Annotated in this window: 49 protein-coding genes and 1 riboswitch (2 of these 50 running past the window's edge); of the genes, 34 read left to right on the top strand and 15 right to left on the bottom strand. The window is 64.4% G+C overall.

The features are described from left to right. Positions 1 to 42, bottom strand: a riboswitch (SAM riboswitch) (it extends 37 nt beyond the left edge of the window). A gap of 240 nt (positions 43 to 282) precedes the next feature. The 8 genes from H6851_11755 to H6851_11720 all read left to right on the top strand — a co-directional run bounded on the left by H6851_11755 (position 283) and on the right by H6851_11720 (position 8221). Beyond that, positions 283 to 1371 (top strand): histidinol-phosphate transaminase, encoded by a 1089-nt coding sequence (locus H6851_11755; GenBank protein MCB9944278.1) that lies wholly within the window; start codon positions 283 to 285, stop codon positions 1369 to 1371. Continuing rightward, positions 1368 to 2285, top strand: a complete 918-nt coding sequence (locus H6851_11750; GenBank protein ID MCB9944277.1) for a prephenate/arogenate dehydrogenase family protein — start codon at positions 1368 to 1370, stop codon at positions 2283 to 2285. Before H6851_11755 ends, H6851_11750 begins: the two co-directional genes overlap by 4 nt. 9 nt (positions 2286 to 2294) lie before the next feature. Then, entirely contained in the window at positions 2295 to 2864 is a 570-nt protein-coding gene (locus H6851_11745; protein ID MCB9944276.1) for a gamma-glutamylcyclotransferase, read from the top strand. Positions 2865 to 3116: 252 nt separating this feature from the next. Continuing rightward, a complete protein-coding gene (locus H6851_11740; protein ID MCB9944275.1) occupies positions 3117 to 4901 on the top strand; it encodes an adenylyl cyclase in 1785 nt (594 codons plus the stop codon). Between the two features lie 206 nt (positions 4902 to 5107). Continuing rightward, on the top strand, positions 5108 to 5815 hold the full coding sequence (locus H6851_11735) for a succinate dehydrogenase/fumarate reductase iron-sulfur subunit (protein ID MCB9944274.1): 708 nt from the start codon (positions 5108 to 5110) through the stop codon (positions 5813 to 5815). Beyond that, positions 5812 to 6144, top strand: a complete 333-nt coding sequence (locus H6851_11730; GenBank protein MCB9944273.1) for a succinate dehydrogenase — start codon at positions 5812 to 5814, stop codon at positions 6142 to 6144. Before H6851_11735 ends, H6851_11730 begins: the two co-directional genes overlap by 4 nt. Continuing rightward, positions 6141 to 6485, top strand: a complete 345-nt coding sequence (sdhC, locus tag H6851_11725; GenBank protein ID MCB9944272.1) for a succinate dehydrogenase, cytochrome b556 subunit — start codon at positions 6141 to 6143, stop codon at positions 6483 to 6485. Before H6851_11730 ends, sdhC begins: the two co-directional genes overlap by 4 nt. After that, positions 6485 to 8221 carry an FAD-binding protein gene (locus H6851_11720; protein ID MCB9944271.1) on the top strand — a complete coding sequence of 579 codons (1737 nt, stop codon included), beginning with the start codon at positions 6485 to 6487 and terminating at the stop codon, positions 8219 to 8221. The genes sdhC and H6851_11720 overlap by 1 nt, the downstream gene beginning before the upstream one ends. Before the next feature lie 89 nt (positions 8222 to 8310). On the opposite strand, the gene H6851_11715 is transcribed toward H6851_11720, so the two are convergent. After that, positions 8311 to 12327 carry an OmpA family protein gene (locus H6851_11715; protein MCB9944270.1) on the bottom strand — a complete coding sequence of 1339 codons (4017 nt, stop codon included), beginning with the start codon at positions 12325 to 12327 and terminating at the stop codon, positions 8311 to 8313. A gap of 291 nt (positions 12328 to 12618) precedes the next feature. Here H6851_11715 and H6851_11710 point away from each other — a divergent pair, with 291 nt between their 5' ends. Both H6851_11710 and queF read left to right on the top strand, forming a co-directional pair. Then, the gene (locus H6851_11710; protein ID MCB9944269.1) at positions 12619 to 13371 is read left to right on the top strand and encodes a glucose 1-dehydrogenase; all 753 of its coding nucleotides are present in this window, start codon (positions 12619 to 12621) and stop codon (positions 13369 to 13371) included. A gap of 5 nt (positions 13372 to 13376) precedes the next feature. Continuing rightward, positions 13377 to 13841 (top strand): NADPH-dependent 7-cyano-7-deazaguanine reductase QueF, encoded by a 465-nt coding sequence (queF, locus tag H6851_11705; GenBank protein ID MCB9944268.1) that lies wholly within the window; start codon positions 13377 to 13379, stop codon positions 13839 to 13841. Between the two features lie 178 nt (positions 13842 to 14019). Here the strand turns inward: queF and H6851_11700 are convergent, their stop codons facing one another. The 6 genes from H6851_11700 to ccmD all read right to left on the bottom strand — a co-directional run bounded on the left by H6851_11700 (position 14020) and on the right by ccmD (position 18597). Continuing rightward, the gene (locus H6851_11700) at positions 14020 to 14793 is read right to left on the bottom strand and encodes a hypothetical protein (protein ID MCB9944267.1); all 774 of its coding nucleotides are present in this window, start codon (positions 14791 to 14793) and stop codon (positions 14020 to 14022) included. 78 nt (positions 14794 to 14871) lie between these two features. Then, complete coding sequence (locus H6851_11695) at positions 14872 to 15336, bottom strand: cytochrome c-type biogenesis protein CcmH (GenBank protein MCB9944266.1); 465 nt, start codon at positions 15334 to 15336, stop codon at positions 14872 to 14874. Continuing rightward, positions 15333 to 15860 carry a DsbE family thiol:disulfide interchange protein gene (locus H6851_11690; protein ID MCB9944265.1) on the bottom strand — a complete coding sequence of 176 codons (528 nt, stop codon included), beginning with the start codon at positions 15858 to 15860 and terminating at the stop codon, positions 15333 to 15335. The genes H6851_11695 and H6851_11690 overlap by 4 nt, the downstream gene beginning before the upstream one ends. Then, a complete protein-coding gene (locus tag H6851_11685; GenBank protein MCB9944264.1) occupies positions 15857 to 17851 on the bottom strand; it encodes a heme lyase CcmF/NrfE family subunit in 1995 nt (664 codons plus the stop codon). Before H6851_11685 ends, H6851_11690 begins: the two co-directional genes overlap by 4 nt. Further along, on the bottom strand, positions 17848 to 18306 hold the full coding sequence (gene ccmE, locus H6851_11680; protein ID MCB9944263.1) for a cytochrome c maturation protein CcmE: 459 nt from the start codon (positions 18304 to 18306) through the stop codon (positions 17848 to 17850). The genes H6851_11685 and ccmE overlap by 4 nt, the downstream gene beginning before the upstream one ends. Positions 18307 to 18309: 3 nt before the next feature. Next, positions 18310 to 18597, bottom strand: coding sequence for a heme exporter protein CcmD (gene ccmD / locus H6851_11675; GenBank protein ID MCB9944262.1), 288 nt, complete (start codon positions 18595 to 18597; stop codon positions 18310 to 18312). A 94-nt stretch (positions 18598 to 18691) separates the two neighbouring features. On the opposite strand from ccmD, the gene H6851_11670 reads away from it, so the two are divergent. From H6851_11670 to H6851_11640, 7 genes are all read left to right on the top strand, one after another. Beyond that, positions 18692 to 21421 carry a [protein-PII] uridylyltransferase gene (locus H6851_11670; GenBank protein ID MCB9944261.1) on the top strand — a complete coding sequence of 910 codons (2730 nt, stop codon included), beginning with the start codon at positions 18692 to 18694 and terminating at the stop codon, positions 21419 to 21421. Continuing rightward, complete coding sequence (locus H6851_11665; GenBank protein MCB9944260.1) at positions 21418 to 22089, top strand: TIGR02281 family clan AA aspartic protease; 672 nt, start codon at positions 21418 to 21420, stop codon at positions 22087 to 22089. Before H6851_11670 ends, H6851_11665 begins: the two co-directional genes overlap by 4 nt. A gap of 782 nt (positions 22090 to 22871) precedes the next feature. Then, entirely contained in the window at positions 22872 to 24407 is a 1536-nt protein-coding gene (gene murJ / locus H6851_11660) for a murein biosynthesis integral membrane protein MurJ (protein MCB9944259.1), read from the top strand. A gap of 39 nt (positions 24408 to 24446) precedes the next feature. Next, positions 24447 to 25397 carry a nitronate monooxygenase gene (locus H6851_11655; GenBank protein ID MCB9944258.1) on the top strand — a complete coding sequence of 317 codons (951 nt, stop codon included), beginning with the start codon at positions 24447 to 24449 and terminating at the stop codon, positions 25395 to 25397. A gap of 270 nt (positions 25398 to 25667) precedes the next feature. Next, positions 25668 to 26051: a hypothetical protein gene (locus H6851_11650; GenBank protein MCB9944257.1), complete on the top strand. Its 384-nt coding sequence runs from the start codon at positions 25668 to 25670 to the stop codon at positions 26049 to 26051. A 111-nt stretch (positions 26052 to 26162) separates the two neighbouring features. Continuing rightward, positions 26163 to 27032: a holdfast anchoring protein HfaB gene (gene hfaB / locus H6851_11645; protein ID MCB9944256.1), complete on the top strand. Its 870-nt coding sequence runs from the start codon at positions 26163 to 26165 to the stop codon at positions 27030 to 27032. Positions 27033 to 27144: 112 nt separating this feature from the next. Continuing rightward, a complete protein-coding gene (locus H6851_11640) occupies positions 27145 to 27924 on the top strand; it encodes a hypothetical protein (GenBank protein MCB9944255.1) in 780 nt (259 codons plus the stop codon). A gap of 18 nt (positions 27925 to 27942) precedes the next feature. On the opposite strand, the gene H6851_11635 is transcribed toward H6851_11640, so the two are convergent. Then, positions 27943 to 28683, bottom strand: a complete 741-nt coding sequence (locus H6851_11635) for a hypothetical protein (GenBank protein MCB9944254.1) — start codon at positions 28681 to 28683, stop codon at positions 27943 to 27945. A gap of 163 nt (positions 28684 to 28846) precedes the next feature. Continuing rightward, positions 28847 to 29338, bottom strand: a complete 492-nt coding sequence (locus H6851_11630) for a hypothetical protein (GenBank protein ID MCB9944253.1) — start codon at positions 29336 to 29338, stop codon at positions 28847 to 28849. A 264-nt stretch (positions 29339 to 29602) separates the two neighbouring features. On the opposite strand from H6851_11630, the gene H6851_11625 reads away from it, so the two are divergent. Continuing rightward, on the top strand, positions 29603 to 30352 hold the full coding sequence (locus tag H6851_11625) for a glucose 1-dehydrogenase (protein ID MCB9944252.1): 750 nt from the start codon (positions 29603 to 29605) through the stop codon (positions 30350 to 30352). A 57-nt stretch (positions 30353 to 30409) separates the two neighbouring features. On the opposite strand, the gene H6851_11620 is transcribed toward H6851_11625, so the two are convergent. Together H6851_11620 and H6851_11615 are read right to left on the bottom strand one after the other, a co-directional pair. Beyond that, the gene (locus tag H6851_11620) at positions 30410 to 31162 is read right to left on the bottom strand and encodes a hypothetical protein (GenBank protein MCB9944251.1); all 753 of its coding nucleotides are present in this window, start codon (positions 31160 to 31162) and stop codon (positions 30410 to 30412) included. 107 nt (positions 31163 to 31269) lie between these two features. Continuing rightward, positions 31270 to 31605, bottom strand: a complete 336-nt coding sequence (locus H6851_11615) for a DMT family protein (protein MCB9944250.1) — start codon at positions 31603 to 31605, stop codon at positions 31270 to 31272. On the opposite strand from H6851_11615, the gene H6851_11610 reads away from it, so the two are divergent. The 4 genes from H6851_11610 (at position 31604) to H6851_11595 (ending at position 35536) form a co-directional block, all read left to right on the top strand. Further along, positions 31604 to 31777 carry a hypothetical protein gene (locus H6851_11610; GenBank protein MCB9944249.1) on the top strand — a complete coding sequence of 58 codons (174 nt, stop codon included), beginning with the start codon at positions 31604 to 31606 and terminating at the stop codon, positions 31775 to 31777. The genes H6851_11615 and H6851_11610 overlap by 2 nt on opposite strands. Positions 31778 to 31787: 10 nt before the next feature. After that, positions 31788 to 33953 carry a primosomal protein N' gene (locus H6851_11605; GenBank protein ID MCB9944248.1) on the top strand — a complete coding sequence of 722 codons (2166 nt, stop codon included), beginning with the start codon at positions 31788 to 31790 and terminating at the stop codon, positions 33951 to 33953. 14 nt (positions 33954 to 33967) lie between these two features. After that, positions 33968 to 34555, top strand: a complete 588-nt coding sequence (locus tag H6851_11600; GenBank protein MCB9944247.1) for a histidine phosphatase family protein — start codon at positions 33968 to 33970, stop codon at positions 34553 to 34555. Positions 34556 to 34801: 246 nt separating this feature from the next. Beyond that, positions 34802 to 35536 carry a methyltransferase domain-containing protein gene (locus H6851_11595; GenBank protein ID MCB9944246.1) on the top strand — a complete coding sequence of 245 codons (735 nt, stop codon included), beginning with the start codon at positions 34802 to 34804 and terminating at the stop codon, positions 35534 to 35536. Here H6851_11595 and H6851_11590 read toward each other — a convergent pair. After that, entirely contained in the window at positions 35529 to 39773 is a 4245-nt protein-coding gene (locus tag H6851_11590; protein ID MCB9944245.1) for an autotransporter outer membrane beta-barrel domain-containing protein, read from the bottom strand. The two genes, H6851_11595 and H6851_11590, sit on opposite strands and share 8 nt — an antisense overlap. A 59-nt stretch (positions 39774 to 39832) precedes the next feature. Between H6851_11590 and H6851_11585 the strand changes: the two genes are divergently transcribed. The 7 genes from H6851_11585 to H6851_11555 all read left to right on the top strand — a co-directional run bounded on the left by H6851_11585 (position 39833) and on the right by H6851_11555 (position 46787). Continuing rightward, positions 39833 to 40015 carry a hypothetical protein gene (locus H6851_11585; protein MCB9944244.1) on the top strand — a complete coding sequence of 61 codons (183 nt, stop codon included), beginning with the start codon at positions 39833 to 39835 and terminating at the stop codon, positions 40013 to 40015. A 321-nt stretch (positions 40016 to 40336) separates the two neighbouring features. Continuing rightward, positions 40337 to 40897, top strand: coding sequence for a F0F1 ATP synthase subunit delta (locus H6851_11580; GenBank protein MCB9944243.1), 561 nt, complete (start codon positions 40337 to 40339; stop codon positions 40895 to 40897). After that, a complete protein-coding gene (locus H6851_11575) occupies positions 40897 to 42432 on the top strand; it encodes a F0F1 ATP synthase subunit alpha (GenBank protein MCB9944242.1) in 1536 nt (511 codons plus the stop codon). Before H6851_11580 ends, H6851_11575 begins: the two co-directional genes overlap by 1 nt. Positions 42433 to 42441: 9 nt before the next feature. Continuing rightward, complete coding sequence (locus H6851_11570) at positions 42442 to 43332, top strand: F0F1 ATP synthase subunit gamma (protein ID MCB9944241.1); 891 nt, start codon at positions 42442 to 42444, stop codon at positions 43330 to 43332. 48 nt (positions 43333 to 43380) lie between these two features. Next, on the top strand, positions 43381 to 44829 hold the full coding sequence (gene atpD, locus H6851_11565) for a F0F1 ATP synthase subunit beta (protein ID MCB9944240.1): 1449 nt from the start codon (positions 43381 to 43383) through the stop codon (positions 44827 to 44829). 12 nt (positions 44830 to 44841) lie between these two features. Then, on the top strand, positions 44842 to 45243 hold the full coding sequence (locus tag H6851_11560) for an ATP synthase F1 subunit epsilon (GenBank protein ID MCB9944239.1): 402 nt from the start codon (positions 44842 to 44844) through the stop codon (positions 45241 to 45243). Between the two features lie 164 nt (positions 45244 to 45407). Further along, complete coding sequence (locus H6851_11555) at positions 45408 to 46787, top strand: mechanosensitive ion channel family protein (protein ID MCB9944238.1); 1380 nt, start codon at positions 45408 to 45410, stop codon at positions 46785 to 46787. A gap of 106 nt (positions 46788 to 46893) precedes the next feature. Here H6851_11555 and H6851_11550 read toward each other — a convergent pair whose 3' ends face one another. The 3 genes from H6851_11550 to H6851_11540 are packed head-to-tail and all read right to left on the bottom strand — an operon-like array spanning position 46894 to position 50796. Continuing rightward, on the bottom strand, positions 46894 to 48081 hold the full coding sequence (locus H6851_11550) for a glycosyltransferase family 4 protein (protein ID MCB9944237.1): 1188 nt from the start codon (positions 48079 to 48081) through the stop codon (positions 46894 to 46896). Further along, the gene (locus H6851_11545) at positions 48081 to 49220 is read right to left on the bottom strand and encodes a glycosyltransferase (protein ID MCB9944236.1); all 1140 of its coding nucleotides are present in this window, start codon (positions 49218 to 49220) and stop codon (positions 48081 to 48083) included. Before H6851_11545 ends, H6851_11550 begins: the two co-directional genes overlap by 1 nt. A gap of 46 nt (positions 49221 to 49266) precedes the next feature. Next, positions 49267 to 50796, bottom strand: coding sequence for a lipopolysaccharide biosynthesis protein (locus H6851_11540; GenBank protein ID MCB9944235.1), 1530 nt, complete (start codon positions 50794 to 50796; stop codon positions 49267 to 49269). Between the two features lie 426 nt (positions 50797 to 51222). Between H6851_11540 and H6851_11535 the strand changes: the two genes are divergently transcribed. The 5 genes in view from H6851_11535 to H6851_11515 are tightly spaced (at most 25 nt apart) and all read left to right on the top strand, a layout consistent with a single transcriptional unit that may run on beyond the window. Next, positions 51223 to 52593, top strand: coding sequence for a TIGR03013 family PEP-CTERM/XrtA system glycosyltransferase (locus tag H6851_11535; protein ID MCB9944234.1), 1371 nt, complete (start codon positions 51223 to 51225; stop codon positions 52591 to 52593). 5 nt (positions 52594 to 52598) lie between these two features. Then, entirely contained in the window at positions 52599 to 54590 is a 1992-nt protein-coding gene (gene prsK, locus H6851_11530; protein MCB9944233.1) for a PEP-CTERM system histidine kinase PrsK, read from the top strand. Continuing rightward, positions 54587 to 55936, top strand: a complete 1350-nt coding sequence (gene prsR / locus H6851_11525; protein MCB9944232.1) for a PEP-CTERM-box response regulator transcription factor — start codon at positions 54587 to 54589, stop codon at positions 55934 to 55936. The genes prsK and prsR overlap by 4 nt, the downstream gene beginning before the upstream one ends. Before the next feature lie 17 nt (positions 55937 to 55953). Continuing rightward, positions 55954 to 57069, top strand: coding sequence for a glycosyltransferase (locus tag H6851_11520; protein MCB9944231.1), 1116 nt, complete (start codon positions 55954 to 55956; stop codon positions 57067 to 57069). 25 nt (positions 57070 to 57094) lie between these two features. Continuing rightward, positions 57095 to 57671: the 5' portion of an ActS/PrrB/RegB family redox-sensitive histidine kinase gene (locus tag H6851_11515; GenBank protein MCB9944230.1), read on the top strand. It continues 782 nt past the right edge of the window; only the first 577 of its 1359 coding nucleotides appear in the window; its start codon is at positions 57095 to 57097; its stop codon lies off the right edge, out of view.

Here is a 57671-nt window from a genome sequence, read left to right as displayed (position 1 = left end):
GTGGCCGCAAGCCGGTCGGCTCAAATCACCACGGGCGTGAATGTCGGGGCGGTATCCGCGGAAGTCAAGCCGCACGCATCAACTTGCTCCCGTCAAGCGCGCCAGGCTACGGCCCGGCGTCGGCCAAAGACGGGAGCGCTGGCTTCCGCCCGCCCTGGACTCTTGCAAGTGCCGGTCATCGGCGGCTATCCACGGCCGCTGAGAGACGCCTTCGGTCCGATGCCGCCTCTCCCAATTCCGACAACCCGGTCGCACACCGACCGACAAAAGAGAGCACGCCCCATGTCCGCGCCGCGCCCCCGATCCGGCATCCTGGAGATCAGCCCCTATGTCGGCGGCAAGGCCGAAACCGGCGAAGGCAGCCATGCTGCCAAGCTGTCGGCCAACGAGAATGCCCTCGGCCCCAGCCCCAGAGCCGTCGAAGCCTATCGCGCGGCCGGTGCGACGCTGCATCGCTATCCCGACGGTGGGTCGACGGAGCTGCGCAGGGCCATCGGCCGGCGTTTCAATATCGAGCCCGGGCGCATCGTCTGCGGTGCCGGATCGGACGAAATCATCGGGTTGCTGACCCGCGCCTATGCCGGTGGTGGCGACGAGGTGCTCTATTCGGCCCACGGCTTCCTGATGTACCGGCTGTCGGCTTTCGCGGCGGGAGCAACGCCGGTGGCCGCACCGGAAAAGGGCCTCAGGGCCGATGTCGACGCCCTGCTCGCCCATGTCACCAGCCGTACGCGCATCGTCTATCTCGCCAATCCGAACAACCCCACTGGCAGCTATCTGACAAGCGAGGAACTTGCCCGGCTGCATGCGGGGCTGCCGTCCGACGTGCTGCTGGTGATCGACGCGGCTTATGCCGAATTCGTCACCGAAGCCGATTATGACAACGGACTGGGCCTTGCCCTCGAATACGACAACGTCATCATGACGAGAACGTTCTCCAAGCTGTATGGTCTCGCCGCCCTGCGCATCGGCTGGGCTGCGGGCAGTGCAGCGGTGATCGACGTGCTCAATCGCACACGTGGGCCGTTCAATGTCAGCGCGCCGTCGCAAGCCGCCGCCGTGGCCGCGCTTGAGGATCTGGAACATCAGGAACGCAGCCGGGCGCACAACAGCCGATGGCTGGCATGGCTGGCCACCGAAATTGCCGCACTCGACCTGACGGTCCACCCGAGTGCTGGAAATTTCCTGCTGGTGGAATTCACGCGCTCGCCCGGCCGCGACGCCACTGCCGCCGCCCGATATCTCGAGAAGCACGGCGTGATTCCGCGGGAAATGGGAGGCTACGGCCTGGGCCACTGCCTGCGCATTTCCGTCGGCCTCGAAGACGAGAACCGGCGGGTTATCGACGTACTCAGGGAATTCCTCAAATGACATCTTTCGGCAAGATCGCCCTGATCGGCATCGGCCTCATCAATGGTTCGCTCGCCCGGGTTCTCAAGGACAAGGGTGCCGTCACCTCGATCACCGCCTGCGCCCGGAGTGAGGCAACCCGCGAGCGGGCGCTGGAACTGGGGCTGTGCGACCGGGCCTGCGAGGATCCGCGTGCTGCCGTGGAGGGTGCGGACATCGTCGTGCTCGGCACGCCGCCGCTCGCCATGGGCGAGATCGCCCGCCAGATCGGCCCGTTGCTGGGCAGCAGGACAATCGTCACCGATGTCGGCTCGATGAAGGCGCGCATCGTCGCCGATGTGACACCGCACCTTCCCCACCCGGAACTGTTCGTCCCCGGGCACCCGGTAGCGGGTACCGAGCATTCCGGACCGGATGCAGCCTTCGGAACCCTGTTCATCAAGCGCCGCTGCATCCTCACCCCCTGCGAGACGACCGATCCGCAGGCGGTCGAGACGATCCGTGCCATGTGGGAAATCACAGGTGCAGAGGTCGACGTGATGGCGCCCGAGCACCATGACCAGGTGCTGGCCATCACCTCGCACCTGCCGCATCTGATCGCCTACACCATCGTCGGTACCGTCGACGACCTTGAGGAGCAGGCGCAAACGGAAGTATTCAAGTACGCTGCGGGTGGTTTTACCGACTTTACCCGTATTGCGGGTTCCGATCCCACGATGTGGCGCGATGTCTTCCTCGGCAATCGTGACGCGGTGCTGGAGATGCTCGGGCGGTTCACCGAGGACCTGACGGCCCTGCAGCGGGCCATCCGCTGGGGCGAAGGCGACAAGCTGTTCGACCTGTTCACCCGGACCCGGGCCATCCGCCGCGGCGTCGTGGCTGCGGGGCAGGCTTACGTGCGCCAGCAGGACGACCCACTCGCCAGCAAGCCATGAGCGATATCGATGAGCACTGATAACACCGCCCCCCTTCCGGATCCCGCCCACCGCGTCTGGTTCTTTGCCTATGGCTCACTGATGTGGCAACCCGGCTTCGAGCATGACACGGTCGTCGGGGCCGTGCTCGATGGATATCATCGGGCTCTCTGCATCTACAGCTGGGTCTGGCGCGGCACGCCCGAAAAGCCCGGACTGGTCCTGGGACTGGCCGAAGGCCTCTCGTGCGAGGGGCAGGCCATCGGCGTGAAACCCGATGACGAGGATCGCGTGTTGGCCTATCTCGATGAACGCGAACTGGTCACCGAGGTCTACCGTCGCAAGAGGTTGCCGTTGCGGCTGGCCACGGGCCACGGCGTCGAAGGCTGGTGCTATGTCGCCCGGCCCGGTCATGAGCAATATGCGGGCGACCTGTCCGTCGACCGTACGCTCGCCCTCATTCGCCAGGGACATGGCAGGGGCGGTCCCAATCGCGATTATGTCCTCAATACCGTCGCCCATCTGCGCATGCTGGGAATACGCGACCCGCGCCTCGAAGAGCTGGAAGCATGCCTCGCCACTGACACCGGGATGAATTGATGCTAGGATGAATCGTTAACAGTGTATTGACGAATTGCCGGCAGCCGCAATGCGAAGCGAGAAGGGCTGCGGATGAGGGGCAGAAGCGGAAGCGCCCAGGCGCTGCGTGGTCGTATGCCAGCGATGTCCGTCAGCCATTGCCGCCACACCTCCCGAGTGGCCGGTTCGTTGAGGAGCGGTGCGTTTTTTGTCGCGTATGTCGTCATTGCGTTGATACGCTGCCGGGCGTCTCTTTTTTGACCGGGGGGAGCATTGAGCGGTCTGGCCTGCCCATCGGATGAAGTGGTCAGCGTACGTCGCGAGGCGGTGATCCTGTCTGCCGACCTGTTCGGATATACCCGGATGATGCAGGCCGACGAGGCGGGTACCATTGCACGGCTGGGGCGTGCCCTGAACCTGTTCCGCCAACTCATCGGCGATTACGGCGGGCGCATCATCGATACTGCCGGCGATGGCGTCATGTCGATCTTCGACAGTGCCGATGAAGCCCTCAATTTTGCCCTGTCGATCCAGCGCGACTTCCGTCAGGACGCGGTATGGCATTCCGGCGAGGATCCGTTGTGTTTCCGCATCGGCATCCACAAGGGGGCGGTAGTCCTGCGCGAGGGGCAGGTTCATGGCCTGACCCTGGCCATTGCCAGCCGCATCCAGTCACGATCGCTTCCGGGCGGGATCTGCATGTCGGAGACAGTGCATCGGGCCCTCCAGCGCAACCGGGGCGAACGCATACGCTCGATCGGCCGGCCGATGCTGCACAATCTCGATCAGCCGATCGAGCTCTTCGCCATCGAGCTCGACCTGCCGATGCCGAACCCGGGTTCGATATCCGTGACCGGTTCGGCGCTGTCGACCGATCCCGTAACGGATCGCTACGAACTGTCGGTGGCCGTTCTGCCGTTCACCAACCTTTCGGGCGATCCCGCCGACAAGCATCTCTGCGACGGCATGGCGGCGGATATCGTGACCAATCTCTCGCGCTTCCGCGATCTCACCGTCATCGCCCGACATTCGAGTTTCATGCTTCAGCAGGCCGGACTCGGAAGCAGCGACGTCGCTGCCGCCCTCGGCACACGCTATGTCGTCACCGGCACGATGCAGCGTGGCGGCCAGCATATCCGTGTCCGCATTCATCTCGTCGAGGCCGAGTCCTGCACGACGGTCTGGGCCCATCATTATGATGGCCGCCTGGACGAGATCTTCGATTTTCAGGACGACGTCACCAGCCAGATCGTTTCGCAACTGTTCGTGCAGATCTGCACCGTCGAACGACAGAAACTGTCAAGGCGGCATACGCCGGGGCTTGAAGCCTACGGCCTGATCCTGCGCGCCCAGGAACTGATCCGGCTCTATCAACGGGAAACCAACACCCACGCCCTGCGCCTGTTCGAGCAGGCCGCACAGCTCGATCCTGGCTATGGCCGGGCCTTCGCCGGCCTGTCGCGGGCCTTCAACCTCGCCTGGCGCTACCGCTGGCATGACGACCCTCCCGCCTGCCTTGCCAAGGCGCTCGAACTGGCCCGGACGGCCATAGAGGCCGACCCCGCCGATTCGCGCGGCTATCGCGAGCTGGGTTTCGCCCTGCTCTACCATCGTCAGCATGATGCCTCCCTGGCAGCCTACAGGCGGGCTCAGGAGTTGAACGCCAATGACGCCGACATGCTCATCGAATATGCCGATGCCCTGTCATATGGCGGTGATCCCGATCAGGCGTTGTCCCTGATCGACAAGGCGTTCCGGCTCAATCCCATGGCACCGGATCAGTATTACTGGGTCATGGGCGATGTCACCTTCGCGCTCGGCCGCTACGGCGACACGCTCGAAGCCCTGTCGCGGATGCGCGATCCCACGCAGGGCCTGCGCTTGCGGACGTCCTCCCTGGCCCATCTGGACCAGATGGACGAAGCCCGCGACGCCGCCCGTCAGTTGCGCGCCCACGACCCGGATTTCAACCTCGCACACTGGGCGACCGTACCGCCTCACCGCAATCCCGAGGCCCGCAACCGGCTGATCGACGGTTTGCGCAAGGCCGGCCTCTGAAGACCGCACCGGCAAACGTCGCAGCTTGTGCCGGGCAAGGCGTGGACAGCGGGGCACCGTATCGCAAGACAATCCTTGCAGGTCCATGATCGCTTCATGCCATGCACCGCCAACCGGCGGCAACACGACCGCGAATCGGACTTGCCGACACGCCACATATCCGGCAGGCATGGAGTCGGAGATGGGAATCAGGTTCAGGGCGGATCATGCTGGACGTTCGGATATGGCGAGGCAAGGACAAGGGCGGCTTCGCGTCCTACAATGTCCCGAGACGCGACAATCAGACGGTGCTCGACATTGTCACGTGGGTACAGCGCAATCTCGAACCATCGCTGGCCTACCGTTTTGCCTGCAGGGTCGGCGTGTGCGGCTCCTGTGCCATGACGGTCAACGGACGGCCGCGCTGGACCTGTCGCAGTCATGTCAAGGATGTGATCGCCGGCCGGACGCTGACGGTCGAGCCCTTGCGCAACCTGCCGCGGATCAAGGACCTGGTCACGGACTTGGCGCCGTTCTTCGGGAAATGGCAGGAGGCCGGCGGCCGCTTTGCCCCGACAGCGACCCGCAACGCCCCGTTGACCCGCATCTCCCCGCAGGACAGCCGACGCAAGGCGGTCGATGCGGGGATCGAATGTATCAACTGCGCGGTGTGCTACAGTGCCTGCGATGTCGTTTCCTGGCGTGAGGATTATCTCGGACCGGCAGCCCTCAATCGGGCGTGGACACTGGTCAATGACGAACGTCACGGGGAGCGGAAGGAAACGCTGTCGAAAGTGGCGACGGGCGGCGGTTGCCATTCCTGCCACAGTCATGGGTCATGTGTCGAACATTGCCCTGTCGGCATCAATCCCACCCGTGGAATTGCCGGCCTGAAGCGCATGTCGCTGCTGCGGCTGGTCGGAAGCGATCCATGAACGAGAGCGTGCTGTTTCTCCTGCAACGGGTTACCGCGGCCATTCTCGCGCCGCTGGTCGTTCTCCACCTGATCGTCATCCTCTATGCGGTCGAAGGCGGCCTGACGGCGGCGGAGATCCTCGCCCGCACCCGGGGAAGTACGCCATTTGCAGTCGTTTATGGCCTGTTCGTGCTCGCCGCCGCCATTCATGCCCCCATCGGCCTGCGGGGCATCCTGATCGAATGGTTCGGCCTGCGCGGTCGCGGGCTGGAGATTGCCATGCTGTTGCTGGCGGCAATATTGCTGGCCACGGGCCTGCGTGCGGTTCGCGCGGTGACCGGCGCATGATTCGCTCATCCGACCGCCATCCGGGTTATCTGGCCTCGCTGGGCCACAGGCTTTCCGGCATAGCACTCGTCCTGTTCCTGCCCCTTCACTTCCTCGCGCTTGGCACAGCACTGGATGGCGAGGCCGCACTCGATTCCTTTCTCCGCCTCGCCGACAACCCCTGGGTGAAGTTCGCCGAATGGGGACTTGTGGTGCTGCTCACCCTTCACCTCGCTTTCGGCCTGCGCCTTCTGGCCCTGGAATTCCTCCCCTGGCGTGACGCTCGCAGGAGCTGGGTCGGCATCGGCACCGGCGCGGGCCTCGTCGTCGGCATGATCATGGCGATCAGACTGGTACTGTGATGCATATCGAAAGACACGATACCGACATTCTCATCCTCGGCGCAGGTGGTGCCGGCCTGTTTGCCGCCCTGCACGCCCTGCAGGCCGATCCCGATCTCGACGTCACGATTGCGGTCAAGGGACTGCTTGGCAAATGCGGCTGCACCCGCATGGTCCAGGGAGGCTACAATGTGGCTCTTGCCGCAGGCGACAGCGTCGAGCGGCACTTCATGGACACCATCGTTGGTGGCAAATGGCTGCCGCGACAGGACCTGGCATGGAAGCTGGTGGAAACCGCGGTCGTTCGCGTCCACGAACTCGAAAACGAGATCGGGTGCTATTTCGACCGGAATCCCGACGGAACGCTGCACCAGAAGGCCTTCGCGGGCCAGAGCTTCGATCGTACCGTGCACAAGGGCGATCTTACCGGCATCGAGATCATCAACAGATTGATGGAACAGGTCTGGGCGCGCGGCTTCACCCGACTTGAGGAACATCGCGCTATTGAGCTGGTCCCCGCTCGTGATGGATCGGGCATCGCCGCGGTGCTGCTGATCGACATGCGTCTCGGCGTCTTCCGCCTCGTGCGCGCGAAGGCGGTGCTGCTGGCCACGGGTGGCGGCCCGACCATGTATCTCTACCACACCCCGTCAGGGGACAAATCCTGCGATGGCATGGCCATGGCCATGCGGGCCGGCCTCGCCCTGCGCGACATGGAGATGGTCCAGTTCCATCCGACGGGACTGCTTGCCGGCACCGAGACGCGCATGACCGGCACGGTTCTCGAGGAGGGCCTGCGCGGTGCCGGAGGATATCTGCTCAATGGCGATGGCGAACGTTTCATGAGCCGCTATCATGCCCATGGTGAACGTGCGACCCGCGACATTGTCAGCCGCTCGATCTACGCTGAAATGCGTGCCGGAAGAACAACTCCCCTCGGTGGCGTTTTCATAGAAATGGGTCATCTCGGACCCGAGAATGTTGCCATGCGTTTCCCGGGCATGGTCAAGCGCTGCGCCGATTGCGGCTTCGACCTCGCTGGCGGGCAGGTCGAGGTCGTGCCGACGGCTCATTACATGATGGGCGGTGTCGAATTTGAAGCCGACACGTCGACCGCCATCCCGGGGCTGTTCACCGCCGGCGAGGACACGGGCGGCGTTCACGGCGCCAACCGTCTGGGAGGCAATGGCGTCGCCAATTCCACGGTCTATGGCGGCGTCGCCGGTGAGACGATGGCGGCATGGGTGCATCGGGAAGGGGCTCTCAGGGACGTTGACGAGGATATCGTCGGCAGTGCCATTCGCCGCGCCGAACGTCCGTTTGCGCGGGGGGCGGGCCTCATCGACCGGTTGCGCGAACAGCTGTGGCAGACCATGTGGGACGATGTCGGCATCCTGCGCGATGAAGCGGGACTGCGCCTGGGGCTGGCGAAACTGGACGAGATCGGCGATGAACTGGAGCATACCGGTCTCGCCGATGGCGACCGCGCCTTCAATCTCACCTGGCACGACTGGCTCAACCTCGAAAGCCAGATTGCCATATCGCGCGTGATCGCCCGCGCGGCCCTCGCCCGGGAGGACAGCCGCGGTGCCCACTTTCGCGAAGATTTTCCCGAAACCGGTAATCTCGACACCACGAGCTATACCCGCCTTGTCGATGACCGCATCGAGATGGTTCCGGTCGCATTCGACATCGTCCGCCCCGGGGAAAGCCTGATCGAGGGCGAAGCCGGCGCTCCCCCCGAAACGGCCGCCTGAGCACCGGTCCGCCGCAGTTTTCCACATCGGCGGACCTTCTCGTGCTTCGGCCAGGATCGATACCGGAGGTTATGACCAGCCGGTGAATTCTACTTCTCGACAGAAATCTCGACCCGACGATTCTTGTAGCGGCCCCAGGGTGTATCGTTCGACTCGACCGGGTTCTCGGGACCACGGCCCTGCACCACCCATTGCCGGGCAACCACGCCCATTGACCGCATCTGGTCCGCGACCTCCTGCGCCCGACGCAGCGACAGATCGCGATTGAGCTGCTCGGCACCCTGATTGTCGGTGTATCCTGTCAGCGTGACCTTGTGCACCATGCCCTGCCCCAGTCCATCCACGAGCTCCTTCAGGCTGGCCTGCAGGTCCTGCTGCACGGTCTCGGCACCGAAACGGAAATTGATCACCGCCGTGGTGATTTCCGGCTTCTCCAGTTCCTGGACCCTCATGGCCAGTTGCCGTGCCTGCATGTCTCTGGAAAGAACCTGATCATGCAGACTGCGGATCTGCGTTTCGTAACCGGCGATCTGTGTCCGGGCATCGCCTGCCGCAGTCCGGGCATCAGCCAGTTGTTGGTGGGTCTGGTTCAGGTCGTCCTGCACCGACTGCAACTGTTCCTCAAGCGATGCGCGCTGGTTGACGGCGTCGTTCAGCTGCTGCTGCAGATCGTCGATCCGGCCTGCCATGTCCGCACTGGTTCCCTTGGCGTTCGCCAATTCGCTCTCAAGCTCGCCGATGCGGCCCTTCGTGGTCTGGAGCTCGTTCTCCAGCTCCGACTGGCGGTTGCGCAAACTCGACTCGTCGCCTCGGGCCTGATCCAGCAAGCCCAGCGTTTCGGCAAGCCTGCTCTCCACCGACTTGCCCTCTTCAACCTGCACATTGGCCTGCGCCAACGCGCTCTCGGTATCGGCCAGCTCCGCCTGCAGCTTGTCACGCTGCGCCTCGACACCGGCGACCTGATCTCCGAGCGAAGCCAGCTGGCCCTCAAGCTCGCCGATGCGGGTCTCGCGAGCCGAGACGTCACCTTGGGCGCTGGCGAGTGCTGCCGTCAGTTCCTGTCGCTTCGAGACCAGTTCGGTCGCCTCGCTGCGAGCGCTGTCGACCGAGCTTTGCATGGCTGCGAGCGCTTCATTGTGGCTTGCCTGCCGCTTGTCGAGCTCGGCCGTGAGATTTGCGACCTCATCCCTTGCCGCAGTCAGCTCATTTTCGAGCACCCCACCCTGCCTGCTGCTGTCCGCAAGTTCGGCTCGCAGATCCTCGACCTGTCCCTGCGCCTCGGCCAACTGGTCCTGCAACGCTGTGGCCGCCTCGACCTGCGCGGATTTCTGCTCTTCCAGTGCACTGATGGTTTCTGCCTGCTGGGCCTTCCCGGTTGTCAGTTCCTCGATGCTGGCCTGAAGTCCAGCCTGTGCAACGTGCAGTTCATCGATCGATTTCGCCTGTTCAGCGTTGGCTTTCTCCAGTTCGGCACGAGCGGCGGCCAGTTCCTCATTGCTCTTTCCGCTGTCCGCGACATCCTGTTGAAGTGAAGAAATCTTCGCTTGGGCATCAGTCACGGCTTGTTGCGCAGCGTCGAGTCTGGCTTCAAGCTCGCCGCGCTCGACCTCCATGTCCTTCAGCCGCGCATCCTTCTCGTCGACGGCCGTGCGAAGCTCGGTCAGGGATGCATCACCATCGGAGATCTTCTTCTGCAGTGTATCGATCTGCGTCTGCAACTCGGCCTGCGTCGATACGAGACCATCGATACGACCGGCCTTTTCGCTGTCCGCCTCATGCAGTGCCGCAAGATTGTCCTGCAGCTGCACCACCTGTCCCTGTCCCTCGGCCACCGCGGCTTCCAGAGCCCGGCGCTCGACCTCCATGTCCTTCAGCCGCGCATCCTTCTCGTCGACGGCCGTGCGAAGCTCGGTCAGGGATGCATCGCCATCAGAGATCTTCTTCTGCAGTGTATCGATCTGCGTCTGCAACTCGACCTGCGTCGATACGAGACCATCGATACGACCGACCTTTTCGCTGTCCGCCTCATGCAGTGCCGCAAGATTGTCCTGCAACTGCACCACCTGTCCCTGTCCCTCGGCCACCGCGGCTTCCAGAGCCCGGCGCGCGGCCAGCAGTTCGTTCACCCGCGCATCCTTGGCCTTCGATGCAGCCCGCAGGGCCTCGACCGTCGACGACAGCTCGGCCAGTTCATTCTCCCGGGTCTCGACGACCGCCGTCAGCTCTTCGATTTCGGTGGTACGGGCGGCAATCTCCTGCTCCAGTGCGGAGACCCTGCCTGCCGTTTCCTCGCTTGCCCGGCTCGCATCAGCCAGCAATGATACCTTTTCGTCGAGCGTGTTCCCCAGGCTGCCGGCGAGCGCGGACTTTTCAGCCAGTTGCTGCTGCAACTGCTGTTCACTGCGCGCAAGCTCGTCGAGGCGGGCCCGGGCATCGTCAACCTGTGCCGAACTGGCCGCCAGCTGCTCGCCCAGGCTGTCCCGCTGGGCCGTCAGGTCGGCAATCTGGCCGTCGAGGCCGGCGATGTCCTGTTCAAGCGTCGCGATGCGACCATTACGTTCATCGATAACCGACTGCTGCTGCGTGACCATGTCACGCAGTTTTTCCTGCCCGCTGGTCAGGCTTTGCAATTGTTGCGCAATCTCGTTGCCGAACAGGGGCTGGAGCGAGGCAGCCGCACCATCGCCGCCCGCCTGCGATGCATCCTTGCGGCTGCTCTCGATGGCTGCATTGAGACTGGCCATCCAAGCGGTCTGATCCGCTGTTACCGCAAGGAGTTGGTCCCGTTCGGCGACGATCCGTTCGAGCTGGGCGCTCAGGCTGTCGCGATCGTTTTTGAGCGTTTGCAGGCGGGCCGCAAGATCGTCACGCTCGCTCGTGATTGTTTCAAGGCGGGCTGCAAGATCGTCGCGCTCGCCCGCAAGGGTTTCGAGCTGGGCCTGCAGACCGGCAACCTGATCCCGGCTCTCCTGCAGCGACGCGAGTACCTCGGCTTGACGTGCCTGAAGGTCGGCACGTTCCGCCTGCAACTGCTCCGCGGAAGCATGGGCCTGATTGAGCTGGGCCTGCAGGTCGGCAATCTGAACTGTTCTCTCCTGCAGCGAGGCGAGTACCTCGGATTGCTGCGCCTGAAGGTCGGCACGTTCCGCCTGCAACTGCTCCGCGGAAGCGTGAGCCTGATCGAGCTGACCTGAAAGGCCATCTCGCTCGCTTGTGAGCGCTTCGAGCTGGGCCTGCAGGCCGGCAACCTGATCCCGGCTCTCCTGCAACGAGGCAAGTACCTCGGATTGCTGCGCCTGAAGGTCGGCACGTTCCGCCTGCAACTGGTTGGCAGCAGCATGAGCCTGATCGAGCCGGGCCGAAAGATCGGCGCGCTCACCGGTGAGCCTGTCGAGATCGGACATCAGCCGGGCAGACCTCGCTCCTGCCATGGCCAGAGCTTCGTTCTTTCCGACGATCTGCTCCCTGGTTTCGCCGATCTGGCCTTCCGTCCTGCTTACCGAAGCCTCCATCTCCGCCACTCTGGCTTCAGCCGCCTGCAACTGGCTGCGGGTCCCCGCATTCTTGCTGCCCAGCAGGGCAAGCTGTGAGGCCAGGTTCGATTCGACTTCCGCCCTTTCCCGCTCGCCCTTCTCCAGGGCCGCCTTGCCTGCCTCGATCTCGGCGTTCTGGGTATCGATCCGCGTATTCAGTCCGGCAATGGTATCATTGGCTTCCTTGATCGAGGCATTCAGAGACTCCATCTTGCGGGTGGCATCGTCGAGAGCATCCTGGCGCCTGACCAGTTCCGCGCTGCTGCTATCCTGCAACCTCCCGACTTCGGAAGTCTTCTCCGCAATCTCCGAACGGGCGGCATCCAGGTCTCCATGGAGGGCATCGAGTTCCTCCCTTGCCTTGGAAAGCTCGTCTTCAAGCTGGGAACGCGAACTCAGGGCACTCTCAAGTTCGCCCTGGTGCTGACTTTCGGCAGCAAGAAGGCTTGCCTGCAACTCATTGCGGTCGATGGTCGTTTTTCCGCCATAGACGAGAGAGGCAATGAGGGCCGCAACCGCACCGCCTGTGGCGAGCTTGCCCTTGGTCAGCTTGCCGGAGTCGTTGCCTGCCATTCGTCCTGCTCCCAGTTGCTGTGGCCGATCTCTAGATGAATGGAAACGGGGCATCGCCATGCCCCGATAGTCCCTTTTTATGTGCGTCTCTGTTGCACAAGCGCAAGTCCGCAGATATGCCGACCAGAGCAGCGGGCTGCGCACAAGGCACGGTTCGACCGTCCTGCACGGCAGCCGCAACCCGCGGAAATGCGGCATTCCAGCCAATTGTTCGAGGAATGGGCAAAGAATGACACGATCGATGACTTTTTCACATTCGACCCGTGGCATTTCGCCTTTTGGGGGAAAATCATGACTTTCAGTCTTGCAGGCAAGGTCGCGCTGGTCACCGGCGGCAATGGCGGCATCGGGCTCGGAATGGCCACGGGACTCGCCGGTGCCGGCGCCGTCGTGGCCATCGTCGGACGAAATGCACAGAAGAATGAAGCGGCCGTCTCGGAACTTGGCGGCGACGCGTTTGCCATTACCGCCGACATCACCGATGCCGGCGCGCGCGCGGCCATGGTCGAGGAGGTCGAGCAACGCGCCGGCGGACTCGACATCTTCGTCGCCAATGCCGGCATCAACCGGCGCAAACCCGCTGCCGAATACCCTGCCGAAGACTGGCGGTCGGTGATCGACACCAACCTCGATTCGGTGTTCGCCGGTTGCCAGGCGGTCCATCCCGCCCTCAGGCGGCGCGGCGGCGGCAAGATCGTCACCATCGGCTCGATGCTGTCGATTTTCGGTCTGCCTCTGGCAGTGGCCTACGGTGCGAGCAAGGGCGGCGTGGTCCAGATGACCAGAGGACTCGCATCGGCATGGGCAGCCGACAACATCCAGATCAACTGCATCCTGCCCGGCTGGATCGATACCGACCTCACCCGTCAGGGACGGGTCGACATGCCCGAACTCGACCAGAAGGTGCGCACCCGTACCCCCGCCGGCCGCTGGGGCGTACCGGAAGATCTGGCAGGCATCGCCGTCTTCCTGTCGAGCTCCGCCTCAGACTTCATTACCGGCACGGCCATTCCGGTGGATGGCGGTTATTCCATTCAGGGATAAGTCCCATGAACAGGACCGACGTGAGCGCCCTCACGCAACTCGGCACCCATGCCAGCCAGCCGGCATCGCCCGATGAGGCGGTACTCGAAACCGTACCGAATCCACATCCCGATACCGATTACGTCGTGCGTTTCACTTGCCCCGAGTTCACCTCGCTTTGCCCGCTCACCGGACAGCCCGACTTCGCCCATATCGTCATCGACTATGTGCCGGACCAGCGGCTCGTGGAAAGCAAGTCGCTCAAGCTCTATCTCACCAGCTTCCGCAATCACGGCGACTTTCACGAGGCCTGTTCGGTCGGCATCGGCAGGCGGCTTGAGGAGGCTCTCTCGCCGAGATGGCTCCGCGTCGGCGCCTACTGGTACCCACGCGGCGGCATTCCCATCGATGTGTTCTATCAGACCGGCTCCCCGCCCGACGGCCTGTTCCTGCCCGATCAGGGCGCGCAGACCTATCGCGGTCGCGGCTGAACGTCGCGGCCGCGAACGACTGAGAAACGTGGCGAAGCACGGCAACGAAGCGCCAGACCGATCATACCCGTTCGGGAAAAGCAAGCGCTTCCCGATCAGGTGAAATCGGGAAGCGCTCTATCTGTCTGTTTCGACGCATTTCCTGATCGTTCAGGCTATTCCGCCTGAACGGGAAAAGCTAGCCGTGCATGCGCCCGGGCAGGTCGCCATAGTGGCGGCGGTCGGTGGGAATCTGGTGAAAGGGGCGCGGCAGCGACTGATCCGACGGTTCGTTTGCCAGATCGGCCAGTTCCTCGCGCTTTGCCGCAGGGGTCAGGAGGATGATCAGCGACAGTGCCGGCACGCCGAACAGCACGATGCGCAGCAGCCACTGCATGGTCGCGACATCCTCGGGCTGGGCAATGAAGCCGTCCGCGACGCGATTGGTAACCAGCATGTCGGTGACGTAGGCGTCGAGCGCCGACAGGTTCGCCGCCACAGAGACGAGCGCAAGGGCAAAGAAGATGGCGCTGAGTATCCGGGCCAGCATCAACTGGCGCAGCAGGGCCACGGCCGCACCGATCAGGAAGAAGCCGACGAACGGCTTCGATGACGGATCGCCGTCGAGTCCCATGACGGGCAGGATCGAACCGGGCGTGGCGGGACTCACAAGCACGATGCTGCCCAGCACCATCATCACCAGCGGCAGGCCGATGGAAAACAGGTCCTCGTTGATGGCGATGGCTGCAGGAACCTTGTCATGCATGTCGATGGACAGGGTCGACAGCCCGGGCGTGGTGCTGATGGCCGCAAGGAAATGCCGCAGGACGTAGAACGGTGCCAGCCACACCCAGTGCGGCTGGAAGTAGGGCGAGGAAACGAGCTGGGACAGACCGATGAGTACCGTCCAGAAGAACAGCAGATCGATCAGCCAAGCCGCGAGAAGTCGCCGCGGTGACGCTGGATAGGACATATTTATTCGCCATACAGTTGATCGATGGTCGAATGACTAACATGTCCTCAAGCTAACATACGAAAGTTTTCTAAAGCTTTAAGGCTGGTCCGGGTTGAGTTGTTGCAATCGCGCACGTTCGGAATCGTCCAGCGGTTCCGGCTCGGCCATTCCGGCAGGCCGGCGGCGGACGAACACGAATACCAGGATCGCACCGAGAATGAGAATGACGAACGGGCCGCCCCACAAAAGCCACGTGCTGGCCTGTACGGGTGGCTCCAGCAGCACGAATTCCCCATAGCGCGCGACGAGGTAGTCGCGAACCTGCTGGTCGGTGTCACCGGCGACCAGGCGTTCGCGGACCAGCACCCGCAGATCGTGGGCCAGCGAAGCGTCGGAATCGTCGATGGACTGGTTCTGGCATACCAGGCACCGCAGTTCCCTGCCCAGTTCGCGGGCACGCATCTCAAGCGCGGGATCGGCCAGGACCTCATCCGGCGTGACCCCCGCCCTCGCGGGAAGGACGACCGACAGGACCAGTAACAGGATTATGCAGAACCTCATTGTTCCAGATGTCCGAGGATGGGGCGAATGGTATCACGCAGGTCGCGTTCCTGGATCGGGCCGACCTGCTTGTAGCGGATGATCCCCTTGCCATCGACGATGAAGGATTCGGGCACGCCATAGACACCCCAGTCGATGGCGGCGCGTCCATCCCTGTCCGTACCGATGCGGTCATAGGGATTGCCATGGCGGTTCAGCCAGGCGCGGGCATCCTCGGGCTTGTCCTTGTAGTTGATGCCGACGACCCGCACTCCCTCTTCGGCGAGTTTGGTGATGAACGGGTGTTCGACCCGGCAAGGCACACACCACGACGCGAAGACATTCACCAGTGTCACCTGTCCTTCAGCGAGATCCGACGTCGCCAGCCCCATCCCTTCGAGCCCCGGCAGGTCGAACTCCGGCGCCGGCTTGTCGAGCAGGGCCGAGGGCAGGACGCCCGGATCCTGCGTGAGGCCGATCGCCAGGAAGCCGGCAATGGCGACAAACGCAACGACCGGAATAATATACAACCATCGACGGCTCATGCGCTGGCTCCGGCGACCCCGGATGTTTCCCGCAGCGCGCGGTTGGTCTTCGGTACGCCGATGCGGAAACGCCGGTCAGCCAGCGAGAACAACCCGCCGACGCCCATGATTCCCGCCCCCAGCCAGATCCAGAGCACCAGCGGATTGTGATAGAGGCGGACCGTGTAGCTGCCGGGAGCGCTCTCGTCACCGAGCACGAAATAGAGATCGCGCCACAGGTTGGTGTCGATACCGGCTTCAGTGGTCGACCTTCCCTCCACCGGGAAGGAGCGCTTTTCGGAGTACAGCGTCGTCACCGGCTGGTCATCACGGGTGACCGAGAACGTGCCGCGAAGCCCCTCGTAGTTCGGCCCCTTTGCGGGTTGCACGCCGTCGAACCGGACCGTATAGCCGGCGATGCCGATTTCGTCGCCGGCCGTCATCGTCAGGATGCGCTCGCTCCGGCCGGCACTGGAGGCGGTGATCCCGGCAACGACGATACCAAGCCCGGCATGGGCAATGATGACCGCCCAGGCCGATCCGCGCAGACCGGAGAGCCGTTCGAGGCTGCGCCTGAGCGGCATGCGCAGCAGGCCGATGCGCTGGGCGAGGTCGTTGAGCGAACCCAGTACGAGCCAGGTGGCCAGCGTGAAGCCGAGCGCGGCCAGCGTACTGGCCCAGTCGATGTACAGCGCCGTCGTCACACCGACGGCCGCGGCGGCCATGAGGGCGGCGCTCAACCGTGCCAGCACGCCACCAATGTCGCCCCGCTTCCATGCCAGTGTGCTGCCAATCGGCACGGCGACAAGCAGTGGCAGCATGAGAGGTACGAAAGTGGCATCGAAAAATGGCGGACCAACGGAAATCTTCGGGCCGCCGACGGCATCGAGGAACAGCGGATAGAGGGTGCCGAGCAGCACGGTGGCGGTGGCGGTGGCGAGCAGCAGGTTGTTGAGCAGCAGGGCGCCTTCGCGGCTGATCGGGGCGAACAGCCCTCCCCCCTGCATGGTCGGGGCGCGCCAGGCATAGAGCGCCAGCGATCCGCCGATGGCGACGATCAGCAGTCCGAGAATGAAGACACCGCGCGCCGGATCGCTGGCGAAGGCATGGACCGAGGTGAGAACGCCCGAGCGCACCAGAAATGTGCCGAGCAGCGACAATGAGAAGGTGAGGATGGCCAGCAGGATGGTCCAGCTTTTCAGCGTCTCTCGCTTTTCGACGACAATCGCCGAATGGAGCAATGCCGTTCCTGCCAACCATGGCATGAAGGAGGCATTCTCCACCGGGTCCCAGAACCACCATCCGCCCCAGCCCAGCTCGTAATAGGCCCACCAGGAGCCCAGCGCGATGCCGAAGGTGAGCGCTATCCAGGCGGCCAGCGTCCAGGGCCGCACCCAGCGGGCCCAGCTCGCGTCGACGCGCCCCTCGATGAGCGCCGCCATGGCGAACGAGAAGGTCGTCGAGAAACCGACATACCCCAGATAGAGCATCGGCGGATGCATGGCGAGGCCGGGATCCTGGAGGATCGGATTGAGCCCCATTCCGTCCGTGGGTACCGGGTCGAGCCGCAGGAAGGGGTTGGAGGTGAGCAGCATGAAGGCAAGGAAGCCCACGCCGATCATGCCCTGAACGGCGAGCGTGCGGGCCTTGAACGGAGCCGGGAGGTTGCGGCCGAAAACGGCCACGGAAGCGCCGAACAGCGAGAGGATCTGCACCCAGAGGACCAGCGACCCCTCGTGATTGCCCCAGCTTCCGCTGATCTTGTAGATCAGCGGCTTGGTCGAGTGCGAGTTGGCGTAGACGTTGGCGATCGAGAAGTCGGAGACGACGTATCCGTGCAGCAGTGCGGCAAAGGCGAGACTGACGAAGACGAACTGGCCCAACGCCGCCGTCGTCGCCGTTCCCATCAGGAACGGATCCCGGCGCGCGGCACCCGCCATCGGCAGGGTCGACTGGACGATGGCCATCACGAACGCCATGACAAGTGCGAGATGTCCCAGTTCAGCCGTCACTGTGCCGTTTCCCCGTCCTCATTGTGTTTCCAGTAGCCCTGCGCCTTGAGCTCGTCGGCCAGTTCCTTGGGCATGTAGTTCTCGTCGTGCTTGGCCAGCACCTCGTCGGCGATGAACACACCGTCTCCTCCCAGGTACCCCTGGGCGATGATGCCCTGTCCCTCGCGAAACAGATCCGGCAGGACCCCCGCGAAGCGGATGGTGACGGCATGGTTGACATCCGTGACGTCGAACAGGACGCTGCCGTCGGGTTGCTGCTTGACGCTGCCGTCGACCACCAGCCCGCCAATGCGCAGGCGCTGGTTCTCGTCGACCTCCATCGCCTGGAGACGCGTCGGAGAAACGAAAAAGGTGATATTGTCGCTGAAAGCGGTCAGGATCAGTGCGGAGGCACCACCCAGCAGCAGCAACGCCACCAGGACCAGGACCATTCGCTGTTTCTTGCGGAATCTCATGCTTCAACTCCCGCCATCGGCCCGTTCCGGCTGCAGCGACGCAGCACGCTTCGGCCGCAGGGGTGCAGCCGGCCTGCCGCGTGCCGGACGGGGACGCAGCTCGCGGCGAAGATCCTCGAGCTCGACAGCACTCCTTCTCGAAGCGCCCCAGCTCTGCCAGAACAACCCGACCATGCAGACAGCGGCAAAACCGAATGCCGACCAGACGTAGGCGCCGTAGCCGCCCATGGCGATGAAATCCGTCAAGGCTTCGAATTCTCCCGGACTTTTTGAAGGGGAGGCATGAGACATGTCCGATCGTGACGACATGCCGGAGACCGCCCCGCGACCACGCGCATGGTTTTATGCTACTGCGAAGGAATGAGAGCAAGATGCTGGATCGTCGCTGCCGGATTGCAGGAACGTGAGGAAACTCGAACTCGACATCATCCGGGCCACCCTTGAGGAGACACCCGCCGAAGGCGAGGCCAATGCCCACACGATCTTCGTGCGCATGCGCGAGGCCCTCGACAGCGGCCATGCCATCATCCGCGACAATTTCGAGGAGAATGGCGACCCGGCGGCGGTGCACCGCCAGAATGCGCAGCTGATGGACACCGTCCTTCAGGCGGCGATGACCTTCGCATCGCGATATCTGTTCCGCCTGTCCAATCCCACATTGGGCGAGGATTTCGCGCTCGTCGCCGTCGGCGGCTACGGGCGGGCCGAACTGGCCCCCGCCTCCGACATCGACCTGCTGTTCCTCCACCCCTACAAGATCACCCCGCATCTGGAGCAGATGACCGAGTTCCTGCTGTACAAGCTGTGGGATCTCGGCCTCAAGGTCGGCCAGGCGACCCGTTCGGTCGACGAATGCATCAAGCTCGCGCGCAGCGACCTCACCGTCGAGACGGCCCTGCTGGAGGCGCGGCTGGTCTGGGGATCATCCTCGCTGTTCGAGGACCTGCAGCGGCGCTTCCGGCAGGATGTCGTCAGCGGCAACGAACAGGCGTTCATCGAGGGCAAGCTCGCCGAACGGGATGCGCGCCACGAACGGGTCGGTGACAGCCGCTACTTCCTCGAACCCAACATCAAGGAGGGCAAGGGCGGGCTGCGCGACCTGCACACGCTGATGTGGCTCGGCCGCTTCCTCTACGATACCGACGATCCCGCCCGGCTGGTGGAACATGGCGTGCTGACCAGGGAAGCTCTCGGCACCTTCCGCCGGTCGCAGCGCTTCCTGTGGGGCGTGCGCTGCCAGCTCCACTACCTCACCGGACGGGCCGAGGAGCGCCTGACCTTCGATCTCCAGCCGGAGATCGCCCGGCGAATGAACTATCGCGACCGCGGCAGGACGCTCGGCGTCGAGCGTTTCATGAAGCACTACTACCTCGTCGCCAAGAATGTCGGCGTCCTCACGCGCATCTTCTGCGCGGCCTTCGAGGAGCAGCACCGGCGCAAGCCGCGCTTCAGCCTGCACCGGCTGGGCTTCGGCCGGCAGCGCATCGACGGCTTCGAGGTGGCGGGCGGCAGGCTGACACTGGCCGATACGCATCTCTTCGAGAAAGAGCCCGTACGCATGATCGAGCTCTTCCGCATCGCCCAGGCCCGGGATCTCGACATCCACCCCACCGCCCTGACCGCCATATCGCAGAATCTCAAGCGGATCGACAGGTCGGTATGCACCAGCCCCGAGGCCAACCGGCTTTTCCTCGAAATCCTCACCGACCGGAGCGATCCGGCGATCGCCCTGACCCGCATGAACGACGCCGGAGTCATCGGCCGCTTCATTCCCGATTTCGGCCGCATCGTCGCCCTCATGCAGCACAACCTCTACCATGTGTTCACCGTCGACGAACACACCATCCGGGCCATCGCCATCCTCCACCAGATCGAAAGCGGCGAGCTCTCCGTGGAACTGCCGCTGGCCACCCGGCTGATGCCGCGCATCCAGCTGCGGACCGAGCTCTACGTCGCCGTGCTGCTGCACGATCTGGGCAAGGGCCGTGGCGGCGATCACAGCGACATCGGCGCCCGCATCGCAAGGCGGCTGTGCCCGCGCATGGGACTTTCCGAAAGCTCCACCGAAACGGTCGAGTGGCTGGTGCAGCAACACCTCGTCATGAGCGGCTATGCCTTCAAGCGCGACCTTGAGGACCCCAAGACCATTCAGGACTTCGTGGCCATCGTCCAGTCGCCCGAGCGGCTGCGCCTGCTCCTGATCCTGACCGCCGCCGACATCCGCGCCGTCGGACCCGGTGTCTGGAACGGCTGGAAGGGCCAGCTGCTGCGCGAGCTGTTCCACGAGGCCGAGGCGGCGATGTCCTCGGGAAATCCGTCCGGGCGCCGCCAGGAACGGGTCGACCATGCCCGGGACGTGCTGCGCCGCGCGCTGCTGGCCGAGGGCTGGGGCGAGGAGGAGGTCGGCCGCAACGAACAGCGTCATGACCCGCGCTATTTCCTCAGCATGACCCCGCAGGCGCAGATGCGTCATGCCACCACCATCCGCAGGGCCGACGCGGAAAACAGCCCGCTCGCCGTCGACTTCTTCGTCGACAGCTTTCGCGCGCGCACGGAAATGACCATCTACACCGCCGACCATCCCGGCCTGTTCATGAAGGTCGCCGGCGCCCTCGCCCTTTCCGGCGTGAGCATCGTCGACGCCCACATCTTCACCACCTCCGACGGCATGGCTCTCGACATGCTGGGATGCCAGGATGCCGAGCGCCGTTCGGCCGTCGAGGACGGCAGCCGGCTCGACCGCATCCGCCGCAACGTCCAGCGGGCGCTTGCCGGCGAGATCCGGCTGGAGAAGGAGCTGGCCGGTCGCCGCTCCCTGCCCGCCCGCACCGAAGTCTTCAAGGTCACGCCGCGCGTGCTCATCGACAACCAGGCGAGCCGCACCCACACCATCATCGAGGTCAACGGCCGCGACCGGCCGGGGCTTCTGTTCGACCTGTCCAAGGCGCTGAAGGAACTCGGGCTGGTCATCAACTCCGCCCATATCAGCACCTATGGCGAGCGGGTCGTCGACGTCTTCTACGTCAAGGACATCTTCGGCATGAAGGTCATCCACAAGGGCAAGCAGCGGCGTACCCGCGAGATGCTGCACGGCATTCTGGAGATACCGTCATGATCTATCTCGCGATCGCCGCTGCCGCCGGCGGTCTCGTCCTGCTGCTGTCCCGGCTCTTCCCCGGCACGCTCGATGGCGGGAACGACCCGGTGCGGCTCGTCTACTACGTGATATGGATCGCCGTGGTCGGTGCAACCCTGTTCGGCATCTTCCGCCAGAACTGGAAGGACTCGGTGAAACATGCGGTCATCTGGCTGCTGGTCCTGGTCGCCGGCTACACCCTGCGTCACGATTTCGGGCGGGCCGGCCGGAGCATCCTGGCCGGTCTCGTTCCGGGCATGGTGGTGGAAAGCGGCGGTGGCGAGGCTGTCCTGGCAAGGGGCGAGGACGGTCATTTCCACGCCTCCGTCATCGTCAACGGCACGACGCTGCGCATGCTGGTCGATACCGGTGCCTCGATGGTGGCACTCAGCGCCCGGGATGCCCGGGCCATCGGCCTCGACCCCGGCACCCTCGACTATTCCGGACAGGTACGCACGGCCAATGGCCGCGCCGAAGTGGCCCCCATACGCCTCGACGAGGTCACCATCGGCCCGATCACCTATCGCGACATCCGTGCGGTCGTCCTCGGCGATGGCCGCATGCAGGGCTCGCTGCTGGGCATGACCTTCCTCAGCCGCCTCGCCAGCTACCGCTTCGAGGGCGATCTCCTGATCCTGCAACGATGACAGGTTCGCACTCGTGAAGTTAAAGGAATTATTTCCTTGACTTTTCGATAGGGTTCATGGCAGGTACGGGAGCATGACACGATGTGCCCCGAGCCCCGTTCCTGCCGGAAATCCCGTGCGCCCGCCGCTGTCGGCGGGGCGGGAGATCCTGTTGCTGTGCCTGGGGCGGCTCCTGCTGCTGGGCTGGCTGCTGGTGTCGCGGCGCAGGGCGCATGGCGGGGTCCGCGAGGCGGCCCTGCCCGGCTTCCTGCGGATACCGGCGGGTTCGTTCTGCTACGCCACGCTCAGGGGCGGCGATCTCGCCCGGCAGTTGCGTTTTGCCATCATGGCGGCCGGGTATTACCGCGATTTCTGGCGGATGATGTACCTGGACGAGGTTGAAGGCCCGCGGACGGTCGATGCCGAACTGGCCCATCGCACCCATCGGCGCGAGGCGTGGCAGCGGATGCGGCCTGCCCCCATCGCGGCCGCTCCCGCCGCACCTGTAGCCCTTCACTACATGCGCGTTGCGGTTGTGGCTCCGGCCGATACCCGGCCACTGCGGACGGCAGGCCATGCATCCCGGAGCGCCATCCCTCCCCCGTGGAGACCTTCCCCACCGCAAGAGCCATCACACGCGCGCGCCCGATTCGCCCCGATCGATAAAATTCTACGAAAATTGGAGGCAATCCGAGGTTTCACAAGCCACACTCCCCGGCCGCCACGGCCGTATTCCGTTCTTCGCTATCGGCATCCCCATCCGACACTGCTAAACCGGCGCGCGCCAATTTCGAGGGGATGGCATGAACATCGTCAGGGCTGCGTTCACGGTCGGGTCGTTCACCGCATTGTCGCGGATCACGGGATTTGTGCGCGATCTGCTGATCGCCTTCATGCTCGGCGCCGGCGTGGCCGCAGACGCGTTCTTCGTCAGTTTCAAGCTGGCGAACTTCCTGCGCCGGCTGTTTGCCGAAGGCGCGTTCAATGCCGGTTTCGTGCCGTTGTTTTCCCGCACGCTGGAGGGGGAAGGCAGGGAGCCGGCGCGACGGTTCGCCGAGGAGGCGCTGGCGGTGATGACCACCGTGCTGCTGGCGACCGTGCTGCTGGTCGAGATCTTCATGCCCGGTTTCGTGCGCCTGATCGCGCATGGTTTCGAACCCGATGGCGAACGGTTCAGGCTGGCGGTCGAACTGAGCCGGATCACCTTTCCCTATCTGATGATGATCTCGTTGGCGGCACTGTTCAGCGGTGTGCTCAATGCCATCGGCAGGTTTGCCGCGGCGGCGTTCGCGCCGGTGTTGCTCAATCTGGTGTTGATCAGCGCATTGATGCTTTCGAGCCTGCACCCCGATGGCCCGGCCCATGCGCTGGCCTGGGGCGTGGCCGTGGCGGGCGTACTGCAACTCGCCTGGGTGGTGATGGCCGCACGGCGCAACGGCATGGCGCTGGCGCTGAAGCGGCCGAAGATCACTCCACGCATCAGGCGGCTGTTCGCGCTGGTCGTGCCGGGTGCGATCGGTGCGGGGGTCTACCAGATCAACCTGATCGTCGACATCTGGTTCGCATCGGGTCTCGCGGCGGGATCGATCTCCTATCTGTTCTATGCCGACCGCCTCAACCAGCTACCGCTGGGGATCATCGGCATCGCCATCGGCACGGCCCTGCTGCCGATGCTGAGCCGGCAGCTGCGCGCGGGCCAGCATCGGGCGGCGATGGCGACCCAGAACCGCTCGATCGAGCTGGCCCTGCTGCTGACCCTGCCGGCGGCGGCGGCCCTGATCGCCATCGGTCCGCAGATCATCGGCGTGCTGTTCCAGCGCGGGGCCTTTTCGGCGGCCGACACCGCGGCCACGGCCGGTGCGCTCATGGCCTTCGCCACGGGACTGCCGGCCTATGTGCTGATCAAGGTGCTCGCACCCGGTTTCTTCGCCCGGGAGGACACGCGCACGCCGGTGAAGGTCGCGGCGGCCAGCCTCCTTGTGAACATCCTGCTCATCACGATCCTCATAGGGCCGCTCCGGCATGTCGGCATCGCCCTTGCAACCTCGATATCGAACTGGATCAATGTGCTGTTGCTGGGCTGGCTCCTGCACAGGAGCGGCCATCTGGTCATCGCGCCGTCCCTCGCGCGCAGGATCATCGGCATGCTGGCGGCGACGGCCGTCATGGGGCTGCTGCTCTGGACCATGGCGGCGATGACCGATGGGATATCCCCGGCCGTCGCCCTCGCCCTCATGGTCATCGCCGGGGCCGCAGTCTATCTCGCAGGCGTGCAGGTGCTGGGCGGCACCGACCTGCGCGAGCTCAAGGCCATGGTCAGCCGCAACCGGAAATCGTAGAGTGACGGAGTACGCACGACTTCAAAGGGGAGACCCGCATTGCCACTTCCAGCCCCCCTGCACGGGCGCCTGCGCCTTCCCGTCGTTGCGGCGCCGATGTTCCTCGTCTCGGGCCCGGCCCTGGTGGTGGCCTGCTGCAGGGCCGGCATACTGGGCAGCTTCCCCTCGCTCAACCAGCGCAGCGTCGGGGGGCTTGCCGCGTGGCTGGACGAGATCGAAGGCTCGCTCGGTGCCGGGGACGCGCCCTATGCGGTCAATCTGATCGTCCATGACACCAATACGCGGCTGGACGCCGACCTCGACCTTTGCGTCGCGCGCAGGGTGCCGGTCGTGATCACCTCCTTCGGCGCCCGGCTCGATGTCATCCGACGGGTGAAGGACTATGGCGGGATCGTCTTTCACGACGTGATCAGCCGGCGGCATGCTGAAAAGGCCATCGAGGCCGGCGTCGACGGGCTTATCCTCGTCAGTGCGGGAGCTGGCGGTCATGCGGGCACGCTCAACCCCATCGCGTTCTGCCGCGAGCTCCGCGGCTTCTACGACGGCTGCATCCTGCTGTCGGGATCGATCGGCGATGGCGCCGGCATCGCCGCGGCGCGGGCCATGGGCGCGGACCTGGCCTATATGGGCACCCGGTTCATCGCCACGGCCGAGAGCGCCGCGGCGGACCGCTACAAGGCCATGATCGGGCAGGGCCACATGGCCGACATCGTCTATACGCCGAACATCTCCGGAGTGAATGCCAACTTCCTTGCCGCAAGCATCGTCGAGGCGGGCCTCGATCCCGCGGCACCGCCGAGGCCGTTCCGCCCCGACATGGGCAAGGAACTCGATCACGGCCAGAAAGCGTGGAAAGACATATGGTCGGCCGGCCACGGCATCGGCAGCATCGACGACTGTCCCCCCGTATCGGAACTGGTCGACCGCCTGGACAGGGAATACCGGCAGGCAATAACCGATCTCGGCGGTAAAATCGCCCGGAATCGTTAATCCGCAGGTGTACCGGCCTGCATTCACTTATCTACACATGAATAATATTAACCATTGCCTTGATACTTCCAATTAAATTCATCGAGATTTTAAATACATTGAAAATACAATTTGAATTAACGTTAATAAAAAAGAATAGTGAATGATCGTTTTATTTGTAGCGTTAACGGGATGAAATGATGATATTGCAGTTCATCGAAGCGGCGGGATGAACTTCAGGGTTTGCCGCAGACTTCGAGAAGATGATCGACAGTTCTGCGGGAAGAAGACATGCGTTACCTGGCATTGGGCGTTGCGGTTGTTGTGGCGGGTCTTTCGGTTCGGGCCGAGGCCTTCCAGGATGACTGGCGCGGGCGGGGTCTGGAGACGCCCATCGGCGTCGACGGCGGCCGCATGGAAGAAGGCCCGATGCCGTTTCTGCGCGACGAGATGGGTCGCCGGGTCGAGGTGCGTGCGCCCTACGGCACGACGCTGTCCACGGCCATCGGCAACCTGATCAATGTCCAGGCAGGCCGCGGGGCCACGGTGGTGATCAACGCGATGCAGATCAACACCGGCAACCAGCGGGCCACCACCACCATCGACGGTTCCACCGCCGATGCCATGCTGAAGAATGTCGAGACCGTCGAGCCGGCGGCCGGCCCGGCCAACTGAGCCTTCCTTTCCCCCATCATCGTCCCCATGGCCCGGCCGGCCTCCACCCCTGACCACCGACGGATAGCGATATCTCGATCCCCGGATCGACAACAAACAAAAGGTTCGACCATGCTGAGCAAGATTTCCCTGAAGAGGGCGTCGGCGGCCCTGTGCTGTCTGGCCGCCACCGCCTGCACCAATCCCTACGCCACCGGCGGCAACTACGCCTCGCCGATCGGCGGCGCCCCGGTCCTGGAGAACCCCTCGCTCTACACCCCCGCGCTCACCTGCCTGTCCCTGGAGATGGCGATGAAGGGCCGCGGCCCGGCCACCGTCACCGTCGGCAAGATCCTCGACTATACCGGCAAGGACGACCTCGAGACCGGCAAGCGGCTGACCCAGGGTGCCGCCCTGATGGCGATGTCCGCGCTGGGCAAGGCGAAGATCCCGCAGGTCGAACGCTTCGACACCTCGGTCACCGAGCTCGAACTCAAATGGGCCGACAACAAGCTCATCGGCGACCCCGCCTCGGACAAGGGCTACCGGCCGATCCTCGCCGGCCAGATCGAGGGGTCCGACTACCACATCATCGGCGGCATCACCGAGATGAACTACAACATCCGCTCGAACAATGTCGAACTGCTGTTCGACGCCTTCTCCGGCAGCGGCCGCACCTACGTCATGAACATCGGCGTCGACCTGCGCCTGGTGAACAGCCGCACGCTCAAGGTGGTCGACACGGTGTCCTACCAGAAGCAGGTCATCGGCCGCGAGATCCGCGCCGGCGTGTTCGAGTTCTTCGGCAACAAGGTGTTCGACCTCGGCCTCGGCGAACGCTCGCTCGAACCCATCCAGCTGGCCGTCCGTTCGGTCATCGAGCGCGGCGTGTTCGAGCTGATGCGCGACCTGCACAAGCTGCCGCGCAACACCTGCGGCGACGTGCTCGGCCATTCCGACGCCCAGATGGAGGATGCCTCCGCCATCAGGACCGGGTCCTGACCGCCGCCCGCCGCTTCCCTTCCACCCTTTCCATCCACCCCCGCGAGCCGGCTTCCCCCATCCGGTCCGGTTCGCCCCTGACGAACGCTCAACCCCCCAAGGAGAAAACCTGATGCGTATGTTCACCCTCACCGCCCTGGCCACCGTCCTGGCCGCCTCGGCCGCCGTCTCCGCCCAGGCCCAGGACTGCGGCACCGACTGCGTCGTCTCGCCGGTCGAGATCCACCTCGACAAGGACATCTACCTCAACGGCACCAGCGGCCTGAAGCTCTCCAACGTCAAGGTCGTCGCCCCCGAGGTCGAAATCCCCGTCATTCCCCCCGTCTCCCTCGACAACGCCGTCGAACTCTACCAGTCCAACACCGGCGACATCTCCGCCACCAAGACCCTGTCGATCAACGGCGTGACCGAGATGGAAGCCAGCGCGACGGCGATCGCCAACGTCGCCAACATCGACGTCCAGGGCGGCCTGTCCCTCGAAGGTGCGCAGTCCAACGACGGCAGCGTTTCGTCGCAGCTGAACGTCACGTCCTGGCATGGCAACGACCTCGACGCCACCTCGACCGCCATCGGCAACGCCGTCAACGCCACCACCACCGGCGACGCCATCTTCGACATGCGCCAGACCAACAGCGGCGAATCGATCACGGCTTCGCTGGATGCCAACGTGATGGGCCGCGGCGTCGGCGAGGTCAACACGGCCGCCACCGCCATCGCCAACAGCTTCAGCCTCAACCTGGACGGCTCGGCCATCGGCTCGATCGTGCAGGAGAACTGCGCCGACGTCACCGCCACCAACACCGACGTCATCAACGTCTTCAAGGATCCGGCCACCGCCACCGCCATCGGCAACGCGGTCAACATCACCAGCACGCCGATCGCCCTGCCCTGATCCTTCGGGTTCAGAGACTCAGCATGACCTGGGGGCGGCTTCGGCCGCCCCCTCTTTTTTGCAATGCGGGCAGGTGCCGGCCCTCTTCCGCCGCTCCCGCGGCGTACACCGGCCGGTCGATGCGCCCCCGAGCAGGGCGAACGAGCCGCGGGACAGGAACCAGCGCTTGCCGAACCGGTTCGAATAGACGAAGCGCAGCTGCCCCACCCGCAACATCTCGAAGCGGTCCCAGCGCTCGAAACCCGCACGCAATATGCCGTTCAGCGACGCCGCATTGTCGCTGCGGCAGTAGATCGAGACCGCCCTGGCACCGATATCCGCCCCCAGCCCGCGCAGGGCGCGCAGCAGGCTTGCATAGTGGCCCCTCCCGCGGCGTCCGGGAGGTGTCCAGAAACTCCACAGGTAGAGTTCGCTGTCGCAGAGCTCGATGTCGAGACCGCCTTCCCAGGGAACCCGCAGCGCCTCGCGCCCGGCCGGGCCGCCACCGCCCAGCAGCCGGCCGGAGACATACCCGCATGAGAGGACATCGCCATTGGCGCCACGAAGCACCGCGACCCGATGACAGCCCGGCTCGCCCTCCATGAGGGCCGCATGGGAGTAATAGCGGCCATGCGACGCGAACAACGGCTGCAACTCCGACTCATCGACGAATTCCAGACGTTCGCCGTCGCGGCCGGCAACCGGGCCCGGCAGGGGATCGGCGCACAGCACCTCGAAACGCCTGGCGAATATCATCTCCACCAAGCGATAATATACCATTGAGGAATACTTCAATGCGGAGACTTTCCCGGCAGCACCTGTCCCGATCCGAACCATGCAGACACCCCTGCGCGGCATATGCGCCGAAACCCCGGAGCGTGTCCATCGCCGGCACGATCCGGGGCAATGGCCGGCATCCCGGACCGCCGGTCGATGCCCGGTCCTACTCGAAGCCCACGCCCGAACCCGAGACGGCGACGCCGCCGTCCAGCGAGGACCCGATGACAACGACATCCCTGGCCCCGTCATCGACATAGGTCGTGCCCGTGCCGTAGGGCTCGCGGACCACGCGGACCAGATGTCCCTGATGGTTGTAGACGATGTAACCCGAGGGCGAGGAGCGAACAACATGTCGCACCTTTCCGTCCCGGTCATAGGTGAGGGCCGATCCGGCCTGGGCCGTGGCCGATACCATGGCAAGGCCGAGAGCGGCGACGACGAGCGTGGTTTTCATGATCCGTTTTTCCACCGCTGGATTGTTGAACCGCGACCGGGTCGACGGCGGACCGGCCGTGGCGATGAATGACGAAGGGATCGAACTCTCCTCATGACGGCACATCCGCGCCGCATGCCCGAACGCCCACCGATCCCGCCACCCCCGTGGCTCCATCACCGCCCTGCCCGCCGCCGCCGACCGGCGAGAACTGCCGTGCATTCCCGAGGGACTGCCGGCCTTCCGGGACACCTCCACCGCCTCAAGCCCGGTTTCGCCGGGAGCGATGGCGTGCCCTGCCGATGGGTTAACGTTAACGCCCGATTCGCACCCTGTATCCTTCATATTCAATTTTCCATTACCATAATATGTTGTCGCACCGTCTGGACGGCCGCGGCGCGTTGAGGCAAGACTGGCTGCCCATCGCCGCCGCCGGCCGGGCGGAACGGCAGGAAAGAACGACAGGGACAAGGGGAGGACGGGGACATGCGGCTCGCGGGCAAGACAGCCATCATCACCGGTGCGGCATCGGGTTTCGGCAAGGGCATCGCCGAGCGGTTCGCCGCCGAAGGAGCGAAGGTCGCGCTGTTCGACCTCAACGGCGACGGTGCGGCCTCGGTCGCGGCATCCATCGGCGATGCAGCCAGCGCCCACACCTGCGACGTTGCCGACCGCAATTCGGTGAACGACGCGGTGGCCGCCGCCCGCGAAACCCTCGGCAGGATCGACATCGTCGTCAACAATGCCGGCACCAGCCACCGCAACCGGCCGATGCTGGAAGTCGGCGAGGAGGAGTTCGACCGGGTGATGGCGGTCAACGTCAAGTCGATCTTCCTCATGACCCACGCCACCCTGCCGCCGATGCGCGACCAGGGCTCCGGCTGCATCATCAATATCGGCTCCACCGCCGGCATCCGTCCGCGCCCCGGCCTGACATGGTACAATGCCTCCAAGGGGGCGGTGAACCTGATGTCGAAGTCGATGGCGGTCGAACTGGCCCCCGACCGCATCCGCGTCAACTGCATCGCGCCGGTTGCCGGATCGACGCCGCTGCTCGCCACCTTCATGGGCCAGGAGGATACGCCCGAAGCCCGCGCCCGCTTCATCGCCACGATCCCCTGGGGCCGGCTGAGCGAGGCGGAGGACATCGCCAGCGCCGCGCTCTACCTCGCCTCCGACGAGGCCGATCTCGTGACCGGCGTGGTGCTGGAGATCGACGGCGGCCGCTGCATCTGAGCCGTCAGCATCCGGACAATTTCCTGAAAATTTTAGCGATCGGCCGGAGTCCGGCGCTCAGCCCGCGACGTCCCCGAGAGACAATGTTCCGTGGCCCGTGGAACGATCCACCGGAGCCAACCGCCCGCCGGCACGTGCCCGGACCGGTTCGCCGGCGGCAACGTGCGGAATCGTGACGGCCCTTTCCGCCAGCAGCCTCTCGCCGGCCTCCCGCAGATGGTCGACGAGACTGCCGGTGAGACGGCGCACGAGACGACGGCGGCCGCGTTCGCGCATCAGCGCCTGTTGATGCAGCGGATCCCAGCTCAGTTCACGGGACCGCCTCGCGCGTTCGGCCGCGGCCATCGCCGGCCGGCATGGACGGTCGTCGTCCATCGCGGGCCGCGCGTGCACGGGCGGGTCGGTCCGGCGCAGGACCGAGCGCAGCAGCGCATCGAGCGCACGCACGCCATGCCTGCGAATCGCCCAATCCAGCCATTCCGCCTCGTCGGGATGCCGGTGGTCGGGGTCATGCGCAAGATGCTGGCGAAGCCGGTCGAACCACGGGCGTGCCCAGGGAAACAGCAACGCCCGCAGACCAGCGCGGTCGCGCGTGGCCACCTCCTCCAGTGCGGCAATCACGGCCGCCGCCCGTGGAAGGGTTCGCAGCCGTTCTGTGCACACCCCGTCGGGAGCGGCCGTGGACGGAGCCGCGACACCCGCCGTCCTGCCCGTCACCGCCAACCAGCAGGCCCTGAGGAATCGCGGCGCCCGCCAGCAGGAAACCCGGCTGACGAAAGGACGCGCGGAACGGGTGGGCATGGTCGTCATGAGCGGAAAGATGCGTCAGGACAGAATGAAGTGTCAAGGAATATTTTCATATCCCCTTGTCGATCCATGTCCGCCCGTGCCCGCATGGCGCATGGGAAACGCGGATTTCAGCGCCCGACGAAGAGGAAACCGACCGCCGCCATGATGCAGCCGAAGGCCGCGAAATGGCGCCATGACAGGGCTTCGCCCAGCACGAGGACCATGAAGCCGCCGAAGACGACCAGGGCGATGGCCTCCTGGATGATCTTGAGTTGCCCGGCGGTAAAGCCCGAGGCATAGCCGAGGCGATTGGCGGGCACAGCAAGGCAGTATTCGACGAAGGCGATCGACCAGCTGATCATGATGACCGCGAACAGCGGTTTCGCCATGCCGCCCTTGAGGTGCCAGTACCACGCGACCGTCATGAAGAGGTTCGAAACGACCAGCAGCAGGATTGTGGGCATGGCGACATTCCAGGTGGGGGCGACGGGCTTCTACTCCGCAATCCGTCATGCCGCCAGCACTTGCGTGCGGGCCCGGGCGAACGGGATGCGGCCCTGCCGCGAAGCCGGTCCCGTCATCGGCATCCCGCCGAGACCCCGCTTGATCCTCGCCCTTGGCAAGCCACGCTGCTAGAAGCGCGTGCATGACGACCGAGCTCGTATCCGTCCTGCTGCCGCTGCCCTTCGATCGGTCCTTCACCTATGCCGTCAAGGCCGGGCCGGTTCCGCTTCCGGGCCGCTTCGTGCGTGTACCCTTCGGGCCGCGGCGGGCAATCGGCGTGGTCTGGGATCATCCGGTGGACCGGGACATGGCGGCCGACCGGATCAAGGCGGTGGAGGCCATTCTCGACGTGCCGCCACTGTCGGCGGCGCTGCGCCGGCTGGCCGACGACATGGCCGCATCAACGCTCTCGCCGCTGGGTTCGGTGCTGCGGCTGCTGATGCCGGTGCCGGCGGCCCTTGAACCCGGGCCGGTGAAGACCGCCTACGAGCTTGCTCCCGACCTCGACCGCGAGCGCCTGGACGAACGGCGCGAGCGGGTGGCGGCCATTGTCGACGGGCATGGCCCATTGCAGGCGACGGCCCTTGCCCGCGAGGCCGGCGTGTCGGCGGGAATCGTCAGGAAGATGACGGAAGCGGGACAGCTTCGCACCATCGAGATCGACGCCGACCGGCTCGACCTGCCGCCATGCCACGAGGGAACGGCCTTCGACCTCACACCCTCGCAACGGGCCGCCGCCGACCGGCTGGTGGCGGCACTCGACCGCCCGGACGACGATTTCTGGCTGCTGGAGGGCGTGCCGGGATCGGGCAAGACCGAGGTCTACCTGGAAGCCATCGAAGCCTCGCTGCGTGCCGGACGGCCGGTGCTGGTCCTGCTGCCGGAGATCGCCCTGTCGGCCCAGTGGCTCAGGCGCTTCGAGGCGCGGTTCGGCACCGCCCCGCTCGCCTGGCATTCGGGCCTTACCCAGGTGCAGCGGCGCCGGACATGGAAGGCCGTCGCGCGTGGCGACGCGAAGGTGCTGGTGGGTGCGCGCTCGGCGCTGTTCCTGCCCTTCCCCTCGCTGGGGCTGGTGGTGATGGACGAGGCGCACGACACCAGCTTCAAGCAGGAGGACGGCGTCGTCTACGATGCCCGCCTGATCGCCCGCAGGCGCTGCGCCTTCGAGGGGGCGACGCTCATTCTCGTCAGCGCCACGCCCTCGCTCGAAACGCTGATCGGCGTGCGGCCGGAGCGTCATATCGTGCTGGAGGACCGTTTTGCCTCCGCCCCCAAGCCGCAGGTCGGAATCGTCGACCTGCGCCGGCAGCGGCCGCCCGCCGGCACCTTCCTCGGCGAAGCCCTGCGCGACGGCGTCCGTGAGGCGATGGCCGCCGGCGAGCAGGCGATGCTGTTCCTCAACCGCCGCGGCTACGCGCCGCTCACCATCTGCCGTGCCTGCGGCTATCGCATGCATTGCCCCAACTGCACCGCCTGGCTCACCTCGCACCGCTACCGGCCGCGCCTGCAATGCCACCACTGCGGCTATTCACGGCCTTTGCCCGACCATTGCCCGGAATGCGGGACGCTGGACCACATCGCCGCTTCCGGTCCGGGCGTGGAGCGCATCGCCGACGAGTTGCGCAGTTTCGCCCCCGAAGCGCGCGTGGCGGTCATGACCAGCGACACCATCCACTCCAGCGACAGCGCCACCGCGATGATCGAGGCGATCCTCGCCCACCAGGTGGACGTCATCATCGGCACCCAGCTCATCGCCAAGGGCCACCATTTCCCCGACCTCACCTTCGTCGGCGTGGTCGACGCCGACATCGGCCTCGGCGGCGGCGACCTGCGCGCGGGCGAACGCACCTTCCAGTTGCTCTACCAGCTCGCCGGGCGCGCCGGGCGCGAAAGCCGTCCGGGTCGCGTGCTCATCCAGACCCGCGACCCCGGCCATCCGGTGATGCGGGCGCTGGCCGGAGGCGACCGCGACAGCTTCATCAGGGCCGAGCTGGACGAGCGCCGCGAGGGACACATGCCGCCCTTCGGCCGGCTCGCGGCACTGATCCTCTCCGGTCCCGACCACGAACTCGTCGCGCATGAGGGCCGCCGGCTGGCCGCCTGCGCGCCCGATCTCGACAACGTCCTCATCCTCGGCCCGGCTCCCGCCCCGCTCACCATGCTGCGCGGCCGCTACCGCGAGCGCTTCCTCGTCAAGGCCACGCCGGAGACCGACCTGCCCGCCATCCTGCGCGGCTGGCTGTCCACCATCCAGCTCGCCCGCAACGTCCGCCTGCGCGTCGACATCGATCCGCAGAACTTCCTTTGAGCATCCCGGTGACCATGAACCTCCTCGTCTTCCTCACCCATCCCGAAGTCGTCATCGACCCGCAGGTTCCCGTCCCGCAGTGGCGACTGTCGGACAGGGGCATCGCCCGGATGCGGATGTTCACGGAAGCCACCGCCGGAATCCGCTGGCAGGCCATCTTCTGCAGCGACGAGCGCAAGGCCCGCGACGGGGCGCAGATCGTTGCAGGGTCCGCCGGACTCGAACCCGTTGTCGCGAGGGACCTCGCCGAGAACGACCGCTCGGCCACGGGCTACCTCGACAAGGTGGCGTTCGAGGCCCACGCCGACCGCTTCTTCGCCCATCCGCGGGAGAGCATCGGCGGCTGGGAACGGGCCGTCGATGCCCAGACGCGCATCGTCGGCGCGGTGATGCGCATCGACCGCGAAGCTCCGGCATCGGGCAACATCCTCGTCGTCGCCCATGGCGGGGTCGGCGCGCTGCTGCTGGCCCATCTCTCGGATCGCCCCATCTCTCGCGCCCTCGACCAGCCCGGCGGCGGTGGCGGCAACCTTCTCACACTCCGCCGCAACCCGCTCGCCCTGGTCCATGGCTGGCGCGCCATCGAGGACCTCATCGCCTGACAACCCGTGCCGTCGGGGTACGATAACGCCGGTCCGGGCTCCACTCCATGCCCCGCAGCCGCGAATCCGAAGAGAAGCCCAAAATACCCCGGGACTGCCGTAATAAGGTCATGTTTTCCCACGGCAAAAAATACGACCGGAATTGGTGTGCCGCGATTGCCTCCTATCGCCATTTGCGCCATTGATCGGGTCATCATTCATCTTGAGATTGTCCCGAATCGGAGACAATCGAAAAGGGAGGCCCCGATGCGCAAGGAAGAAGCCCGGTGGATGGCGCGACAGGTCCGCGCCCTCGGCCTTCCGCAAGGAAGCACCTGCCTCAACCTGGGATCGTCCACCGGCCGGTTCCGCCGTGACATGCAGTCCCATGTCCAGACCGAGTTCATCGAACCGCTGGAGCGTGACGGCATCCGCTTCATCCATTGCGACATCAAGGCCGACGAGGGTGTCGACATGGTGGGCGACCTGCTCGACCCGGCGTTCCATTCCCGGCTGCGCGCGCTGGGTGCGGATCTGGTCACCTGCAACAACCTGCTCGAACACCTGGAGGATCCGCAGCGCTTTGCGCTGGCCTGCGCCGGGCTGATGCGACCCGGAGCCCGGCTGCTGGTGTCCGTGCCCTACAGCTATCCCTATCATCCCGATCCGATCGACACGCTGCTGCGCCCCTCGCCCGACCGGCTGGTCGCGATGTTTCCCGGGCTGGAGGCCGAAAGCCGCGAGGTGATCGTCTCGACGAGTTACCTGCAGGACAGCCTTGTCGACCGGAAGAAGCTCAGGAGGATGATGAGGAATTTCCGTCATGTCGTGCTGCCGTTCCTCGGACCGGCGGAGAAATGGCGCCCGCGCGCCCATCGGTTCCTCTGGCTGCTGCGGCCCTACAAGGTCAGTGCGGCGGTCCTCCTGCGGCGGGAAGACCGGGCCGGTCATGGCGAGAATGACGGCGAAGGATCGCCGCCGGTGCTGAAGCTGGCTATCTGAAGCGGTAGTTCAGGCGCAGGGCGGTGGTGGTGGCGTTGTTGTTGCCGGAGCTGTCGAAGGCCACGCTGCCGGTAAGGGCGACGCCCGACAGCGGCGATGCCTCGGCGAAGGCGTATTGCATCGACAGTTCGCCGCGCACCGAGTTGCGGTCCGGGCGGGTGCCACGGGTCTTCCAGGAGAACGCCTTGCCGGGGGCAGCCCGGGATTCGGCACTGACTTCGCGCGCGTCGTTGTAGAAATCGTGGCGGAAGACGACATTGACGCCGGGCGTGACGGTCCCGCCATCCGGCAGCCGGAAATCGCTGCGCAGATCGACGCCCGTCTCGACAAGATCCTTGCGGGTATTGTTGCTGTTGAAGGAATTCCCGAACGTAGGATCATCCTCGTCGAAGGACTTCTGTTCGAACCAGGTCCGTCGCGCGCGGACGAAGGTCACCATCTGCAGATCGGGCAGCATGGCCGCATGCCCCACCTCGCCGGTCAACGATGCGAACTGGCCGTCGAAATGTCCCTCGACGCGTTCGCCGAGCGGGAAACGCTGGGTGTCGGTGGACAACTGGCCCATCGCCGCGGAGGCGCGCAGGAAGAAGCCGCTCCCGTTCATGCTCACACCCTGCACCGACACGCCGAACCCCTGGCTGTCGCCGCGGGTCGAGCGGTCCGGAACGTCGAATTTCGAGGCCAGGGCGCCAATGGTGCCGCCGATGGCGAAGCCGTCGTCGTTGACGGCATCGTAGCCCAGGATCATGTGCTCGAAATGCGAGCGGGTCCGCGCCGCACTGCCGTCGCCGTCCAGTTCGCCGCTGCCATAGGCTGTCTGGGTCCAGACGCGGTGGGGATTTGCACAGGCATCCTCGTTGCCGCGCATCCGCCGCGCCATGCAGGCAAGGGTGTCGCCGGTCTGAGAATCGGATGCGGCGGCGAAGCCCTCGGCTGCCATGACGGCTCCCTCGTTGGCACCGGCAATGCTGTCGCCCGAAAGCGAGTCGTACGCCCGACCGAGTTCCTCGGTGCTGTTGATCGCCAACAGCCGCTCGGTGATCGGCTGATAGGCCGGAAAGCCGAACGTCTGGATCGCGTCGATGGCCTTGCCCATCTTCAGCTGGTTGTCGGTGAGCCCGTCCGGAGAGAAGGTGACGGAATAGACCATGTAGAGGTCCCTCCCGTTGGGATCGAGCTCGATCTGCGGTGCCACCGTCGCGTTCGTCGAGCGGGTCCCGTTGAGGTAGTAGGGGTCGATGGCAATGCCGTCGAGGGTGATGCCCTGGGCCGCATGGACCATCAGTTCCCGGAACAGGCCGGGCTTGGCGGCGCCGGTGAGCGGGTTGAGCTGGATCAGGCCGCCGAGCCGTGCCGTGCCGCTGACGTTGAGCGCGTCGATGGTATCGACGATCTGCGTACCGTCATTATTCTCGATATAGGTAAGATCAACGGCAAGTTTCCCGGTCGTGCCCTGGACGAAATTGCCGGTGAGTTGCACCGAGTCGTTGCCGGAATTGCTCGAATCCGCCGTTCCCGTGCCGCCCAGCGCCATGTAGCCGTTGTTGATGAACACGTTGCCGGCGTTGGTCTCCGGACCGAGATCGATGACGAGCCCGGTCTTGTAGGTGGCACCGTCGGCATTGGTGAAGCTGTTGGTGTCCGTCGTGGTGCCGGTATTGGTGAGGTCGATGGAACCGGTGATCAACCCGCCGCTGTTGTTGTAGATCGCCTCGTTGCCGCCCGTGCCGGTGATGGCATAGTCGTCGATGCCGCCCAGCGTGCCGATGTCGCCACCGTCATTGTTGTTCACGGTGTTGTTGGCGCCGTCGATGATGGCGATGCCGACACCGCCCTCACCGCCGATGATCTCGCCGGCATTGTCGACGGTGATGTCGCCGGGGGTGGGTCCGCTCGACTGCTCGGTGAGCGCGGTGCAGCCCGGCGTGGTGCAGTAGATGCCGCTGGCGTTGAGCGTGGTGATCGCGCCGCCGGCAACACTGCCGTTCGAATAGAGAAGCACACCGTCGCCACTGTTGTTGGTGACCAGGCCGCCGCGGTTGTCGAAGGTGATCGCCCCGGCCGTTCCGGCGTCGGCGAAGCTGTATCCGATGATCGCAGCACCATTCCCGTAAGTGGTAATCTCGCCACCTTGATTGGAAATATCGACCGATCCGGCGTCCCCTTCCTCGGAATGGCTGCGGGCGAAGATGGCCGCCGAATTGCCATTGGCGTCGATCGTTCCGGAATCGTTGGAAACCGTGACATCGCCGGACCTGCCGCCCGATGTGTCGGCGTTGGCCTTGACCTCGCTTGTGGCGATCAGTGCTGCACTCTGCGTGCCGTTCGTCTCGATCGTGCCGCTGTTGCTGGCCGTCACCGCACCGGAATTGCCGTTGCCGGACGCGAAGCTGAAGGCAAGGACGCCGTTCGACTGATCGGCGTCGGTGGCAATCGTGCCGGTATTGCCGACAGTGACGGCCCCTGCGGAACTCGACTGCTGCCCCGTCGGCACTCCTGTCCAGAAGAAATTCGCCGTTTCCCTCGAAGCCAGCCCGACAACGCCCCCGACCGAAGCCGCCGTGATGCCGTCGGAGCGGGTACCAAATGTCCCGATGTCCCCACTGTTGTCGACCGACACGACCCCGCCGTTCCCGCCGACCTTGCTCGCCGTGCCAGCAGAACCGGAACCGCCGCCGGAACCGTTGGAGCCGGCCGGGCCGTAGATCGGGACAGGACAAATGAGATTACTGTTGCACTGGTAATAGCCGCGTTGCCCCTTGCTACCGCCGCTACCGCCGCTACCGCCGCCGCCTGCTACGCCGCCGATAGCACCAAAACTTTCAGCCAGTATTGCGGACGAATAGTTACTGCCGAGCGTACCGACAAGTTGCTCGTTCAGGATGTTGATCGTGCCACCGCTACCACCATCACCGCCAGTTCCGCCGACACCGCCTGCCCCGCCAGTCCCGCCGTCTCCTGCGCTACCGACGAGCGTGACGGTATCTTCGTTTCGCGCCCCACCGCCAGTGCCGCCAGCGCCGCCAGTGCCACCAGTGCCGCCGACACCGCCCGTACCACCGAGGCTGGAGGCATGGATAGCATGGTCGCCATCGCCGAACGAAATGATCCGTCCCAACGTCCCGAGATTGTTGATCGAGATGGCACCACCCTGACCACCGACGCCGCCGACACCGCCCGTACCACCGATTCTTCCGGCACCGCCTCGACCTCCCTTACGGTCCGCATTTCCGACAAGGTGGAACAGATACTCGGCATCGCCCCAACCGCCAGTACCACCCTTGCCGCCAGTACCACCATTGCCCCCCAGGCCACCGGACCCGCCGTTGCTGGACGCGACGATTCCCCGGGCTGCAACGATGGATCCGGATCCGTTAGTGAATGCGATAGTGCCAGCGGTCGCCCCCACGGCACCTGTCCCACCAACACCGGCATCGCCCCCCGTACCGCCGCCCGATGCCACAAGGTTGAAATCGTATGTTTCCGGGAAAAAGTATTTGCTTGCGATCTCGGAATCTCCGCCCATGCCTCCTTGACCGCCCTGACCGCCCTGACCGCCCTTGCCCCCCTGACCGCCGTCGCTCTGCAAGGAGATGCCAACACTCTCAGCCAGCCCATCAAAATCGATACCCTCGCCAACGAACTCCAGCACGACTGCACCGGAGCTTGCCGACCGGCTGCTTGTCCTACCGCCTTGACCTGAACCTCCGGTGCCTCCGGCAGTTGATGAAATGGATCGTGGACCTGTGCATTCCGTTGCCGGCCCGGCTGCTATCACCCTCCATCCGGCACATTCACCATTGGCATCCCGCCCGGCAGAACCGGTTCCTGCCGTCGATTGGTTGGCTTCTGTCGTCTCCACGGGTGCGGTACTATTCAGCCGGACACCGACCGCTCCGGCACCGCCGCCGGTGATGAGCGCATCGGTGTTGTCGATGGTGACATTCATGCCACCCGATCCGCCGCCGGCCGATACCTCGCCGGAATCGATGTCGATGGCCGCGGCGCCCGCGCCGGCGGTGATGCCGTCCGTGAGATTGTCGAAGGTGAACGTGCTGCTGGTGGCGCCCAGGGACCGGGAGAAGCCGGACCCGAGATTGCCGTCACAGGTGTAGTCATCTCCGGATGCCGTACATCCCCCCTGGGCAGCATCCGGCAGGACGAGAAAGATCACCGGGAGGGCCGTCGCCGTCCGGACGAGGCGGAATTTCAGCTGTCCTTCACGAGGATCGAACATGACAGTCTCTCAGTCACTGGAAACCGGGCCGGGCCGAAACCCGATCCCATCAAGGAGCGATGGTGGAAAGCGATGGCCCGCCGGCAGGCAGGCCGACCGATACCGGGCTGTCGGAACAACGAGCCGTCGGCGGGATCGCATTGCGGGAAAGAATTGCCATGATTGCCTCTGATTTCGGGCTTCACCCGGCATGGAACACAAACGTCATCGGTAAATTTTGCCCAGACATGTTTTTCACCTGATTGATGACATCAATGATATCATTTATCAACTGTAGATTATATTCTATAGACAATGATCCTACAATTTCGGCCATTGCCTGCCACCATCCGTCCCCGGGGCAGGACGACGTCGCGGCAGGCCGGTCACGATGCGGCAAAGCGTCCGCGACCAAAAATTCGGGCAGGTGCTTGTCGCTGGACAGGGCATGTGCTAACCGGCTCACGCCGTCGAGACGGGGGTGCACAGGTGCATGCGCTGCCGCACGATCAAGACCACGTACAGGGAAGCCTTGAGTGGCCGTCCAGACGGACAGGATCTCGCCTTAAGCCGGGGAAGCCGATTTGTCCGCGAATTCAGCCGCAGCCTCTGGTCTGGCCTCGCGCTATGCCATCGCGTTATTCGAGCTCGCCGAGGCGGCAGGCTCGCTGGATGACATTGCCGCCGACCTGCAGTCCCTCGACGCGATGATCGAGGAGAGTGCCGACCTGCGCCGCCTCATCCGCAGCCCCGTGCTCAGCCGCGATGCCCAGCGCGACGCGGTTCTGGCCGTGGCCAGGAAGGCGGGGCTCAAGGACCTTACGACGAAGTTCCTTGGCGTGCTCGCCAACAAGCGCCGCCTGTTCGCGCTTCCCGAGGTAAGCCGCGCCTATCGCGACATGCTGGCCGAGCACAAGGGCGAGATGACCGCCCGCGTGACTTCGGCCGTTCCGCTTACCGACGAGCAGCTCGAAGAGGTGAAGGCGTCGGCAGCCAAATTCGCCGGACGGGCCGTGAGTGTCGAGGCTGACGTCGACCCCGCCCTGCTGGGCGGGCTCGTCGTTCATGTCGGCTCACGCATGCTCGACGCATCGTTGAAGACCAAGCTGCAGCATCTCGAGCAGTCAATGAGAGGAATTGGGTGATGGACATCCGCGCCGCCGAAATTTCGGCGATTCTGAAGGAGCAGATCGCCAGCTTCGGAACCGAGGCCGAGGTCTCGGAAGTCGGCCGTGTCTTGTCTGTTGGCGACGGCATTGCCCGTGCCTACGGCCTCGATGACGTCCAGGCCGGTGAAATGGTCGAGTTTGACGACGGTACCCGGGGCATGGCTCTCAACCTCGAGAGCGACAATGTCGGCATCGTGATCTTCGGTGGCGACACGGGCATCAAGGAAGGCTCGACGGTCAAGCGCACCAAGAACATCGTCGACGTGCCGGTAGGCAAGGGCCTGCTGGGCCGTGTTGTCGACGCGCTGGGCAACCCGATCGACGGCAAGGGTCCGATCGATGCGGCCGAACGCAAGCTGGTCGAGGTCAAGGCACCCGGCATCATGCCGCGCAAGTCGGTGCATGAGCCGATGATGACCGGCCTCAAGGCCATCGACAGCCTGATCCCGGTGGGCCGCGGCCAGCGCGAGCTGATCATCGGCGACCGCCAGACCGGCAAGACCGCGATCGCCATCGACACGTTCATCAATCAAAAACAGTACAACGATGCCGCCGGCAGCGACGACGGCAAGAAGCTGTTCTGCGTCTACGTCGCGGTCGGGCAGAAGCGCTCGTCGGTCGCCAAGCTGGTGAAGATCCTCGAGGACGCCGGGGCGATGGAATATTCCATCGTCGTCGCCGCCACGGCTTCCGATGCGGCTCCGATGCAGTTCCTCGCTCCCTATGCCGGCTGCGCCATGGGTGAGTATTTCCGCGACAACGGCATGCACGCCGTGATCGTGTATGACGATCTGTCCAAGCAGGCGACCGCCTATCGCCAGATGTCGCTGCTCCTGCGCCGCCCGCCGGGACGCGAGGCCTTCCCGGGCGACGTGTTCTACCTCCATTCGCGCCTGCTGGAGCGTGCCGCAAAGCTGAACGATGCCAATGGCAATGGTTCGCTGACCGCCCTGCCCATCGTCGAGACGCAGGCCAACGACGTGTCGGCCTATATTCCGACCAATGTGATCTCGATCACCGATGGCCAGATCTTCCTTGAGACCGACCTGTTCTATCAGGGCATCCGTCCGGCGGTGAATGTCGGTCTTTCGGTCAGCCGCGTGGGCTCGTCGGCCCAGACCAAGGCCATGAAGAAGGTCGCCGGCAAGATCAAGCTCGAACTGGCGCAGTATCGCGAGATGGCCGCCTTCGCGCAGTTCGCCTCGGATCTCGATGCCGCCACGCAGCGCCTGCTGAACCGCGGCGCGCGCCTGACCGAACTGCTCAAGCAGCCGCAATATTCTCCGATGACGGTCGATGAACAGGTGTCGGTAATCTACGCCGGCGTGAATGGCTATCTCGACGGATTGCCGGTTTCGGTGGTGGGGCGCTACGAGGAGCAGCTGCTTTCCGAGCTGAAGAGTCGTGGCAGCGACATCCTCGAGAGCATCCGCAAGACGGGCGATCTCAACGCCGAGACCGAGGCCAAGCTCAAGGAGCTGGTCGAGAACTTCACCAAGAACTTCTCGTAAAGGCGACCGATGCCCAGCCTCAAGGACTTACGCAGCCGGATCTCCAGCGTCACCCAGACGCGCAAGATCACGAGTGCCATGAAGCTCGTTTCGGCGTCGAAGCTGCGACGGGCCCAGGAGGCTGCGGAAGCCTCGCGTCCCTTTGCCCGGAAGATGTCCGACATGCTTGCCAATCTCGCGGCAGGCGTGAAGGGCACCCCGGGAGCGCCGCTGCTCATGACCGGCACCGGCAGGGACGACACGCACCTGCTGATCGTGGCAACCGCCGACCGTGGCCTGTGCGGCGGCTTCAACAGTTCGATCGTGCGCGGTGCACGCCGCCGCATCCGTGAGCTGACCGATGCCGGCAAGACCGTCAAGATCATCTGTGTCGGTCGCAAGGGCCGCGACATGCTCCGCCGCGAGCACAAGGACAAGATCATCGATTATATCGAGGGTGTTGCCGGCAAGAAGCGCATGGAATACGCCGATGCGGCGATGATCGCCGACCGGGTGGCGCATCTCTACGCCAATGGCGAATTCGACGTCTGCACGATCATCTACAACACGTTCAAGTCGGCAGTGACCCAGATCCTGACCTACAGGCAGCTCATCCCGGTGGAAACGCCGGAATTGGCCGAGGAGGAGGCCACGGGTGGTCTCAAGGCCCTCTACGAGTTCGAGCCTAGCGAAGCGGGCATATTGTCGGAGCTCCTTCCGCGCAATCTCGCGGTCCAGGTCTTCGGTGCGCTTGTTGAAAATGCCGCCAGCGAGCAGGGCGCACGCATGGCCGCCATGGACAATGCGACGCGCAATGCCGGCGAGATGATCCGCAAGCTGACACTGAGCTACAACCGCCAGCGTCAGGCGCAGATCACCAAGGAACTCATCGAGATCATCTCCGGAGCCGAGGCGGTCTGACCGCGTCGCAGGAGCTGGAGCTAATCGCCCTTGAAGGGACAAGTGAACATGGCGAAGTCGAAGAACAAGTCCGAGAACGTCGCGACCGGCCGCATCACCCAGGTGATGGGTGCCGTCGTCGACGTGCATTTCGAGGGTGCCCTGCCGGCCATCCTGAACGCCCTGCACACCACCAACCAGGGCAAGACGCTGGTGCTGGAGGTGGCGCAGCATCTGGGCGAGAGCACCGTGCGCACCATCGCCATGGACAGTTCCGAGGGCCTGACCCGCGGGGCCGAGGTGATCGATACCGGCGCGCCGATTTCTGTACCGGTCGGTGCCGAGACGCTGGGCCGCATTCTCAACGTCATCGGGGAGCCGGTGGACGAGAAGGGCCCGGTCGACGTCAAGGTTACCGCTCCCATTCACGCCCCGGCCCCGCCCTATGTCGACCAGTCGACCGAGGCCGAGGTGCTGGTCACGGGCATCAAGGTGGTCGACCTGCTGACCCCCTACCCGAAGGGTGGCAAGATCGGCCTGTTCGGCGGCGCCGGCGTGGGCAAGACGGTGCTCATCATGGAGCTGATCAACAATATCGCCAAGGCACATGGTGGCGTGTCGGTATTTGCCGGTGTCGGCGAACGTACCCGCGAGGGGAACGACCTCTATCACGAAATGCTGGAATCCGGCGTCATCAACGCCGACGATCCCGGCAAGTCTAAGGTGTCGCTGATCTACGGCCAGATGAACGAGCCTCCGGGTGCGCGCGCCCGCGTCGCCCTCACCGGCCTTACCGTTGCGGAGTATTTCCGCGACCAGGAAGGACAGGATGTGCTGTTCTTCGTCGACAACATCTTCCGCTTCACCCAGGCGGGTTCGGAAGTATCTGCACTGCTCGGCCGCATCCCCTCGGCGGTGGGCTACCAGCCGACGCTCGGCACCGACATGGGCGCCATGCAGGAGCGCATCACCTCAACGAAGAAGGGCTCGATCACCTCGGTGCAGGCCATCTACGTGCCTGCCGACGACCTGACTGACCCTGCCCCGGCCACGACCTTCTCGCATCTTGACGCGACCACCGTGCTTTCGCGTTCGATCGCCGAACTGGGCATCTATCCCGCCGTGGATCCGCTGGACTCGACCTCACGCATCCTCGAGCCGGCCGTCGTCGGCGAGGAACACTATCAGGTCGCCCGGTCGGTGCAGGAGACGCTGCAGCGCTACAAGGGCCTGCAGGACATCATCGCCATTCTCGGCATGGACGAGCTGTCCGAGGAGGACAAGCTGGTCGTGGCCCGCGCCCGCAAGATCCAGCGTTTCCTCTCCCAGCCCTTCCACGTGGCCGAGGTGTTCACCGGATCTCCGGGCAAGCTGGTCTCGGTCGAGGATACCATCAAGGGTTTCAAGGGCATCGTCAGCGGCGAGTATGACGATCTTCCCGAGGCAGCCTTCTACATGGTGGGCAATATCGACGAGGCCATGGACAAGGCCAAGAAGCTGGCGGCCGAAGCGGCCTGAGGGAGACGCTGAATGGCCGAGAAGGTCTCATTCGAGCTCGTGTCGCCCGAGCGGCTGCTGGCCAGCATCGAGGCGGACATGGTCGTGGTGCCGGGGGCGGAGGGCAATTTCGGCGTCCTTCCCCGTCATTCGCCTTTCATGTCCCTGGTCCGGCCGGGCGTGATCGACATCCATGAAAAGGGGGAGATCACCCAGCAGATCTTCATCGAGGGCGGTTTCGCGGAAGTGAACCCGGAAGGGCTCATCGTGCTGGCCGAGGCCGCGACTCCGCTGGACGAGATCACCCGCGAACAGGCGGCGGAGGTCCTCAGGAATGCCGAGGACGAGCACAGGGCTTCCGGCGACGAGGTCGAGCGCGCTCGCCTGGTGAAGATCATCTCCATAGCCCGCATCCGCCTCGAAGCGGTATCCTGATCCGTCGAATATCCAACCGGAAGGCTGACCAATTCAAGATGACGGGCTCCACAGGGGCCCGTTTTTCTTTGCCGAGTCGAGGAATACCCACGGTCGATACAAACATCCTTGCCTGCTCCCCTGCCCGTCGGCCTATGATGGAGTAATCGAAGCGGGAGGGGTTGTTGGCGCGGTTGCTGGTGCCATTGGTGGTTTTTGTCGTGGCCGTGAACGGCGGCTGGCTGTTGCCGGAGGAATGGTCGAACGCGACGATGGCGATGCGCAGCCTCGCATGGCTGGCCGGCGCATTGCTGTTGGTGAAGTTGCTCGACCGGTTCCTGTGGCAGGGAATCCTGCGCAGTCGACTCGGGCACGCGCCTCCACGCCTTCTCACCGACCTGTTCGCGGCGACGGTGTTCGCCACGACGATCCTGATCGTCGCCGGTCGCGAGTGGCATGTACCGGTTGCGGGGTTGATCACCACCTCGGGAGTTCTGGTCGCGGTTCTGGGCTTCGCCCTGCGCGACATGCTGGCGAGCCTGTTCGCCGGTATCGGGCTCAACATCGAAAAGCCCTACGCCATCGGCGACTGGATCGAGACGTCACCGGGAACCGTGGGAAAGGTGGTCGAGATCGGCTGGCTGACCACCCGGCTGGAAATGCTCGATGCCGTCCGGGTGGTGGTGCCCAATGCCCATCTCGCCACCAGCGTGTACCGCAATTTCGGCCGCCGGGGCGAGCTGTTCCGCACCGAGGTGGAAGTGACGCTCGATCAGGCGGTACGCGCAGACAAGATCGAGCGGATCCTGCTGAGTGCAGTGCGGGCGGTGGACGATCTGGCGACCAGGGGGCGCGGTGCAGACCTCAAGATCGGTTCGTTCGACTCCCGTGGCATTGTCTGGCGGGTGCGCTTCTGGGTGGACGACTACCAGAAGATCCAGAACACGCGCTATGCCGTGCAACGCTCGATTTTGCAGCACCTGCATCAGGCGGGCATCGCCCTGCCCTATGACAAGCTCGACCTGTATCATGCGGCCATGCCCGAGCGGTCGCTGGATTATGCGGCCGATCGCGGGCGGCTGTTGCAACGTTCGGAGCTGTTCCGGCATCTCGATACACGGGAGGTGGAGACGCTGGCGGCCGGTGCGATCGAGCGCAGACTGCCCAAGGGACAGGTCGTGGTTCACGAAGGCGACCGGTCTCGCTCGCTCTATGTCGTCCTTGAGGGCAACCTGAGCACCTCGGTCGCGGAAGGCGATGCGCAAAGGACCGTCAACCGGCTGACCCCCGGGCAGATTTTCGGTGAATTCTCGCTTTTGACCGGCGAACCGCGCAGTGCCACCGTCCGCTGCGAAAGCGATGCGATCCTCCTTGAAATCGGCGAGGAGACCATGCGCCCTGTCCTCCAGCAGGATCCCGAGGTGGCGACCACCCTGAGCCGGGTGTTGTCACAGCGGCAGGCGATCATTCACGAGCGGCCCCACCAGAGCACCGCCGCCGGCCGGCCGACCACTCACGAGGACCGCCTGTTTTCGCGGATCAGCGCCCTGTTCGGCCTCAACTGAGAACGAGCCATCCCCAGGGCGGCTCGCGGCCGTGTGACAGCCCGTACGGTCGAACGGGCATCAATCATGATTTCCCGCAACGGGAGAATCGGCGCGGCGGATAAGGTCAACGGCTCGACAGGGAACCCATTCCCGCTGCCGGCACCTGCGATACCGGCGAAACGATGTCCTGAGCCAGTTGCTCCACATGCTCGGCATTCGCGGCCCATGTCAGGTCGCGGCGCCGAAGCGTTGCCGCCGCCTCTCGGCCGAGTCGCTCGCGCAGCCCGGCATCGCTCGCCAGCCGGTCGAGACGATCGGTAAGGTCATCCGAAGTACCCAGCAAGCCATCAATCCCGTCAGTCAGAATTTCCTCGATATTGGCCGATCTGGGAGCGACGATGGCCTTACCGGCAGCCATATATTCGAACAGCTTCAATGGCGACGCGTAGTCAACTACTGCCGGTTGAAGAGCAATATCGAATGCCGACAGGCAGGTCGGGACGTCGGCACGCTCGACCACACCGAGAAAGCGAACCCGGTCTTCGATACCGAGTTGACTGGCCCTTTGCTTCAGGTCGGGTATCGCGGGGCCATTTCCGGCAATGGCGAGAACGACCCCGGAATTCGCCGAACGGGCCAGCCAGTCCACAACATGCTCTAGTCCATGCCACGGCCGGACAAAACCGATGAATCCCAGCACCAGCCGGCCTTCAAGGCCATAGAGCTTTTTCGCCCCGGAGCCCGGCTGTGCCTGCGCAAATCGTTGCGGATCGATACCGTTGGGCATGACGGCAATGTGCGACCGCGGGATGCCGGCCGCTTCGATTCGTCCCGCCAGCACATCGGTGACAGCGACGACCCTGTCAGCAGAACGCCAGATCCAGCCTTCGATCCGCCGTGCCAACCCTGGCATGCCCAGCCCGCCATGCCGTTCGCGTTCCTCGGCAAGCGGGGCGTTGACCTCGAGGATCATCGGCAGACCCAGCAGTCGACGGACGATGGCGCCCGCCGGTGCGTGCAGATTGTAGCGTTCATATAGCAGATCGGGCTGCAGCGAGCGCACCGCCCGCCACAACCGCCAGGTCGTGACGAGCCCGTATCCCAGCTCGGCGCATTCATAGAGGGCCTTGGGAATACGCCGTTTCAGGGTATCCAGGGTCGTGCTCTCACCGCCGAGACTGTCGCCGTTGATGGCCGCCGGCCCCACGAGGCAGACCTCATGGCCGCGCGCCTCGAGCGCGTGAATCAGCTCCTCCATGTGAACATACTGGCCGTCCTTGGAGCGGATACGATGATGATAGAGAATGCGCATCAGCATCGCTCCCGGGCGACGATGTCATGGAACAGCTCGAACTGGCCGCGGCTGGTGGATTCCCATCCGAACCCTTCGGCATGGGCGCGCGTCGCCGACCGCGGCTTGCGGCACGCTTCGAGCGCGTGCCAACCCTCGACGATGGCCGCGGCGCTCCGCTCGCGCATCAGCACGCCGGCCTCGGGACAGGTGACCACCTCCGGTGTTCCCCATATGTCGGTCGCAATCACGGGTGTACCGCATGCCATCGATTCGAGCAGCACATTGGCCCACCCCTCGCGGCTCGATGGCAACAGCAGGGCATCTGCTGCAGAATAGACTGCGGAAAGCTCTGCATGGGGAATGTTGCCAAGAAAGCGGATACGCCCGCCAACACCGAGCTTTCGGGCACGCTCCTCCAGCATCGGGCGCTCGCCACCCTCGCCGGCCAGCAACAGAGTGTGACGGGGCAGACCCGGCAGGGCATCAATGGCCAGATGGGCTCCCTTGCGCTCGATCAACTGTCCCACAAGCAACAGTACCGGTCCGTCCAACCCCAGCCGGTCACGGGCCAAGGCACGGTCCTGCGGACGGAAAAGTTCGAGATCCACGCCATTGCGCAATGTACGCACCTTCGCCGGGTTCGCCCCGAGTTCGATGAAGCTGCGGGCAAGTGCGGCACAAACCCCGATGAGCCCGCTGGCTTCCCTGATTGCAAAGCGTATCCAGCGACGCGGAACGGTGAATTGCGGGATGAGGTTGAGATCCGTTCCGCGGGCGGTGATCACGAGCGGAATGCCGAAACGCCGGGCCAGCAATGCTCCGGCCACCCCATCGGGATAGACATAATGCGCATCGATGATATCGGGTCTGCATCCTCCTGCGATCGAACGGCGGAGATGCGGAATCATCGCCCGGTAGAGCAACCAGGGCTGGGCCGCCATGCCGATCCCGGGAACGGTGGGATAACGGGGATGACTCACAGGAAGGGAGAACCGGGTCTCCTCCAGCGGCACCCTGGCATGTTCCGCATAGCGGCCGAAGCAGTCGCTGCGCAGCGGAAACCACGGTACCGGCGCCAGCACCCGGGCATCGACCCCGCCCTGACCGACAAGGTGACGCAGCCGGTTCTCGACGAAGATTCCATGATTGGGCTGCATGGCATTCGGGAACAACTGGGTGAATGTCAGTATTTGAAGAAGTTTATCAGATGGCACGTTTTTGGTCCCCGCGCGGCTGCAGCCAGCCGAAATGGTCCCCCATATATTCGAGCAGCGAACGTTCCGGACCGTCGGGCCTGCCACTGAAATGCCAGCTCGCCAGCAGCACGCCGGTAAACGTGAAGGCACCGATGGGAGCCGACCATGCGATGACCAGGGCCGACGTTGTCCATGGCGATGGCAACCCCAGGACCATGGCCGCCATCGCCATGGTCGCCAGAGCAGTCCGCCACAACGCCGACAGAAGCCTCGACCAGCTGATGTTCAACAGCCGCGCGACGACGAAAAGGTTGATCCCCAGATTGAGGATGGCACCAGCCGTGAGCACACAGGCAGCCCCCATCACCCCCCATGTCTTCACCCCGATCACCAGCGCCGGCAGGACCATCACGATGAACAGCGCCGTCAGTGCCGGTTCGATGCGGACCCTGCCCAACGCCAGATAGATCGCATTGGCATTGGCCGTGCTGGTGCGGAGCAGGCCGTAGACGATCAGCGCCTGAATGAGCGGTGCCGCCGGCAACCAGTGGGTCCCGAGGAACAGGGCGACGATCGGTTCGGCGAGAAGGCCTATCCCAACCCCGATCGGCGTGGTGATGAGGATCAGCAGCGCAAACGAATTGACATAGGTGCGGCGCAACAGGTCGAGGTCGTCGACCATGCGCGCAAATCCCGGATAGACTGCCCGGTTGACCGGCAGGGCCAGTTCGGAAGTCGGAAGATCGGCGATCTCGTGAGCGACACTGTAGAGACCAAGGGGCGCCGCACCGGCATATTTGCCGATGACGATCGTGTCCATGCGGTCGCGCAGGAAGCAGAACAGGTTGTTCAGCGCCAGCCACTTCGAAAAATGGATGAGCCGTCCCCACGCCGCCAGACACAGCCGCGGCCGATAGGGTGCGAGCCAGTAGCTGAGAATCAGGAGGATGGCACGGCCGAGAACGATGTTGACGATCAGTGCCCAATAGGATCGCCACCAGAACGCCAGGGCAACGACGATCACGAAGGATGCAACCTTGGCCCAGACACGAAAGCGGAATTCCTTTTCAAGCTCCAGGTTCTTGCGGAAATCGATGGTCCTCACACTCCAGAAACCCTGAATGACGACGGCCAGGGCCATCAGTTCAAAGAGGACTTCCAGGCGGGGGTCGTCGAAGAATCCCGCAAGCCAGCCGGCACCGAAATAAAGGCAGGTGGCGACGACCAGCGCCTTGATCAGGTTGAGCGTCCAGGCGGTGTCATAGTCGTCCCGGGTCGTATCATTCTGCCGGATGATGGCCAGATCGAAATTGAAATCACTTGCCGTCTCGAGAAATGCGGCGGCGGTGGAAGCAAGTGCCACCAGCCCGAAATCCTCGGGAACGAGAAGTCTGGCAAGAATGAGTGTGCTTAACAGCCCCAGTCCGCGCAGGACAAGCCGGAGCCCCACCAGCCACAAGGCACCGCTGGCCATCCGCCGACCAAGCGACAGCTGCGCGGCACCTTCACCCTGCGATAGATCGCTCTGGTCGTTCATGACACTCCAATACGCCAACACTTGCGGGCAGCCCATCAGGCCGGCATCCGGTCCGGATGTCCGATCCCATCGAATCACACGACAAACCGCAATGGCCTCGAACGTACTCGGTTCGGAACCATTTCGGTGAAGGCCTCCGCTTTTCGGTGATGTTTGCCCGACGACAACCACGACACGGGGCGCGCGCTTGTGGTCACCTTTCAGGTCCGGCCATTTCTGCCGTCAGTTTCATCTGTCTACACGATCGAGTGTCTACACCATCGAACCGCTTTCCGCGCATGACAAAGAAGCCGGACGTAACATGATATGGAATAGTTTCAGAATTGAAAACATTGATGTATTTAATGAGTAAGAGCATCCCGGCGTGATATGGCTTGCATGCGATGCAAGGCTAACGACGACGCCCTGTCGGGAGCAATAGAGAACATGTTGAAAATCTTTGGTCACTATATCGATCGCCGCCTGGCCGTGCTGGCTGCCGGCGATGGACTGGTATTGCTGACGTTCTTCTATATTGGTTACTTTACACGCTATGCAAACCCGGATTCTTTCGCGTCCGAGTTGCTGATATATCTCCCGCATGCCGCGATATTCGCCGGAACGGCAATGTTGTGCATGGTCGCCATCGGTCTCTACGAGCGCGGTATCGAGCTTACCGCGCGTTCCGTGACCACCCGGCTGGCCACGGCCTTTACCGCCACATTCATCATGCTGGCGGTGATCTCCTACGTCATTCCCGAAGCGAAGATCTGGCGCAGCGCACTGATCATCGCCATTCCGGGCGCCTTCCTCGCCATCCTCGCCCTGCGCCTGCTGCTTCAGTCAAGTCCCCTCGGCCGCAGCTTCGAGCGCCGGATCCTGATCGTCGGGGAACCCCGGCTGATGGACCATGTCGGGAAGATCGTCGCCGACAACCGGCATTCGGCCATCCGCGTCGTCGACCGGCTGCGGGTCGATTCCGCCATCGTCCGCGCCAATGACCTCACCACGCTGCGCCGCTATGCCGAGGACCATGACGTCAGCGAGATCGTGGTTGCCGTAGAGGATTCCCAGGCCCCCAACGTGCCGATACGCCCGTTGCTCGAGTGCCGGCTGGCAGGACTGCCATTGAGCGATCATGTGGCCTTCGCCGAACGCGAGACGGGACGGGTGGATCTCACCCAGTTGCAGAAAAGCTGGCTGATCTTCTCGGATGGCTTCGATTCAAGCCGGCTCGACCTTGTCGCCAAGCGGATTCTCGATGTCGTCATCTCGCTGTTCGTCCTGATATTGTGTGTGCCCCTGATGCTCATGGCGGCCATTGCCGTGAAGCTTGAGGACGGCGGGCCGGTGATCTACAGCCAGACCCGCGTCGGCCGCAACGGCCAGCTCTTCATGCTGCACAAGTTTCGCAGCATGCGCACCGATGCCGAGAAGCTGGGAGCCCAGTGGGCCGCCGAAAACGATCCCCGGGTGACACGTACCGGGCGTTTCCTGCGGGCCACGCGAATCGACGAACTTCCACAACTGTGGAACGTGCTGCATGGCGAAATGAGCTTCGTCGGCCCACGGCCGGAGAGGCCGGTGTTCGTCACCGAACTCGAACGCGAGCTGCCCTACTTCAACGAGCGTCACCGGATCAAGCCCGGCATCAGCGGCTGGGCACAGGTGAACCATGAATATGCCGCGACCATCGAGGACACGAGGGTCAAGCTCGAATACGACATGTACTATGTCAAGAACTGGAGCCTTTTCCTGGACTTTCTCATCATCGCCCAGACACTCCGGGTGGTGTTCACCGGCAATGGCGCACGCTGAATCCGATGGAACCCCTGGAATTTCTGTCCGTTGGCGGGCTGATCTTCCAGGCCGCCGCCTATCTCGCCCTGAGCGTGCTGCTGCTGTCGAGCTGGGGGCGTGAACGGGCACAGGCGCTGATCGGCGCCCTGCTCACCGCCACCGCCGTGATAGGACTGTTCGACGCCATCGCCCATCTGCTGGCCCGCTGGCTGCCGACGGCGATGCCAGCGCTGAGTGACCGGTTGCTGCTGATGGCATGGCTGGCCGTCCTGGCCACCCTGTCGTTCGGCGAGAACCGGGTCCGGCAACAGTCGTCGGTCCTCGCCGGCGCCGTCGTCCTCGTGTTCGGTCTCGCCTCGGGCGACTGGGCCCATCTCGGCCTGCTGCTTGCGGGCTTCGCGTTGGTCGAACGAACCTATCGCAAGGCCGATTACGACCAGCGCTTCGCCCTGAAGCTGATGCTGATCGGAATTTCGGCCGCCTTTGCCGCCGAGCTGGTCATTGTCCTCGACGAACTGTCGTCATCGGCGTCATTGGAAATGGCCCGCCCCGCAGGGCCGGTCATGCAGGCGGTTGCAGTCCCGTTCATCGCCGCCTCGATTGCCCGCCGCCCCGACTGGTCGCTCGACATCCATGTCAGCAGGCGCGCGGTGTTCGGTGGCGTGATCGCAACCGCGGCGGCACTTTATACACTCATCACACTGTCCATCGGCGCCGTGGCGCGCGATGCAACCGGTGCGGCCGGGACCAGCGTTCAGATCATTCTCGTCCTGTCGCTGCTGGCACTCGGCGGTTTCGTCCTGCTGTCAGGCCACTTGCAGGCGGCGCTGGGAGCCTTTGTCAGCCGGACCTTTTTCAGCTACCGGTTCGATTATCGTGATGAATGGGCCCGTTTCGTGCGCACGCTCGAAGGTGCAAGCGCACATACGACCGAAAGCCTCGCCGACCGTGTCATCTTTGCCGTGGCCGATGTGGTGGAAGCGACCGGCGGCGCCGTCTGGCTCGCGGAGCCCCGCGGGCGTTTCACACTCGTGGCCGTGCGCAACCTCAGCATCGACCGGCGTCCCGACAATGTCGACCCCGCCTTTGCCACGATCCTTGCCGACCATGTGGAACGCGTGGACCCGATCGACCTCGTCGACGGCGACGATCCGCGTGCCAGTGCCCTGCCCTCCTGGATACCGGCACCGCCACATTCGTGGCTCCTGCTGCCGCTCTACCATCGAGAACGGCTGTTCGGCATCATGGTACTCGCCGAACGCCGCATGAACCGCGCCCTCGATCGCGAGGAGCGGGACCTGCTGGGTGTGGTCGCCCGCGAAGCCGCCTCCTATCTTGCCGAGGACCGCGCCGCGAGGCGGCTCACCCAGGTCGAGAGGTTCGAAAGTTTCAACCGCCGGTTCGCCTTCGTCATGCACGATGTCAAAAATGTCTCTGCCCAGCTCGCCCTGACGCTTTCGAATGCCCGTCGGCATCGCGGCAACGAGGCCTTCTACGATGACATGCTCAACACGCTCGATGCGTCGGTTGCACGCATGAACGCGTTGATTTCACGCATCCGCAGCGACGATCCCAAGACCTCGGCCGTGCGCCTCGACGAATTGCTGGCGGATATCGAGGGGGTACGGATCACGGGCAGACTGTGCCCGACAGAGATCAGTGCCAACCCGGCAAGGCTGCGGTCGGTTCTGAACAACCTCGTCGACAATGCGCGAGAAGCCTGCGGCGAATGCCATCCCAACGCCTGCGTCGTGGAAATCCGCCTGTCGCATCACGACGGCATGGCCGTGGTCGAGGTCAGCGACAATGGACCAGGCATGGACCCCGCCTTCGTGCGCACCGAACTGTTCGAGCCATTCACATCCACCAAGCCGGACGGCATGGGCCTCGGCATGGCGGACGTCAAGGAAACGATCGAGTCGATGGGTGGACAGCTTGAGGTCGACTCGGCCCCGGGAGCCGGGTCGACCATGCGCATCCTGCTGCCAGCCCGTCAAACAATGGGGGAAACATGAACGACCGCCGCCTGCTGCTTGTCGAGGACGATGAAGCCTTGCGTACCCAGTTGCGCTGGTCGCTCGACCAGTTCGACCTGACCATCGCCGAAACCCGCGAGCAGGCCATCACGGCCATGCGCGCCAAGGAACCCCAGGTGGTGCTGCTCGACCTTGGCTTGCCGCCCGATCCCGAAGGCAGCAGCGAGGGTCTGCAGGCGATGAGCGACCTTCTCGAACTGTCACCCGATGCCAAGATCATCGTTCTTACGGGAAGGGAAGGTCGCGACCACGCGCTCAAGGCCGTTGCCGGCGGCGCTCACGACTATCACCAGAAGCCGACCGACCCCGAACACCTGTCCATGGTCCTTGAGCGGGCTTTCTACATGTGCGACCTCGAACAGGAGAATCGCAAGCTGAACGACCAGCAGTTGCATACCAGGCTTCCGGGCCTCGTCGGCGACAGCCCCGCGACACTCGCGCTCATTCGCACCACGGAGCGCGTCGCCCCCACCGATGTGAGCCTGGCGCTCATCGGCGAGAGCGGGACGGGCAAGGAAGTGGTCGCGCGCGCGCTGCACCGGCTCAGCAGACGGGCGCCCCAGCGTTTCGTCGCGATCAATTGCGCGGCGATTCCGCCGGCCCTGCTCGAAGCCGAACTCTTCGGCTACGAACGCGGCGCCTTCACCGGAGCATTCAAGCAGACCCGAGGCAAGATCGAACATGCCGACGGCGGGACGCTTTTCCTCGACGAGATCGGCGACCTTCCGCTCGAACTGCAGTCCAAGCTCCTCCGCTTCCTGCAGGAACGGGTGGTCGAACGGCTTGGCGGTCGCGAGGAGATCGCTGTCGACGTGCGCGTGGTCTGCGCCACCCACCGTGATCTCGAACAACAGGTGCGCGAGGGCCATTTCCGCGAGGACCTCTATTACCGCCTCTGCGAGATCAGCATCCCGATCCCTCCCTTGCGTGACCGCGTGGGCGATGCCGTCCAGCTCGCGCACCACTTCCTCGTCAGTTTCACACGGGAATTGGGGGCAAAGGACAAGCGCTTCAGCAACGATGCCCTGGCGGCCATCGATTCCTACGCCTGGCCCGGCAATATCCGCGAATTGCAGAATCGCATCAAGCGGGCGATCATCCTTTCAAGTTCCCGCACGATATCGCGGCAGGATCTCGACCTTCACGATGTCGAGATCGAGGATGCCGCGCTCAATCTCAAGCGGGTACGCGACCGTTCGGAGATCGCCGTGCTCCGCCGGGTTCTGGCCCGTACCGATGGCAATATCTCGCAGGCCGCAAAGCTGCTTGGCGTGAGCCGTCCGACGCTATACGACCTCATGCGTCAGCATCAGCTCAGGGATTGATCCATGGTCGGGTCCCGTTGATCAGCCAGCCCCACCTCCTGCACCTTCTTCCGGGATTCGGAACGGGCGGTATCCAGTCCGTACTTTGCAGCGTGATCAACGGTCTGGGACGTGCCTTCAGGCACACGATCGTTTCGCTGAACGGCGACCTGCGGGCAGGGCAACGGCTCGCAGGGGACCTCGATGTGGAATTGCACGGTTCGCCCGCGAAAATGGACGGCCTGCGTGAGCGGCGGCGTCTCATCCGCTCGTTCGAGCCCGATCTGGTCCTGACCTCCAACTGGGGATGCTTCGATTGGGTCATTGCCCAGGCGATCGCCCCGGCAGCACCGCACATCCATCAGGAACACGGCTTCGGCCCCGACGAGGCCCACCGCGAGATCGCCCGGCGGGTCTGGGCGCGGCGACTGGTCTTGCCGTTCGTTCACCGCCTCGTGGTCCCTTCGGTGACCCTCGAAGAAAAAGCCAGGACAAACTGGTGGCTCAAGGCGGACAAGGTGGTGCGGATCGCAAACGGCGTCGAATCGAGCGATGTGCCCGCCAGGGACGAACTCCAAGGACGCGATCCCTCGACTCCCGCCTCGTGGCCAGATGACAGGGTCACCTTCGTCACGGTGGCCCCACTGCGACCGGAAAAACGGATCGATCGGCTCATCAGGGCATTTACGGCGATGCCGGACCACACCCGCACGGCGCTGGTCATCGTCGGTGACGGTCCCGAACGGCCGGCGCTCGAAGCACTTGCCCGCGAAAGCGGTCTTGAACACAAGATCGTCTTCCTTGGACACCAGGAACAACCCGCCAGAATTCTTGCTCATGGCGACATCTATGCGATCACTTCCGACACCGAGCAATTGCCGGCTTCCGTGCTCGATGCGATGGCGCTGGGCATGCCGGTCGTCGGTACGGCCGTGGGCGATGTGCCGGTCGCCGTTTCACAAGCCAATCGGCGCTTCACCGTTCAGCGCGAGGACGAGGTGGCGTTGACCCGGGCCATGAGCGAACTTGCCGCCGACGAGTCCCTGCGCAAGGCTGTGGGCGACGAGAATCGCCGGCGGCAACGTGCCGAATTCGATGCCCGGGCCATGGTCGAGGCCTATGGCCGGCTGTTTCACGGCGCGTGTCGTCACTGAGAGGACGACAAGGGCCACCCGATCCATGACCAACAACCGGTCCACCCCCTTCCCCGACGGGTTCGACCAGCTCGTTCACGATCTGGTGGATACATTCGCCACCGATGACAGTCGCGGAGACAATATCGGCCGCAACATCAGCATTGTAACACTCGCCATCATTCGCTGGGTGGCGATCATCGGCCAATTGTTCACGATCCTCTTCGTCCATTTCTCGCTCGGCATCAATGTCAGCCCGCAATGGCTGCTGCCCCTTGTCGGCGCCTCGGTACTGGTCAATGTCGCCCTGATGCGGCAGCGTCGCCTGGGCACACGCCTGAGCCAGCGCCGCACGCTGCTGGTCTTCGGTTTCGACATCGTCCAGCTCGGCATGCTGCTGGGCTTGACGGGGGGACTCAGCAATCCGTTCTCGATGTTGCTGCTGCTGCCGGTCACCCTGGCGTCAACAACACTCACGCGCGGCGGCGCCCTGCTGCTGGCCGGCATAACGCTGATCATCATCGCAATCCTCGCCGGCGTCCCCGGTGGATTGCCCTGGGTCACCGGACCGCTGGAGTTGCCCCGCCTCTACACTACGGCCGTGTGGCTGGCATTGAGCCTCG

The sequence above is a fragment of the Geminicoccaceae bacterium genome (assembly GCA_020638465.1).
Lineage (GTDB): Bacteria > Pseudomonadota > Alphaproteobacteria > Geminicoccales > Geminicoccaceae > JAGREO01.
The sequence above is the reverse complement of the archived record's forward strand: the minus strand, read 5'-3'. Positions and strand labels throughout refer to the sequence as shown.

Excerpts from the sequence above, each read along its gene's own strand:
- H6851_11590 (MCB9944245.1), bottom strand. The coding sequence starts at position 39,773 with ATGTTCGATCCTCGTGAAGGACAGCTGAAATTCCGCCTCGTCCGGACG.
- queF (MCB9944268.1), top strand. The coding sequence starts at position 13,377 with ATGAACAGGACCGACGTGAGCGCCCTCACGCAACTCGGCACCCATGCC.
- H6851_11560 (MCB9944239.1), top strand. The coding sequence starts at position 44,842 with ATGGCCGAGAAGGTCTCATTCGAGCTCGTGTCGCCCGAGCGGCTGCTG.
- H6851_11550 (MCB9944237.1), bottom strand. The coding sequence starts at position 48,081 with ATGCGCATTCTCTATCATCATCGTATCCGCTCCAAGGACGGCCAGTAT.
- H6851_11585 (MCB9944244.1), top strand. The coding sequence starts at position 39,833 with ATGGTGGAAAGCGATGGCCCGCCGGCAGGCAGGCCGACCGATACCGGG.
- H6851_11710 (MCB9944269.1), top strand. The coding sequence starts at position 12,619 with ATGACTTTCAGTCTTGCAGGCAAGGTCGCGCTGGTCACCGGCGGCAAT.
- H6851_11620 (MCB9944251.1), bottom strand. The coding sequence starts at position 31,162 with ATGACGACCATGCCCACCCGTTCCGCGCGTCCTTTCGTCAGCCGGGTT.
- H6851_11650 (MCB9944257.1), top strand. The coding sequence starts at position 25,668 with ATGCGTTACCTGGCATTGGGCGTTGCGGTTGTTGTGGCGGGTCTTTCG.
- H6851_11700 (MCB9944267.1), bottom strand. The coding sequence starts at position 14,793 with ATGTCCTATCCAGCGTCACCGCGGCGACTTCTCGCGGCTTGGCTGATC.
- H6851_11625 (MCB9944252.1), top strand. The coding sequence starts at position 29,603 with ATGCGGCTCGCGGGCAAGACAGCCATCATCACCGGTGCGGCATCGGGT.
- H6851_11640 (MCB9944255.1), top strand. The coding sequence starts at position 27,145 with ATGCGTATGTTCACCCTCACCGCCCTGGCCACCGTCCTGGCCGCCTCG.
- hfaB (MCB9944256.1), top strand. The coding sequence starts at position 26,163 with ATGCTGAGCAAGATTTCCCTGAAGAGGGCGTCGGCGGCCCTGTGCTGT.
- H6851_11750 (MCB9944277.1), top strand. The coding sequence starts at position 1,368 with ATGACATCTTTCGGCAAGATCGCCCTGATCGGCATCGGCCTCATCAAT.
- H6851_11695 (MCB9944266.1), bottom strand. The coding sequence starts at position 15,336 with ATGAGGTTCTGCATAATCCTGTTACTGGTCCTGTCGGTCGTCCTTCCC.
- ccmE (MCB9944263.1), bottom strand. The coding sequence starts at position 18,306 with ATGAGATTCCGCAAGAAACAGCGAATGGTCCTGGTCCTGGTGGCGTTG.
- prsR (MCB9944232.1), top strand. The coding sequence starts at position 54,587 with ATGAACGACCGCCGCCTGCTGCTTGTCGAGGACGATGAAGCCTTGCGT.
- H6851_11690 (MCB9944265.1), bottom strand. The coding sequence starts at position 15,860 with ATGAGCCGTCGATGGTTGTATATTATTCCGGTCGTTGCGTTTGTCGCC.
- H6851_11535 (MCB9944234.1), top strand. The coding sequence starts at position 51,223 with ATGTTGAAAATCTTTGGTCACTATATCGATCGCCGCCTGGCCGTGCTG.
- H6851_11735 (MCB9944274.1), top strand. The coding sequence starts at position 5,108 with ATGCTGGACGTTCGGATATGGCGAGGCAAGGACAAGGGCGGCTTCGCG.
- H6851_11635 (MCB9944254.1), bottom strand. The coding sequence starts at position 28,683 with ATGGTATATTATCGCTTGGTGGAGATGATATTCGCCAGGCGTTTCGAG.
- H6851_11600 (MCB9944247.1), top strand. The coding sequence starts at position 33,968 with ATGAACCTCCTCGTCTTCCTCACCCATCCCGAAGTCGTCATCGACCCG.
- H6851_11615 (MCB9944250.1), bottom strand. The coding sequence starts at position 31,605 with ATGCCCACAATCCTGCTGCTGGTCGTTTCGAACCTCTTCATGACGGTC.
- H6851_11610 (MCB9944249.1), top strand. The coding sequence starts at position 31,604 with ATGGCGACATTCCAGGTGGGGGCGACGGGCTTCTACTCCGCAATCCGT.
- H6851_11605 (MCB9944248.1), top strand. The coding sequence starts at position 31,788 with ATGACGACCGAGCTCGTATCCGTCCTGCTGCCGCTGCCCTTCGATCGG.
- atpD (MCB9944240.1), top strand. The coding sequence starts at position 43,381 with ATGGCGAAGTCGAAGAACAAGTCCGAGAACGTCGCGACCGGCCGCATC.
- H6851_11575 (MCB9944242.1), top strand. The coding sequence starts at position 40,897 with ATGGACATCCGCGCCGCCGAAATTTCGGCGATTCTGAAGGAGCAGATC.
- H6851_11715 (MCB9944270.1), bottom strand. The coding sequence starts at position 12,327 with ATGGCAGGCAACGACTCCGGCAAGCTGACCAAGGGCAAGCTCGCCACA.
- H6851_11630 (MCB9944253.1), bottom strand. The coding sequence starts at position 29,338 with ATGCACGGCAGTTCTCGCCGGTCGGCGGCGGCGGGCAGGGCGGTGATG.
- H6851_11720 (MCB9944271.1), top strand. The coding sequence starts at position 6,485 with ATGCATATCGAAAGACACGATACCGACATTCTCATCCTCGGCGCAGGT.
- H6851_11570 (MCB9944241.1), top strand. The coding sequence starts at position 42,442 with ATGCCCAGCCTCAAGGACTTACGCAGCCGGATCTCCAGCGTCACCCAG.
- H6851_11545 (MCB9944236.1), bottom strand. The coding sequence starts at position 49,220 with ATGCAGCCCAATCATGGAATCTTCGTCGAGAACCGGCTGCGTCACCTT.
- prsK (MCB9944233.1), top strand. The coding sequence starts at position 52,599 with ATGGAACCCCTGGAATTTCTGTCCGTTGGCGGGCTGATCTTCCAGGCC.
- H6851_11730 (MCB9944273.1), top strand. The coding sequence starts at position 5,812 with ATGAACGAGAGCGTGCTGTTTCTCCTGCAACGGGTTACCGCGGCCATT.
- H6851_11665 (MCB9944260.1), top strand. The coding sequence starts at position 21,418 with ATGATCTATCTCGCGATCGCCGCTGCCGCCGGCGGTCTCGTCCTGCTG.
- H6851_11755 (MCB9944278.1), top strand. The coding sequence starts at position 283 with ATGTCCGCGCCGCGCCCCCGATCCGGCATCCTGGAGATCAGCCCCTAT.
- ccmD (MCB9944262.1), bottom strand. The coding sequence starts at position 18,597 with ATGTCTCATGCCTCCCCTTCAAAAAGTCCGGGAGAATTCGAAGCCTTG.
- H6851_11595 (MCB9944246.1), top strand. The coding sequence starts at position 34,802 with ATGCGCAAGGAAGAAGCCCGGTGGATGGCGCGACAGGTCCGCGCCCTC.
- H6851_11540 (MCB9944235.1), bottom strand. The coding sequence starts at position 50,796 with ATGAACGACCAGAGCGATCTATCGCAGGGTGAAGGTGCCGCGCAGCTG.
- murJ (MCB9944259.1), top strand. The coding sequence starts at position 22,872 with ATGAACATCGTCAGGGCTGCGTTCACGGTCGGGTCGTTCACCGCATTG.
- H6851_11745 (MCB9944276.1), top strand. The coding sequence starts at position 2,295 with ATGAGCACTGATAACACCGCCCCCCTTCCGGATCCCGCCCACCGCGTC.
- sdhC (MCB9944272.1), top strand. The coding sequence starts at position 6,141 with ATGATTCGCTCATCCGACCGCCATCCGGGTTATCTGGCCTCGCTGGGC.